At 58.8% G+C, this 57,671-nt stretch carries 26 protein-coding genes (1 of these 26 running past the window's edge); 13 read left to right on the forward strand and 13 right to left on the reverse strand.

What is annotated here, in order from left to right:
* Window positions 1-44 precede the first annotated feature (44 nt).
* The 8 genes from BXP70_RS31080 to BXP70_RS22495 all read left to right on the forward strand — a co-directional run bounded on the left by BXP70_RS31080 (window position 45) and on the right by BXP70_RS22495 (window position 29,559).
* Window positions 45-422, forward strand: coding sequence for a PKD domain-containing protein (locus BXP70_RS31080; RefSeq protein WP_449404449.1), 378 nt, complete (start codon window positions 45-47; stop codon window positions 420-422).
* Window positions 392-2,449: an Ig-like domain-containing protein gene (locus BXP70_RS22465; protein WP_086596370.1), complete on the forward strand. Its 2,058-nt coding sequence runs from the start codon at window positions 392-394 to the stop codon at window positions 2,447-2,449. The genes BXP70_RS31080 and BXP70_RS22465 overlap by 31 nt, the downstream gene beginning before the upstream one ends.
* Window positions 2,450-2,807: 358 nt before the next feature.
* The gene (locus BXP70_RS22470) at window positions 2,808-8,921 is read left to right on the forward strand and encodes an FG-GAP-like repeat-containing protein (protein WP_086596371.1); all 6,114 of its coding nucleotides are present in this window, start codon (window positions 2,808-2,810) and stop codon (window positions 8,919-8,921) included.
* A 140-nt stretch (window positions 8,922-9,061) separates the two neighbouring features.
* The gene (locus tag BXP70_RS22475; RefSeq protein WP_086596372.1) at window positions 9,062-12,418 is read left to right on the forward strand and encodes an FG-GAP-like repeat-containing protein; all 3,357 of its coding nucleotides are present in this window, start codon (window positions 9,062-9,064) and stop codon (window positions 12,416-12,418) included.
* 288 nt (window positions 12,419-12,706) lie between these two features.
* Entirely contained in the window at window positions 12,707-15,814 is a 3,108-nt protein-coding gene (locus tag BXP70_RS22480) for an FG-GAP-like repeat-containing protein (RefSeq protein WP_086596373.1), read from the forward strand.
* 316 nt (window positions 15,815-16,130) lie between these two features.
* On the forward strand, window positions 16,131-19,292 hold the full coding sequence (locus tag BXP70_RS22485; protein WP_143436632.1) for an FG-GAP-like repeat-containing protein: 3,162 nt from the start codon (window positions 16,131-16,133) through the stop codon (window positions 19,290-19,292).
* A gap of 395 nt (window positions 19,293-19,687) precedes the next feature.
* Entirely contained in the window at window positions 19,688-26,209 is a 6,522-nt protein-coding gene (locus tag BXP70_RS22490) for an FG-GAP-like repeat-containing protein (protein WP_086596375.1), read from the forward strand.
* A 254-nt stretch (window positions 26,210-26,463) separates the two neighbouring features.
* A complete protein-coding gene (locus tag BXP70_RS22495) occupies window positions 26,464-29,559 on the forward strand; it encodes an FG-GAP-like repeat-containing protein (RefSeq protein WP_086596376.1) in 3,096 nt (1,031 codons plus the stop codon).
* Between the two features lie 97 nt (window positions 29,560-29,656).
* On the opposite strand, the gene fbaA is transcribed toward BXP70_RS22495, so the two are convergent.
* Window positions 29,657-30,739: a class II fructose-bisphosphate aldolase gene (gene fbaA, locus BXP70_RS22500; protein ID WP_086596377.1), complete on the reverse strand. Its 1,083-nt coding sequence runs from the start codon at window positions 30,737-30,739 to the stop codon at window positions 29,657-29,659.
* A 423-nt stretch (window positions 30,740-31,162) separates the two neighbouring features.
* On the opposite strand from fbaA, the gene BXP70_RS22505 reads away from it, so the two are divergent.
* Window positions 31,163-31,393, forward strand: a complete 231-nt coding sequence (locus BXP70_RS22505; protein WP_086596378.1) for a hypothetical protein — start codon at window positions 31,163-31,165, stop codon at window positions 31,391-31,393.
* A gap of 222 nt (window positions 31,394-31,615) precedes the next feature.
* On the opposite strand, the gene BXP70_RS22510 is transcribed toward BXP70_RS22505, so the two are convergent.
* From BXP70_RS22510 to nirB, 7 genes are all read right to left on the reverse strand, one after another.
* The gene (locus BXP70_RS22510) at window positions 31,616-33,787 is read right to left on the reverse strand and encodes an alpha-galactosidase (protein WP_086596421.1); all 2,172 of its coding nucleotides are present in this window, start codon (window positions 33,785-33,787) and stop codon (window positions 31,616-31,618) included.
* A 289-nt stretch (window positions 33,788-34,076) separates the two neighbouring features.
* Window positions 34,077-35,570: a rubredoxin domain-containing protein gene (locus BXP70_RS22515; RefSeq protein ID WP_143436633.1), complete on the reverse strand. Its 1,494-nt coding sequence runs from the start codon at window positions 35,568-35,570 to the stop codon at window positions 34,077-34,079.
* A gap of 205 nt (window positions 35,571-35,775) precedes the next feature.
* The gene (locus BXP70_RS22520; RefSeq protein ID WP_086596379.1) at window positions 35,776-39,291 is read right to left on the reverse strand and encodes a nitrate reductase; all 3,516 of its coding nucleotides are present in this window, start codon (window positions 39,289-39,291) and stop codon (window positions 35,776-35,778) included.
* A gap of 140 nt (window positions 39,292-39,431) precedes the next feature.
* Window positions 39,432-40,748, reverse strand: a complete 1,317-nt coding sequence (locus BXP70_RS22525) for an MFS transporter (protein ID WP_086596380.1) — start codon at window positions 40,746-40,748, stop codon at window positions 39,432-39,434.
* Between the two features lie 57 nt (window positions 40,749-40,805).
* Window positions 40,806-42,095 carry an alginate export family protein gene (locus BXP70_RS22530; protein ID WP_086596381.1) on the reverse strand — a complete coding sequence of 430 codons (1,290 nt, stop codon included), beginning with the start codon at window positions 42,093-42,095 and terminating at the stop codon, window positions 40,806-40,808.
* Window positions 42,096-42,162: 67 nt separating this feature from the next.
* Window positions 42,163-42,525: a nitrite reductase small subunit NirD gene (gene nirD / locus BXP70_RS22535; RefSeq protein WP_086596382.1), complete on the reverse strand. Its 363-nt coding sequence runs from the start codon at window positions 42,523-42,525 to the stop codon at window positions 42,163-42,165.
* A gap of 242 nt (window positions 42,526-42,767) precedes the next feature.
* A complete protein-coding gene (gene nirB / locus BXP70_RS22540) occupies window positions 42,768-45,272 on the reverse strand; it encodes a nitrite reductase large subunit NirB (RefSeq protein WP_086596383.1) in 2,505 nt (834 codons plus the stop codon).
* A gap of 651 nt (window positions 45,273-45,923) precedes the next feature.
* Between nirB and cobA the strand changes: the two genes are divergently transcribed.
* Window positions 45,924-46,682, forward strand: coding sequence for a uroporphyrinogen-III C-methyltransferase (gene cobA, locus BXP70_RS22545; protein ID WP_086596384.1), 759 nt, complete (start codon window positions 45,924-45,926; stop codon window positions 46,680-46,682).
* A gap of 158 nt (window positions 46,683-46,840) precedes the next feature.
* On the opposite strand, the gene BXP70_RS22550 is transcribed toward cobA, so the two are convergent.
* On the reverse strand, window positions 46,841-49,501 hold the full coding sequence (locus tag BXP70_RS22550) for an alpha-L-rhamnosidase-related protein (RefSeq protein ID WP_245849722.1): 2,661 nt from the start codon (window positions 49,499-49,501) through the stop codon (window positions 46,841-46,843).
* Between the two features lie 336 nt (window positions 49,502-49,837).
* Between BXP70_RS22550 and BXP70_RS22555 the strand changes: the two genes are divergently transcribed.
* A complete protein-coding gene (locus BXP70_RS22555) occupies window positions 49,838-50,695 on the forward strand; it encodes an aldo/keto reductase (protein ID WP_086596386.1) in 858 nt (285 codons plus the stop codon).
* Window positions 50,696-50,893: 198 nt separating this feature from the next.
* Here BXP70_RS22555 and BXP70_RS22560 read toward each other — a convergent pair whose 3' ends face one another.
* Complete coding sequence (locus BXP70_RS22560) at window positions 50,894-52,120, reverse strand: multidrug effflux MFS transporter (protein WP_086596387.1); 1,227 nt, start codon at window positions 52,118-52,120, stop codon at window positions 50,894-50,896.
* A 327-nt stretch (window positions 52,121-52,447) separates the two neighbouring features.
* Between BXP70_RS22560 and BXP70_RS22565 the strand changes: the two genes are divergently transcribed.
* Entirely contained in the window at window positions 52,448-53,443 is a 996-nt protein-coding gene (locus BXP70_RS22565) for a ScyD/ScyE family protein (protein WP_086596388.1), read from the forward strand.
* Between the two features lie 165 nt (window positions 53,444-53,608).
* On the opposite strand, the gene BXP70_RS22570 is transcribed toward BXP70_RS22565, so the two are convergent.
* From BXP70_RS22570 to BXP70_RS22580, 3 genes are all read right to left on the reverse strand, one after another.
* Window positions 53,609-54,643: a DUF1259 domain-containing protein gene (locus BXP70_RS22570; protein WP_086596389.1), complete on the reverse strand. Its 1,035-nt coding sequence runs from the start codon at window positions 54,641-54,643 to the stop codon at window positions 53,609-53,611.
* 24 nt (window positions 54,644-54,667) lie between these two features.
* Window positions 54,668-56,008 carry a chromate efflux transporter gene (chrA, locus tag BXP70_RS22575; protein WP_086596390.1) on the reverse strand — a complete coding sequence of 447 codons (1,341 nt, stop codon included), beginning with the start codon at window positions 56,006-56,008 and terminating at the stop codon, window positions 54,668-54,670.
* Between the two features lie 105 nt (window positions 56,009-56,113).
* Window positions 56,114-56,959, reverse strand: coding sequence for a chromate resistance protein ChrB domain-containing protein (locus tag BXP70_RS22580; RefSeq protein ID WP_086596391.1), 846 nt, complete (start codon window positions 56,957-56,959; stop codon window positions 56,114-56,116).
* A gap of 107 nt (window positions 56,960-57,066) precedes the next feature.
* Between BXP70_RS22580 and BXP70_RS22585 the strand changes: the two genes are divergently transcribed.
* Window positions 57,067-57,671 carry the 5' end (the start) of an OmpA family protein gene (locus BXP70_RS22585; RefSeq protein ID WP_143436634.1) on the forward strand. It continues 991 nt past the right edge of the window, so only the first 605 of its 1,596 coding nucleotides appear in the window; its start codon is at window positions 57,067-57,069; its stop codon lies beyond the right edge, outside the window.

Raw genomic sequence — 57,671 nt, forward strand, 5'->3', positions numbered from 1 at the left:
TTACCGACAACCTAGGTCTGGCTAGCGCTGCTGTTCAAACCACGGTGACCGTTAACTCGGCTGCCAACCAAGCACCTGTTGCCAATGCCGGTGCCGCTAAAAGCATTACGCTGCCTACTAGCTCCGCCACATTAAGCGGCAGCGGTACAGATGCCGACGGCACCATCGCTTCTTATGCTTGGACCCAAGTGAGCGGCCCGAACACGGCGACTTTCACTAATAAGACGGTCGCTCAACCCGTGGTAAGCGGCCTGGCGGCTGGCACGTATGTGTTCAGCCTCATTGTTACCGACAACCTAGGTCTGGCCAGCGCCGCGGCTCAAACGACGGTGACCGTCAACTCGGCTGCTAATCAGGCGCCAGTAGCCAATGCCGGTGCGAATCANCGTATGTGTTCAGCCTCATTGTTACCGACAACCTAGGTCTGGCCAGCGCCGCGGCTCAAACGACGGTGACCGTCAACTCGGCTGCTAATCAGGCGCCAGTAGCCAATGCCGGTGCGAATCAAGTCATCACACTTCCTACTAGCTCCGCTACCTTGAGCGGCAGCGGCACCGATGCTGATGGTACCATCGCTTCTTATGCTTGGAACCAGGTGAGCGGCCCGAATACGGCCACCTTCACCAACAAGACGGTCGCTCAACCCGTAGTGAGCGGCCTGGCTGCTGGCACGTACGTGTTCAGCCTCATTGTTACCGACAACCTAGGTCTGGCCAGCGCTGCTGTCCAAACCACGGTGACGGTGAATGGTAATGCTTGCCAGGTAGCTAACCCCACAGTCGCTACTCCGGTGGCTTACTGCCAAGGTGCCACGGCAAACCCATTGAGCGCCAGCGTGACGCTTGCCAGCGGTGCTACCTTGAAGATTTACACCACGGCTACTGGCGGAACATCGCTAGCCACAGACTTCCGTCCGTCGACTTCGACCCTAGGCAACACCACTTATTATGTGTCGCAGGTATCGGGTACGTGCGAAAGCGGCCGCACCGCGTTGGTAGTGAATATCACGTCTGCGCCAGGCACGCCTAACATTGCCACCTCCGTTACGTACTGCGCTGGCACCCAAGCGAGTGCGCTGACCACGGCCGTAACAACAAGCAGCACGCAGGGTGGCACTCCTACCCCCGCTAGCGCCTTGCGTGTGTACACTGCAGCCACGGGCGGCACGGCACTAGCAGGTAGCTTCCAGCCTTCTACCGCCGCAGTAGGTACTAGCACTTACTACGTGTCGCAGGTATCGGGCACGTGCGAAGGACCGCGCATTCCCGTCACGGTGAATGTGGTGAACAGCCTGCCCGCACCTAAACTGCTCACCCCAGTGGGCGTTGACACGATGAACATTGCGGCCTGGGGTGACTCCTTCACCGACGCGCAGTATGGCTACTACCCCCAGACGCTTTCGCAGCTCAGCGGCTACAGCGTAGCGAACCTAGGTATCGGCGGCCAAACGTCGGTGCAGATCAAAAACCGTATGCTCGCCGACCCAGCCAAGCACTCCTGGCCGACGATCATCTGGGCGGGCCGTAACGACTCCGACCAGGGTGAGCAAGTGAAGGCTAGCATCGCCGCCATGGTGGCTGCGCTCCCGCACAAAGAGTACATCGTTGTATCGGTTTACAACGGCTCGGGCGAGAGCCCCGGCACCTACGGCTACGAGCACGTGATGTCCCTGAACGCCGACCTAGCTTCTATCTACGGTAGCCACTTCATGAACATCCGTCCTTATACAGTGTCGATGTACGATCCTTCGATTGCCAGCGACGTGACGGACTACAACAACGATACGCCTCCTGGCTCGCTCCGGTCCGACTTCCTGCACCCCAACAAGCCGGGTTGCTCGATCATCGCCAACTACATCTACGCGCACATCAACCAGCTCTTTAGCGTGAACTACTGCCAAGGTGCTACGGCTAGCGCCCTGACGGCTAATGTGCGCATCCTGGGTGGCGCTACGCTGAAGGTGTACACCACTGCCACGGGTGGTACAGCGCTGGCCGCTGGTTTCCGTCCGTCGACGGCTACCATTGGCAGCACCACGTACTATGTGTCGCAGCTGCTCAACGGTTGCGAAAGTGCCCGCACGGCCGTTACGGTGAACGTGAACAACTGCTCTAGCGCTGCTACTGCTAGCACCAGCAGCGCCCGCACCAGCACCATGAGCACGAGCACCAGCAGCACATTGGCTTCGCTCAGCGCTTTCGATGTGTATCCGAACCCCTTCTCGCGGCAGGCCACTGTCGACTTCACCTTCACCCAAGCGCAGTCGTACTCGCTAGAGCTGTATGACTCGTTCGGCCGCAAGGTGCAGCAGATTGCAACGGGCGAAGCCCAAGCTGCTACGTCTTACACGCACTACATCGACGGCACGAAGCTCAATGAAGGCATCTACGTGGTGCGCCTCGTAGCAGGCAAGTTCAGCAAAACGTTCACGCTGACCTTAAGCAAGTAATTCCGCTCCTCTCCCTACATTTCCTACTACTACAAAAGCGCCGGCCCCTTGGTCGGCGCTTTTGTTTTATCTGGGCTTGGCTAGTCACTGCCTCCAAAAGTCGCGCAATGATTTAACCTCTACGCTTGCCAACCTAGGTTGCCTTTGGGTGGATAACCAGCTCTGGCTAGAGATGACGCTCGATAGGCAGTAAGAGGTACCGTGTAAGTGCCTAGGATACATAAAAAATAATGTCATTATAACAATATAAAGTTTTCTTTCCCCATGCTACGCCTTATGTTTACAACCCACTCGCTATGTGCGCTTTACATAGTAAAAATCGCATACACCCCTACCCTTTCCATTACAACGTTAGGCTATGATTCCATTCTTTACTTCCGCATCTGGCCCTGCTCGACCGGTGGGGCTTTCACGTCGCTTACAAGCTAGATTACTGCTGCTAGTGGCCGTGAGCAGCATAGGTGGCGCTTACGCCCAGGCGCCCACTGTCACCGGCTTGACACCAGCGCGCAATGCCCGTTCAGCGCCGCGCACTACTAATGTGGCGGCTACCTTTAATCAGCCGCTTAGCAACACCCCCGTCACGCAGCAAGCCATCTGGGTGTTCGGTCAGCAAGCCGGTAAGAAAGCCGGCACCGCAACGGTGAGCGGCAACACCCTCACCTTCGACCCTAGCTCCGATTTCAAAGCAGGCGAGACGGTGTATGCCACCATTACGGGTGCGGCGCAGAGTAGCGGCGGCGTGGGAGCTATACCACACGTGTTTCAGTTTACCACCGCCACGGCGCTGGCACCGGCTACCTTTGCGCCGGCCCAGCTCGCTCCCCTAGGATTTTACCCTAACGAGGTGAAGTTTGGCGACCTGAACGGCGATGGCGCCTTGGATATTTTGGCGGCGAGCAACAATTCAAATGTTGCCATTCGTCTGAATAATGGCAGTGGCGTTTTCGGAAACACGCAAACAGTGGCAGTAGGCGCTGAGCCGCGCGTGCTGGCCACGGCCGACATAGATGGTGACGGCGACTTAGACTTTTTGACCAGTAATAACACCTCCGGCACCACTCCCGTGAGTGTGAATCTCAACAATGGGAATGGTACCTTCTTGAGCGGGCAGTCGGTACAACCGGGTGGGGCAGTGTTGAGCCTAACCCTAGGTGACGTGGATGGCGACGGCGACGCGGATCTGCTGATTGGCAAGTACTCCACGGTGGCCGTGCGCCTCAACAATGGCAGCGGTCTGTTCAGCGGCAATCAGGAAGTACCCGTGGATGCTATGTTCATCGAAGCCGTAGCGCTGGGCGATGTAGACAGCGACGGCGACCTCGACCTACTTACGGCCAACGACAGCCGAGGCACCGTGAGCGTGCGCCTTAACAATGGCAGCGGCACTTTCGCCGGTGGCTCCGAAGTGGCCGTGGGTGGGCAGCTGTTTGACGTGACAACCGGCGACGTAGACGCCGATGGCGACCTCGACCTGGTAGCTGCCAGCCAAAGCATGGGCAAAGTAAGTGTACGGCTGAACAGCGGCAACGGCACCTTCACCACGGGCCAGGACCTCGTGGTAGGACCTAGCCCCTACACAGTGGAGCTCGGCGACCTGGATGGCGATGGTGACCTCGACCTCGTCACGGGCCGCACGAGTGGGGGCACGAGCGTGAGCTTAAACAACGGCAGCGGCACTTACGCCCCTGCTAAGACACTGACGCCCGTATCATACTCCCGGCCACTAGCCCTCGGCGACGCCGACAACGACGGTGACCTCGACATTCTGACGGGCAACGACAGCAGCACCAGTTACGGTCTGAATCTATTCCTGAATCAACCTGCTCCTAGCATCACCAGCGTGACGCCCAATACCACATCAGCTGGCGTCAGCGTGACCATCATTGGCAACAACCTGCTAGGTGCTAATGGCGTGACCTTCAATGGGGTGGAAGCTACCAGCTTCGTAGCCAATTCGAATACGCAGCTTACCGTTACCGTACCGAATGGCGTTAGTTCGGGTCCGCTTGTGGTTACGTCCGTGCTCGGCAACAGCAACAGTGTGCCCTTTACCATCTCGTCGGCCTTGGGAGTAGTGAGCGTCACGCCAGCGCGTAATTCCAACACGGCGCCCCTGCGCGGGCCTGTGACAGTGACCTTGCGCGTTCCCTTCAGCAACAGCCCCGCCACCCTAGGTGCGCTAAAAGTTTTCAGCCAGCAGTCCGGCGGATTGAAGGCTGGTACGGCTAGCGTCAACTCTACCGCGCTGAGCTTTACGCCTGCGTCCCCTTTCAGAGCTGGCGAAACAGTTTACGCTACCCTCACAGGGCAAGCCCAATCGGGGCCAGGGGCTGAAATCACGCCCCACGTTTTTCAGTTTACCACGGCTACTAGCCCGAGTTCGGGGACTTTCTCCCCAGGCACGACTTTATCCCTTTACACGCCTATTACTACTGTGTTGACCGGCGACGTAGACGGCGACGGCGACCAGGACTTGCTCGTACTACCCTCCGTTTCGGGCTCCGCCCTGAGGCAGGTGAGAATCTACTTGAACAACGGCAACAGCTCTTTCACCAGCGCTTCGTCCTTCACTTTGCGCAGCACCCCCACCAACCTAGAACTCGGTGACATCGATGGCGATGGCGACCTCGATCTGCTTGCTCCCAACAACGGTCCCGTTCTGACAGGTACGCTCGATACATACCTGAACAATGGCCAGGGCGCCTTTACGCTGGTACCAGGGTCGGCGGCAAATCCTATTGCTCTCGGCACTTATAAGCTCCGGGACGCTGACGGCGACGGCGACCTCGATATATTTGCCTTGAACTACGCAACGGCGAGAGTATACTTTAATAATGGCAGCGGCACGTTCGGCTCGATGCGTGAAGTACCCGTAGGAGAAAACCCAGTTTTCCTAGCCGTGGGTGATGTTGACAATGATGGCGACCTAGACCTGCTCACCGCCCCCTACAGCCCTCAGATGACCGTGAGCGTGCGCTTGAATGATGGCACTGGCACCTTCAGCGGCAACCAAGAGGTGTATATCAGCGAAATCTTCCTGCCCAGCGGCCTCGACCTAGGTGACGTAGACGGCGACGGTGACCTAGACTTCGTGACGATCAGCAACAGCACCAAAAATGCGAGCATCCGCCTAAACAATGGCGCGGGCCAATTCAGCGGCAACCAGGAAGTAGCCGTCGGGAGCGGCGGCAACCCTAGGAGCGTGTCGCTGAATGATATCGACGGCGACGGCGACCTAGACTTGCTCACTACCAGCACCAGTAATACTGTGAGTGTACGCCGAAACAACGGCGCTGGTATTTTCACCGGCAATCAGGAAGTACCTTCCACGAATACCCCCGGCATCCTCTACGCCCGTGATATGGACAACGACGGGGACCTCGACCTCGTCACGCTGGGTTACGACGTGGTGCAGGTGCAGCTAAACGGCAACACGACCTTGCTGCCCACAGCCTTCTCCCCTGCCCGCAACGCCCGCTCGGCCCCGCGCGACACCGATGTAGCCGTCACCTTCAACCAAGCGCTTACCAACAACGCCGCCACGCAAGGCGCCTTGAAAGTGTTTGGGCAGCAAAGCGGCTTGAAAGCTAGCGCCGTAACGGTGAGCGGCAACACGCTCACGCTAAACCCTAACGCGGACTTCAAACCCGGCGAGAAGGTATTTGCTACCCTCACCACCGCCGCGCAAAGCAGCACCGGCAGCTTGCCGAACGCGCAGGTGTACCAGTTTACGGCGGCCGCAGCCTCTGGCCCAGGTACCTTCCTCGGCGGCTCCGACGCCGACGGCGGTGGCCGCCTGGCCGTAGGCGACGTCGATGGCGACGGTGACCTCGACTACGTGACCTACGGCGGCGCCGTGCGCCTGAACAATGGAAGCGGCACCTACACCAACGGGCAGCAACTCAGCATTGGCGGGCCGCGCAACGTGGCGCTCGGCGACCTAGACAGCGACGGCGACCTAGACCTCGTGCTAAGCGTGAATACGGGCCGGGGCTTCGTGTACGTGCGCTTAAACAACGGTGCGGGCACTTTCTCAGGCACCCAGCAACTATCGGTGGGCGCTGAGCCTTACGGCCTTGCCTTGGGTGACGTGGATGCGGATGGGGACCTCGACGTGCTCACCGCCAATGGCACCAGCGGCAGCGTGAGCGTGCGGCTCAACGATGGCTTGGGCACCTTTGCGAGCACGGGCCAGGAACTGAGCACCGGTGGCCAATCAACTAGCCTAGCTCTTGGAGACCTCGACAGCGATGGCGACCTCGATATCATCGTGGGAAACGTGAACACGAACACCGTATTGGTGCGCTTCAACAACGGCCAAGGTTCCTTCAGCGGCAACCAGACCGTGACCGTGGGCTTCAACCCCAACAACCTAGCCCTCGGCGACGTGGATGGTGACGGGGACCTCGACTTTGTGTCGTCGAACCTCAACAACTACGTGAACGGCCAGCGGACCAATGGCACCGTAAGCGTAGGGCTCAATGATGGCTTTGGCACCTTCCGCGAGAGCCAGCAAGTAGCGCTCAGCGGCAGCCCGCTCGATGTGACCCTGGGCGACCTCGACGGTGACGGCGACCTGGACCTGGTGAGCGCCAACGGCGGCAGTAATTTTGGGTCCACCGCCAGCGTGCGCCTGAACAATGGCAGCGGCACCTTTGCCGGCAGCCAGGAGGTGACCGTCAGCTCTGCTCCGGCCAGCGTAGTGCTAGCCGACGCCGATGGCGACGGCGACCTCGACCTGTATACCGGTGGCAGTAACTCTACCAGTGTGCGCCTGAACCAGTCGGCCGCTTCGCTGCTGGCCGTCACGGCGGTTTCTCCCAAGCGGAACGCCCCTACCGCGCCCCGCACCACGCCCGTTGCGGTAACCCTCAACCAAACGCTTAGCAATAGCCCAACCAACCTAGATGCCTTGCGTGTATTCAGTGCGCAGGCGGGCGGGCTCAAAACCGGCACCAGCACCGTGAGCGGCAACACGGTGAGCTTCGCCACGACAGCTAGCTTCAAGCCCGGCGAAACCGTGTTTGCCACGGTACTACCAGTCCTCCGCAGCACCGGCAACCAGACGCTGGTGACGCCGCAAGTCTTCCAGTTTACGGCGGCTACCGCCCCTAGCACCGTTACCTTCAGCGGCTCCGACTTGGGCGTGGGCACCAGTCCGCAAGCCACCACGACGGGCGACATCGACAACGACGGCGACTTGGACCTGCTCACCGTGAACACCACTCCCGTGGGCACCGTGAGCGTGCGCCTGAACAATGGCAACGGCACCTTCACCACGGGTCAGCAAGTGCCCGTTGGCTTTAATCCGTACCATCTCGTGCTGGGCGACCTCGACGGTGATGGTGACCTCGATCTGGTAGTGGCCAATGCGGGTGGCTCCGACGGTATCATCAGTCTCGCTTATAACAACGGCACGGGCACCTTTTACTTGTTCTCGCAGGCATACGCGGGCAACAATCCGCATGCGGTAGCCCTAGGCGACGTGGATGGCGACGGCGACCTGGATTTGCTCGCGGCCAACTACACCATCAGCGGCAACACCACCAGCAGTTCCGTGAGTGTGCGCCTGAACAGTGGCGGCATTGGCTTTGGCGGCCAACAGCAAGAAGTGAGCGTGGGCACGCGCCCGCTGAGCCTAGCCCTGGGCGACGCCGATAACGACGGCGACCTAGACTTGTTCACGGCCAACTCCAACACCAGCACCGTGAGTTTGCGCCTCAACACTGGCACCGGCATCTTCAGCGGCACCACCGAAATCGGGGTGGCCTACAACCCGGAAGTGCTGACCTTGGGCGACATCGACAACGACGGCGACCTGGACTTACTCACCTCCAATGCCGCCAGCAACGCCGTGAGTATCCGCCTGAACAATGGCCTAGGCTCCTTCTCCGGCACCGAGCAACTAACCGGCCTGAGCACGCCCCGCAGCCTAGCCCTCGGCGACGCCGATGGTGACGGCGACCTGGATGTACTCGTGACCAATGGCGGCAACAACACGGTGAGTGTGCGCCTGAACAACGGCACGGGTAGCTTCAGCGGCAACTTGCAAGTACCCGTCGGCACGGCGCCCACCGGCCTGGCCTTGGCCGACCTGGACGGCAACGGCACCCTCGACTTCGTGACTTCTAACCTAGGTGCCGGTACGGCCAGTATCCGCCTAAATGCGGCTAGTAGCGCTAGTGCGGCCAAAGTGCTGGCCAAGGCGCCGGCCAAGTTGACGGAGCAAGTGGAGCTGTACCCCAACCCAGCGCATGCCTCCGTGCACCTGCAACTGCCGACCGAACTAGCGCAACAAGCCGTGCAGCTTAGCCTGGTAAATGCACTTGGGCAAGTGGTGCTGGAGCAGCAGCTCTCCGCCCGCCAGACGGCCGCAGAGCTAAAGCTAGGTAGCCTGGCGCAAGGTGTTTACAGCATGCAGCTACGCACGGCGGCGGGCCTGGTAACTAAACGATTAGTAGTTGAGTAAAGCCCGCTACAACGAACGACCATTCTACAAGCTTCCAACAAAACGACCGGAGTCAGCAGTAGGCTCCGGTCGTTTTGCTGTTCAGCCCGCATTACCGACCAACTGATTCTCTGCAACACCAACCCTATTCTTTCTTAGCTATGATCACACTTCCTACTCTTCCGCCGGGTTTGCGACCTAGGCTGTTGCTGCTGTTGCTCGCCAGCACGAGCACGGCCTACGCCCAGACGCCCACGGTCACGAGCTTGTCGCCGGTGCGTAATGCGCGCTCGGCGCCGCAAGCCACTAATGTGGCGGTTAGTTTCAGCCAAGCACTGAACAGCAATGCCGCGACCCTAGGTGCGCTGAAAGTATTCAGCCAACAGGCTGGCGGCAAAAAGGCGGGCACGGCCACTGTCAGCGGCAACACGCTCACGTTCGACCCAACTACCGATTTTAAAGCCGGCGAAAAAGTCTCGGCTACCGTCACGGCGGCCGTGCAAAGCAGCGGCGGACAGAACCTAGCGGCGGGGCAAGTTTTTCAATTTACGGCCGCGGCCACAGGAGGCACAGCTAGCTTTTTCAATCAGCAAGTCAACCTGCTCGGCAGCAACACCGCGTACCCGGTACTAGGCGACGTGGATGGCGACGGCGACTTGGACGTGGTGAGCGGCGCGGGAGTGCGCCTGAACACGGATGGCCTCGGCACATTTGGGGAAAACCAACCCCTGCCTACCCCGGCCGCTTTCGCCCTTGCCTTGGGCGACGTGGATGCCGACGGCGACCTGGACCTGCTTACCGTGAACAACAACGCCGCGGGCACCGTGAGCGTGCGCCTCAACAACGGTAGCGGCAGCTTTAGCGGCAGCCAGGAGGTAGAGGTTGGTAGCTACCCAGCTAGCCTCACCCTAGGTGACGTGGATGGCGACGGCGACCTGGACTTTCTAACGGCCAATAACCCAGCTACCAATACCAGCAGCGGCTCCGTGAGTGTGCGCCTGAATAATGGCAGCGGCACGTTTAGCGGCACGCAAGAAGTTGCGACCAGCAACCGCTCTTCCACCGCACTCGGCGACGTAGATGGCGACGGCGACTTGGATTTGCTCTTAGGAATCTACAACAGTTCCGTTACTAGTGTGGTGCAAGTGCGCCTCAACAACGGCGCGGGCACCTTTGGCACGGGCCCAACGGCCCCCATCGACGCTGCCATTTACCAGCTGCTGCTGGAAGACATGGACGCCGACGGCGACCTAGATATGGTAGCCGCGCACATTGTGGTTCCGACAGGCATTCCTAGCCTGATTTCCCAAGGGCGCGTGATTCTGTACCGCAACAACGGCACCGGCAGCTTCGCCAGCGGCCAAGTAATTATGAGCCTCTCCAACCCTGGGCGGATAAGCCTAGGTGACCTCGACGGCGACAATGACCTCGACTTGCTGACCACCTACACCGGCTTCCGCTTCGACCCGCCCACCGTGAGCATTCACCTCAACAATGGCACCGGCACCCTCACGACGGTTAACGCCAAGCCCTACAACCCCGGTATTGCCAACACGGTGCTGGGCGATGTGGACAACGATGGCGACCTGGATTTTCTGACCAGCACCATTTTCTTCAACCAAAACGCGCCTACGCTCACCAGCGTAACGCCCGCGGCCGCCCCCGTGGGTGCCACCGTTGTGCTGCGGGGCAAGGACCTGCGCCAAACGACCAACCTGGCTATCAACGGCGTGTCCGTGCCGGGCTTCGTTATCAACTCCGACGCGCAGATCACCTTTACGGTGCCTATCTACGCCACTTCGGGCCCCTTGACAGTGACCACGACCGTGGGTACGGCTACCCTAGCTTTCACCGTGGCCCCACCCGACCTAGCTATAACGAGCACGATTCCGGGGCGCAACGCTATAGCCGCCTCGCGCAGCACCGACGTAGGCGTCACGTTCTCGAAGCTGATCCGCAACAACGCCGCGGGCCTAGGTTCTCTTAAAGTGTTCAGCCAGCAAGCCGGGGGCCTGAAGACTGGTATGCCGCTGATCAGCAACAGCTTCTTGGCGTTCAACCCCACTACCGACTTCAAGCCTGGCGAAACGGTATCGGCCACCCTCTCGCGGGCCGTGGAAGGCCGCAACGACGAGCGCCTCGGGGCTGGACAAGTAGTTCAGTTTACCACGGCCACGGCGCGCAGTTCGGCCCTATTCACCAGCGGCCCGAGTGTGGCGCTGGTCAACCCCTACGGCGCAACGCAGGGCGACGTGGATAATGACGGCGACCTAGATCTCGTAACCATTGACAACCTCAGCAACACGGTAACCATTCGCGTGCGGCTGAACGCAGGCAACGGCACCTTCACGAACGGGCAAACGGTGACTTTCTCAGAAACCTCGTACCTAAGCCAGACCAGCACGCTGCTCGGCGACATGGATGGCGACGGCGACGTGGACCTAGTGACCAGCGCTGGTGTGTACTTGAATACCAACGGTGTATTTGCGAGCACCCCGCAAGGTGACACTGGCTCTGTCGCCCTCGGCGACGTAGACGCCGACGGCGACCTAGACTTGATTGCCTCCAGCCTGGCGGCGGTTACGATACCCGGTCCCATTACCTACACCATCCGCACGGCGTTGGTGCGCCTGAACAACGGCAACGGCACCTTCACCCAGACGCAGCAGCTCACCGTGGGCAGCAGCGACAACAACCCGCCCACTTTCGCGCTGTTGAAGGACATAAACAACGACGGCGCCCTCGACTTGCTTATCTCTAACACCACTGCCAATCCGGGCTCTACAATGTTGCACCTGAACAATGGCTTCGGCACCTTTGATCCGAGCGGCCAGCAGTTGCCTGTTAGCAATCCGGCCGTGGGCGACCTCGACGGCGACGGCGACCTCGACCTCGTGGGCACCGCCAGTGCGGCCCCGACGATTCTGTTCAACAACGGCCGCGGCACGTTCAGCAACGGCCCAGCCGTGAACCTAGGTGCCGGCTTCACCCCTTCCGTCCTCGGCGACGTGGATGGTGACGGCGACTTGGACCTGTTCGTGGTGAGCCCCACGCAAGCCGGCATTCGCTTGAACGATGGCACCGGCACCTTCAGCGGCGCCGCCAACCTTTCTCTGAATGCCAGCCCCCGCACCCTCACTACCGGCGACCTCGACGGCGACGGCACCCTCGACCTAGTGGCACTTGGCTACAACAGCGCTACCACCAGCGGCGCGGCCAGCATATTTCTAAACAGCCACACCATCCCAACGGCGACGCTACCGGCCCAGCTAGCCGAGCAGATCAGCCTGTATCCGAACCCGGCACGCGCGGCCGTGCAACTGCGCCTGCCTGCTTCCCTCGCTCGACAGCCCCTGCAACTACAGCTGCTGAACACGCTTGGGCAGGTGATGCTGGAGCAAACACTGTCCGCACAACCAGCCACGGAAATAGCGCTGCCGCGGCTACCAGCCGGCGTGTACAACGTGCGTCTTACTACCACCCAAGGCTCCACTGCCAAGCGTTTGGTACTCGAATAGCAACCTATTTAGGCCGCGCCCCTAGCGCCCTATTACAGCAAAAAGAGCCGACTGAGATAGTCAACTCTTTTTGCTGTAATAGGGCGCTTATTTGTAGCTAGTGTACTCACTCATTTGGGGAGTAAATACGGACAGGGTCTTTCTCATCAACATACTGTAACTAAACTGATTATTTATTGGATCGGACTCTGAATCAACCTATCTTTTCTTAGGCTTCAGGCGGGAGAAGTTGTGCAGTTGAAAAGAGGTCATTACTACTTTCTTTCCACCCATATTTCTGTTCTGCTTATGCTACTTTCCTTTATTCCCTTATCGCGCCCGGGAGTCTTTCAGCTAGCCACGCGCTCAGTAAGCGCCGGCTTGATCGTGGTGGCGCAGGCTGGTTCTCTTTATGCCCAAGCGCCTCTCCTCACGGGGCTGTCGCCCGCCCGCAACGCCCCGTCGGCGCCGCGCGGCACCAATGTGGCGGCTACATTTAGCCAGCCTTTGGCCAATACTACCAGTAACCAGCAGGCCTTGCGAGTATTCAGTCAGCAGGCTGGTGGCCGCAAAGCAGGCACGGCTACCGTCAGCGGCAACACGCTCAGCTTCGATCCGACCACTGATTTTAAAGCGGGTGAAACAGTCTTTGCCACCATCACGGCAGCGGCGCAGAGTAGCGGCGGAGCAAGCTTAGCCAAGCCACAGGTATTCCGGTTCACCACGGCCACCAGCCCGAGCACGGGTACGTTCAGCCTCAGCTCTGATGTAGCTGCAGGCAACGCCACTGGCGCCCTGGTCACTGGTGACCTCGACGGCGACGGCGACCTGGACCTGCTAGTGCCTAGCGGCACTACGCCGAACGCCGGCGTCATCCGCCTCAACGATGGAACGGGCAACTTCACCGGTAGCCAAGAAATACCGGCCGCTGCTGCTAGCAATCTGCTAGGTGATCTGGATAGCGACGGCGACCTGGATTTTGTGGCCGGCGGCACCACCTACCTGAACAATGGGCAGGGCGTATTTAGCGCTGGCAGCAGCTTCGAGGCGCCCGGTTTGATGCCCAGCTTGCACGACATGGATGCTGATGGCGATTTGGACCTTTTGTCTACCATCGCCAACGGCATTAATGTGCGCCTGAACGATGGCACCGGCAACTTCAGCACCAGCACTACCTTCAACACGACTGTGCGCGGTATCACCGGCTACACGGCGGGCGACATCGACAACGATGGCGACATTGACGTGATTTTCGGCATTGAGCGGAGTGCGGCCACGGGCATTGCGCTCAATAATGGCAATGCCACGTTCAGCCTCGGTGCTACGGGCATCACCCAATTTCTTTCTGTGCCCTATTTGGCGACCCTAGACGACGTAGACCGCGACGGCGACCTAGATCTGCTCCACGCCGGCTCCGGCTCGGTGGAGGTGCTGCTGAACAATGGCGCCGGCAGCTTTAGCCCCGGCTCAGTAGTCGAAGGGGGCGGCGCCTTCATTCCAGCACTGGCAACAGGAGACGTGGATGGCGACGGCGACATTGATTTGCTTATCGAGAGCAGTACGGTTCGCGGGGTTTATATCCGCCTGAACAACGGCGACGGCACCTTTAGCGGCAGCGGCACCCTTGCGTTTGCAGCTTCCTCCGACCCACTCAAGCTAGCGGACCTTGATGGCGATGGTGACCTCGACCTGGTAGCAGGCACCGTCAATGGCGTGTCGGTATATCTCAATCAGAATGCAGGGCCGTTCGCCGTTACGTCTATCGCGCCGGCTCGTAACGCCGTAGCTGCGCCGCGTCCCACGAATGTGGCGGTCACCTTCACTCAACCCTTGAGCACGAGCGCCGCCACGCAAGGCGCGCTGAAAGTATTCAGCCAACAAGCTGGGGGCCAAAAGGCTGGAGCGGCAACCGTCAGCGGCAGTACCCTTACGTTTGATCCTACTGCTGATTTTAAGCCGGGTGAAACCGTATTCGCTACGCTCACCACAGCGGCACAAAGCAGCAGCGGAGCGAGCTTAGCCAAGCCGCAGGTGTTTCAGTTCACCACCGCCACTAGCCCGAGCAATGGCAGCTTCAGCGGCGGCTCCAGCCCTATGGTCGGTCAAAACCCGCAAGGTGTAGCAACCGGCGACGTGGATGGCGACGGCGACCTAGACCTGCTCACCGCCAACATCAGCAGCAGCACCGTGAGCGTGCGCTTCAACAACGGGGCAGGTTCCTTCAGCGGCACGCAAGAGGTGAACACCGGGCGCGGCCCCACGCAAGTCGTGCTCAGCGACGTGGATGGCGACGGTGACCTCGACTTCGTGACGGCCAACAGTCGCTCAATTTTTCCTAGCACCGTGAGCGTGCGCCTCAACAATGGGACCGGCAGCTTTTCCGGTGGTCAGGACGTCGCCGTCGGGTACACCCCGCACGCCGTAGCTCTGGGCGACATCGATGGGGACGGCGACCTAGATCTGCTCGCGCCAAACTACACGGCCGGCAACAGCAGCACTACCAGCACCGTCTCGGTACGCCTGAACAACGGCACGGGTAGCTTCAGCGGCACGCAAGAAGTCAGCATTGGCACGCGGCCGTTGAGCATCGCCCTAGGCGACGTAGACAACGATGGCGACCTCGACTTCGTGACGGCGAACTCCAACACACTCACTGCTAGCCTGCGCCTGAACGATGGCCTAGGTTCCTTCTCCGGCAGCACAGAAATTCCGGTGGGGTTCAACTCCGAGTCTATCGTCTTAGGTGATATCGACCGTGACGGGGACCTCGACCTAGCCGTCGCCAACCAAAATTCGAACATGGTAAACGTGCGCCTGAATAACGGTAGCGGCGGTTTCAGCGGCACCCAACAGTTTGCGGTAGGCACCAACCCGCACGGCGTAGTGCTGCACGACCTGGACGGCGACGGCGACCTGGACCTAGCTACGGCCAACACGGGCAGCAACACGGTGAGCGTGCGCCTGAACAATGGCGCGGGCACCTTCAGCGGCACGCAAGAAGTGAGCGTCGGAGCGGGGCCCTTTAGCCTCGCCTTAGGCGACCTCGACGGCAACGGTACTCTCGACCTGCTCACGGCCAACAGCGGCACCACTACCAGCAGTGTGCGCCTCAACGGGGTGCAGTCGGCCCAAAAGAACAGTGTGGCGTTGGCAGCGGCCCCAACACGGCTGGCGCCACAAGTAGAGCTCTACCCGAACCCCGCACACGCCTCGGTGCGCCTATCGCTGCCCGCAGAGCTAGCCCAGCAGCACCTCCAGCTACAGGTACTCAGTGCCCTGGGGCAGGTGGTGCTAAAACAAACGCTATCGGCGCAACCTGCCGTGGAGCTACAGCTGCCGCAGCTACCAGCGGGCGTGTACAATGTGCAACTAAGCACCCGCCAGGGGCTTATCAGCAAACGGCTACTGCTCGAGTAAAAGCTAGCCTAGCTTTCCCGAAAGCCGCTTTCTACCAGAGCCAGTCCGTGTGGGCTGGCTCTGGTTTTTACTGGGTAAATCCAATTAGCTGCCCCTTACGCAGACCCAAAAAGCCAGAGCGAATCTCTGTTATTTATAACAATTTCATCGACAAGCACTTACAAAATAAATCAACCGAGAATACCAGAAACATTGTAGGACTATAAATAGATTTATTATTTTTTATTGAACACTTTGTAAGTTTACGGTGCGACCTCGTGCACGCCGTAAAAGCGTGCTGTTTGGGTTGCGGGTGCTTTGCTTATTCCCCTCTGCTATGGTTTTATTTGCTACGCTTGCTTCCCGTTTAGCCTTTCTTACTTCGGGAGCTAGCTTTCCGGCCGTGTTGCGGACAGGAGGACTGCTGTTGCTGGCTGGTTCGGCGCAAGCGCAGGCACTTACCCTAAGCAGTGTGGCGCCCACGCGCAACGCGCTGGCTGCTTCCCGAGCGACCAACGTAGCGGCCGTCTTTAGTCAACCCCTTAGCACCAACGGAACTCCGCAACAAGCGCTGAAGGTATTCAGCCGGCAAGCCGGCGGCCGCAAGGCGGGCACGGTGAGCCTCGTCGGCAATACCGTAAGCTTTGATCCGGCCATTGATTTTAAACCGGGCGAAACGGTGCTGGCCACGCTGCCGACCATGACACTAACCGGCGGCGGGCCCGTCACGCTACCCCACGTTTTTCAGTTTACCACGGCTGCCGCGGCAGCGCCTGGCACCTTCAACGGCGGCTCCGAAGTGGTGCTAGGCACCCTGAACCACGCGCACTTAGCCGTGGGCGACGTGGATGGCGACGGCGACCTGGATTTTGTGACAACTAACGTTAACGCCAACAGCGTGAGCGTGCGCCTCAACAATGGCAGTGCTTCCTTCAGCGGCACCCAGGAGGTACCCGTAGGAAATGCCCCGTTGGACCTAGCCCTAGCGGACCTAGATAGCGACGGCGACCTCGACTTGCTCACCACCAACCTGACCAGCAACACCGTAAGTGTGCGCCTGAACAACGGCACGGGCATTTTTAGCGGCACCCAGGAAGTAGCGGTGGGCACGGTGCCCCAATCCGTGACCTTAGGCGACCTAGATGGCGATGGCGACCTGGACCTAGCCGTCGGCGCTACCGGCGATGGGCAGGTAACGATTCGCCTGAACAATGGCAGCGGTACCTTCAGTGGCACTACCGCCGTTGGCGTCGGCAACCAGCCGGTGAGCGTCGTGCTGGGCGATGTAGATGCCGACGGCGACCTGGACCTACTCACCGCCAACTATAACGACAACGCCACCGTGAGCGTGCGCCTCAACAACGGCACGGGCACCTTCACCGGCACCCAAGAAGTAGTGGTGGGGTCGCTCGTGCGCGACCTAGCCCTGGGCGACGTGGATGGCGACGGTGACCTCGACCTCGCTACCGTGAGCAGCTTGCACAACAGCACCATCAGCATTCGCCTCAACAACGGCAGCGGCAGCTTCGGCGGCACCCAAGAAGTAGCCGCCAGGACGGACGCCTCCACGGTGGTGCTAGCGGACGTGGACGGCGACGCAGACCTCGACCTGCTCGCCACGAGCCACGCGTATCTGGATGGGGCAACCAGCATCGTCGGCAGCAACGGCGTGAGTGTGCGTCTGAACAATGGCACGGGCATATTCAGCGGCAATCAGGAAGTGCCGCTCGTGCAGCCCACCACCAACTTCAACAGCCCCTTGGACCTAGCTCTCGGGGACGTGGACGGCGACGGCGACCTAGATCTGCTCGCGTCCAACAGCAACAATTCCGTGAGCGTACGCCTCAATCAACTTCCACCGCCTGCTTTTACGTTAACGGCGCTGATGCCTGGGCGCAATACGCTTTCGGCTGCCCGCTCTACGCCGGTGAAAGTTACGCTCAATCAGTCGCTGAGCACTGATTCGCCTACACTAGGTGCGTTGCACGTATTTAGCGCCCAAAGTGGTGGCCAAAAAGCAGGTACGGCTACTGTAAACGGCAGTACCCTAGCCTTCACGCCTGCCTCCGGGTTCAGGGCCGGCGAAACGGTCTTTGCGACCCTCACAGGCTCTGCGCTGAATTTGGCGGGTAACGCCGTGAAACCAACAGTGTTTCAGTTTACCACCGCCACTACTCGCAGCAATGCGCTCTTCAACGCGGGAGCTGATGTGGCCCTTAGCGCGGCACCAGCAGGCGTGGCACTCGGCGACGTGAACGGTGATGGCGCATTGGATTTTGTCGCTGCTAACCCCCTGATCAACACCGTGAGCGTGCGGCTGAATAGTGGCACGGGTACCTTCAGCGGTACCCAGGAGGTAGCTGTGAGCCCCGGCCGCACCCCAGAGTTCGTAGCCCTCGGTGACGTAGATGGCGACGGCGACCTGGACCTAGTCGTAGCTGCCTCCGACGCAGCGACGACGAACACCGGCAGTCTGATCGTGCGCCTGAACAATGGCACGGGCCTCTTTAGCAGTGGCGCCTCTTACTCAATAGGCTATGCCCCCCGTAGCGTGGTACTGGGCGACTTCGATGGCGACGGTGACCTCGACCTAGCGACGGCTAATGGCGCCGCTGGAACGCTAAGCGTGAGCCACAACGATGGCAAAGGGGTATTTGTTGAAACGCAACGTTTTAACCTCCGCTCTACTGTGGCCAACATTGCCGTGGGCGATATCGACGGCGATGGTGCCCTCGACTTAGTGGCCACAACGGCGCTGACCAACGCCGTACAGCTGCTACGCAATGGCGGCAATGGCTTGTTTGCCATTGCTGGCACTTTGTCCGTCAGCAGCCCAGGCAGTGTGGCCCTCGGCGACGTGAACGGCGACGGTACCCTGGATGTACTCGCAACCAGTGGCGCCACCGTGAGCGTCCGCCTCGGTAATGGCGCCGGTGCCTTCAGCAGCGGTCAGAGCTTAGCCACCGACGGCCCGCTTTATGCCCTCGCCCTAGGCGACGTGGATGGCGACGGCGACCTCGACGTAGTGGGTACCAGCTACAATACCAACGCGGTCAGCGTTCGGCTAAACAACGGCGCTGGTACTTTTTCGGGCGCTACTGCAGTAGCGGTTGGCACATTGCCTTACGGCCTAGCCCTCGGCGACCTCAACAACGACGGCACCCTCGACCTAGCTACTGCCAACCGTAGCGGCAACTCTGTGAGTATCCGCTTAAATAGTCAGGTATTATTAGCCACGGTACCGGCCCAGCTAGCCGCACAAGTAAGCCTCTACCCTAATCCTGCTCATTCCTCCGTGCAGCTGCACCTACCTGCCGAGCTAGCCCGTCATAGTGTGCAGCTGCGCGTGTTGAATACTCTAGGCCAAGTGGTGATGCAGCAAAACCTAGCCGGACAAGTTGCTCAACAAGTGAGCTTGCCCTCGTTAGCGGCCGGTGTCTACCAAGTCCAGATCGGCACCCGCTTAGGTGTGATCCACGAGCGTTTATTAGTGGAATAAACTCATTCCAACCCCCTAGAAAGAGCCGGTCCTGTGAGACCGGCTTTTTGCGTTGCTACTACGCCAGATAAGTGCCTAAGTAAGTGGAGCGCCTCCTGATGGGTTGGGCCAGCAGTATGAGCTAGCTCGGCAATCGATGGATTTTGGCCTGCTCACAGGCGAAGTCCAATGCTGCAATAAGCCTTGCTTTGTGGGTATAACGTATCAGAAATTATATAACTATACTTAGCACAAATAGGATCTAATATAGCAAAAATTTACATTTACTATAGGTCCCGAGCATCATGCTCCTGCAGCAGCTAGCGCTTTTCGCTCTCCACTTTTGAAGCTCACTGGCGCAGCCACGCTATTGTTCTGTATGGCTTTTCCCTCCCACCCTTTCTCTAGTACTTGCTATGAATCAACACTTTATTACTCTCTTAAGGTATTTACGTGTGTTTGTTGCCAAGCTTGCCCGTGGTCGGCAGGCAGGGCTAGTGCTGCTGTTGCTGGCGCAAGCTAGCGTAGTGCAAGCCCAGGTACCCACCGTTACCGGATTGCTGCCAGCGCGAAATGCTACTTCAGCCCCGCGCACGACAAATGTAACCGTGAGCTTCAGCCAAGCGCTGAGCAATACTGCCGCTACCTGGCAGGCACTGAAAGTATTCAGTCAACAGGCCGGCGGTAAGAAAGCCGGCACGGCCTCAGTGAGCGGTAACACCCTAGTTTTCGACCCCAGCTCCGATTTCAGGGGTGGTGAAACCGTATTCGCTACGGTAACTTCAGCGGTGCAGAGCAGCACCGGGGCTAGCTTGGCGACCGGACAGGCCTTTCAGTTCACCACGGCGACGGCCGTAGCGGCAGGCGCTTTTGGTCGCGGCTCGGATGTAGCCGTTGGTACGCGCCCCCAGCAAGTAGCCCTAGGCGACGTAGATGGCGATGGGGACCTCGACCTTCTTACGGCCAACGAGGGCAACACGTCCTACTCCAACGATGGCACCGTGACTGTGAATCGAAATAATGGCATGGGTAGCTTTTCTGGCGCTCAATTAATAGTAGCGGGAGCAAATTTCACGGGGGTGGCACTCGGCGATGCTGATAGTGACGGCGACCTGGATTTGCTGGTGGCCAACACTACCAGCAAGACCGTAGATGTGTACCTGAACAACGGCACAGGTACCTTTAGCAGGCGCCAGCAGGTAAGCATCAGCGATGGTCCGTTGAATGTGGTGCTGGGCGATGTAGATGCCGATGGCGATTTAGATTTTGTTACGGCCAACAAAACCTATACCCAACTGGGGGTAAGTGTGCGGCTAAATGATGGTACCGGAACCTTCGGCGGCGGTCAGGAGGTAAACACTGCTTACCGGACACCCACAAGTGTGGCGCTAGGCGATGTAGACGCCGATGGGGACCTCGACCTGCTCACGGCCAACTACGAGAGTTACGACAATAGTGTGAGCGTGCGCGTGAACGATGGCAAAGGCAACTTCACGGATAAGCAACAAGTAATTGTCGGGAGGAACCCTTATTACGTGGTAGTGGGCGACGTGGACGGTGACGGCGACCTGGACCTGCTCACGGCAAATGCGAACGGCGGCTCGTCGAATCTTAACAGCACCGTGAGCGTGCGCCTGAACAACGGCGCGGGCACGTTTTCGGGAGATCAGGAAGTGCCATTGGATTACGCTTACGCCCGCGCCCTGGCCCTGGGCGACGTGGATGGCGACGGCGACCCGGACCTGCTTGTGGCGAGTGAGAATTCTCCCTCCAACGTGAGCGTGCGCCTCAACAATGGCCTAGGTACCTTCAGCGGCGTTCAGGAAGTGCCCGTGGGCGACAACCCCAACTACATTACGGTGGGCGACTTGGACAATGACGGCGACCTGGACCTAGTGACGGCCAACGGCGGCAGCTCTGGCCTTGGCAACACGACGAGCGTACGCCTGAACCGGAGCGAGGCCTCACCCACCATCACAAGCATCGCGCCGACGGTGGCGCCGGCGGGCAGCAGCATCGTGATTGTCGGCGTCAACTTACTGACCACGAGGAGTGTTTCCTTCAACGGCACCACAACCACCGACTTTACCCTTACCTCCCCTACTCAGCTCGCGGTCAGGGTGCCGGCAGGCGCTACCAGCGGACCCGTCGTCGTAAATACCTTTAGTGGAGCCAGCAACAGCCTGCCCTTCCAGGTGGGGCCTTTCCTGCTGGTCACTTCCGTTGCGCCGCCGCGCAACGCCCTGGCGGCGCCCCGCACCACCAACGTCGCGGCTACCTTCAACCAGCCGCTCAGCAACAATGCCGCGACCCTAGGTTCGCTGAAGGTGTTTAGCCAGCAGGCGGGTGGCAAAAAAGTCGGCACCGCCACCGTGAGCGGTAATACGCTCACATTCAACCCGAACACCGACTTTAAAGCCGGCGAAACCATTCTGGCCACTGTAACGATGGCGGCGCAAAGCACCACGAGCACGCCCGCTACGCCGCACGTTTTTCAGTTCACCACGGCTACCACGCCCAGCCCGGGCACGTTCGGGGGCGGCTCCGAGGTGACGGTGAATTCCGGCGTGGCAGACGTAACCGTGGGCGACATCGACGGCGATGGCGACCTGGATCTGCTGACCTCCGGAAGGGGTAGCCCGAGCCTGATTAACGTACGCCTGAACGATGGCCGGGGCAACTTCACCGGTACGCAGCAAGTGAGTTTACCCGGCTACGATGCTGCCCTAGCCCTAGCCTTAGGCGACGTGGACGGCGATGGCGACCTGGATCTGCTGGCCTCTGGCAGCGCGTTGGTAAGCACCCGCTTCAACAACGGCACGGGCACTTTTAGCACGACGGGCCCTGACCTTTACGTTAGTATTGGCAATGGTTCGGGCGGCCGCATCGCCCTGGGCGACGTGGATGGCGATGGCGACCTAGATGTGCTGACCACGAATGTGGGCGACAATACGCTCGTGAATGGTGCTTATCAGGGGCGGGTGAACGTGTGCCTGAATGATGGCGCGGGCACCTTCAGCCGCACGCAGCAGGTACTCGTGGGCTACGGCCCGCAGGACCTGGCACTAGGTGATGCCGACAACGACGGCGACCTGGATTTATTCACCCCTAGCAACAGTGTCAACACGGTAAGTGTGCGCCTCAACAATGGCCTAGGTACCTTCAGCGGCACGCAGGAAGTGCCGGTAGTGCAAACTCCTAATCATGTGCGAGTCGGAGATCTGGACGGCGACGGCGACCTGGACCTGCTGGCCACCAACGATAGCTACCAGAATAATACGGTCAGCATCCGCCTCAACGATGGCAACGGCACCTTTAGTGGCCGCCTCGAAACGCCCATTAACCTCGACCCTGCCGGCCTGTCCCTAGGCGACGTGGATGGCGACGGCGACCTCGACCTGCTCACCACCAGCACCAACAGCAGAACTGTGAGCGTGCGCCTGAACAACGGCAGCGCTAGCTTCAGTGGCTTTCAGGAGGTGGCCGTCGACATTAGTCCCTATGCCAATACCAACCCAATAAGGCTGGGCGACCTGGACAATGATGGCGACCTCGACCTGATTAATTTTAGTGATTTTGGCAATATGGTGAGTGTGCGCCTGAACCAGAACGAGGCGTTGCCCATCCTCACGGGGATTTCGCCAGCCACGGCGCCGGTGGGCTACCGCGTTGTCATTACCGGCACGAATCTGCTCACAACCACGAGCGTATCGTTCAACGGCGTTGCGACCACCAACGTCGCCTTGCTTTCGGCTACCCAGTTGGCAGTGACCGTGCCGGCCGGCGCCACCACCGGGCCGGTGGTGGTTACTACCTCCGGCGGCGTCAGCAATGGCCTACCTTTCACCGTCGGGCCACTGCTGCTAGTTACCGCCACTTCGCCCCCGCGCAACGCCCCGAGTGCGCCCCGCACCACGCCCGTGGCGGCCACGTTCAACCTAGCGCTCACGAATAACGCGTCGACCCAGCAGGCCATTAAGGTGTTTAGCGCGCAGGCCGGCGGCAAGAAGGTGGGCACCACCAGCGTGAGTGGCAACACTGCTACCTTCACGCCCAGCACCGGCTTCAAGCCCGGCGAAACGGTGTTTACCACGGTTACTTCGGCGGTGCAGGGCGGCAACACTCAGAACTTGATTCAGCCCCAGGTGTTTCAGTTCACGGCCGCCACGGCACCTAGCCCCGGCACTTTCAGCGGCGGCGCCGACCTGGCCGTAGGGCCTAGCCCCACCAACGTGACAACCGGCGACGTGGATGGCGACGGCGACCTGGACCTGCTGGTAGCCAACAGCATCGGCACAACCATCAGCGTGCGGCTGAACAACGGCCAGGGCACCTTCAGCAACGGCCAGGAGGTTGGCGTCGGTGCGGCGCCTTACCAGGTCGTGCTCGGCGACGTGGACGGTGACGGCGACCTGGACCTGGTAGCAGCTACCAGCAACTACTTCCACAACTCCGTGAGCGTGCGCCTGAACAACGGCAGCGGCACTTTCTCGGGTACCCAGGAAGTACGCGTAGGCAGCGGGCCGCACGGGGTAGCCCTGGGCGACGTGGATGGCGACGGCGACCTGGACCTGCTGGCCGTCAACTACGTTAGCTTGGGTGGTAGTGAAAACGGCACCGTGAGCGTGCGCCTGAACAACGGCAGCGGCTCCTTCAGCACAACCGGCACGGAAGCAGCCGTCGGCGCGCATGCGCTGACCATTCGCGTCGGCGATATCGACAACGATGGGGACCTGGATTTTGTGGTAGCTAACTCAGCGGGCACCACCGTGAGTGTGCGGCTGAACAACGGCAGCGGCACCTTCACCGGCAGCCAGGAAGTGGCCGTGGGCTTCAATCCGTACGAAGCCGTGCTGGCCGACGTGGACGCCGACGGCGACCTAGACCTGCTCGCTGTCAATCTTTTCGACTATACCAAGCCGGGTGGCGACTTCAACGCCAGCACCGTGAGTGTGCGCCTCAATGATGGCCAGGGCACCTTCAGCGGCACCCAAAACCTCCCCGTAGGCCAGGAAGCCCAAGGCCTCACGCTCGGCGACGTGGATGGCGACGGCGACCTAGACCTGCTGGCCGCGAACGGCCTGACCAATACCGTGCGTGTGCTTCTCAATAACAGCAGTGGGTCTTTTGGCGGCAGCCGGCAAGTAGCTGTGGGCAATGCGCCCTACGGCGTAAACCTAGGTGACGTGGACGGCGACGGCGACCTGGACTTGCTCACGACCAATTTCGGTAGCAACGCCGTGAGCGTGCGCCTCAACCAAGTGGCCGCCCCCAACCTATTCGCCTTGGCCTCGCTTGCGCCCACACGCAACTCCCTGGCCGTGTCGCGGAGTGCGCCAGTGACGGCCACGTTCACCCAACCCCTGAGCACGAGCGCCGCCACGCAGGGCGCGCTGAAAGTCTTCAGCCAACAGGCTGGCGGCAAAAGAGCAGGCACGGCTGCGGTGAGTGGCAACACGCTCACCTTCAAGCCAAGCACCGACTTCAAGCCCGGCGAAAAGGTGTTTGCCACCCTTACTACCGCCGCCCAGAACAGTACGGGCCAGAACCTAGCATTGGGGCACGTCTTTGAATTTACGACGGCGACCAGCCCTAGCAGCGGCAGCTTCGGCGGTGGCACCGACCCAGCCGTGGGCAGCACGCCTTCCAGCATAGCGACGGGCGACGTAGATGGCGACGGCGACCTAGATCTGCTCGCGGCGAACCTAGATGGCAACACGGCGAGCGTGCGGCTGAACAACGGCAGCGGCGCCTTCAGCGGCAGCCAGGAAGTAAGTGTAGGCCGGGGTCCTGTTCATGTGGTGCTGGGCGATGTAGACGGCGATGGCGACCTGGACCTAGCCACCGCTAACTCCCGAGACTATACGGTAAGTGTACGCCTCAATAATGGCAGTGGCACCTTCGCGGGCAGGGCGAATGTATCTGTCGGCAACACGCCCCACGCACTAGTTCTTGGCGACGTAGATGGGGATGGCGACCTAGACCTGCTGGCCGCCAATTATACCGTGGACAACAACAGCTACGCCAGCACCGTGAGCGTGCGCCTGAATAATGGCCTAGGTGAATTCTCAGGTAGTCAGGATGTATTTGTTGGCACGCGGCCTACGGGCCTAATATTGGGTGATGTAGATAATGATGGCGATTTAGACTTGCTAACAGCCAACTCCAATAAGAGCACCGCCAGCCTGCGCTTCAACGATGGTAGCGGCACCTTCAGCGGCAGCACCGACGTGGAGGTTGGCAGCAATCCGGAAGCTATTGCCCTCGGCGACCTAGACCATGATGGTGACCTCGATCTGCTGGTGGCTAACCCTGCGCTGAACCTCGTGAGCATCCACCTGAACAATGGCCTAGGCAGCTTCTCGGGTAACCAGCAGGTAGCAGTTGGTGCTAACCCGCATAGCTTGGTTTTGCATGACCTGGATGGCGATGGCGACCTGGACCTAGCTACCGTGAGTAGTAGCACCAACGGCGCCAGCATTCGCCTGAACAATGGTACCGGCACCTTCAGCGGCAGCCAGGAAGTAGCCATCGGCACCGCGCCCTACGGCTTAGCTTTCGGCGACGTTGACGGCAATGGCACTCTGGATTTGTTGGCAGCTAATAGCGGCACCAACACCGCCAGCGTGCGCCTGAATACCGCAGGCACATCGGCGCAGGCAAAAGTCCTAGCCACCGCCCCGACTCGCCTGACGGAGCAAGTCAGCCTCTACCCCAATCCTGCCCATTCCTCCGTACAGCTGCACCTACCCGCCGAGCTAGCTCGCCACAGTGTGCAGCTGCGGGTGGTGAACACCCTAGGCCAAGTGGTGGTGCAGCAAAACCTAGCCGGACAAGCTGCGCAAGAGGTGCAACTCCCTAAGTTAGCCGCAGGCGTTTATAATGTGCAGCTTGGTACTAGCCAAGGTACCGTCAACAAACGCCTATCAATTCAGTAACTGTCTTCAAGCGCCTTTTACAGAAAGCCGGTCTATCATGACCGGCTTTTTCGTTTGGACGTAGCCGTCGTTTTCTGCTATAAGAGTAGGCACCGGCACCTCACGATAGACAGGTGCTACATTAATAAAATATGACTATCCTTATAATATTTATCCTTTATTCGGTCTACTGCGTAGATTGCCGATAATCAACGCTTTGCCCTCGACCGAGTCTCCTTTCTTCCACTTATCGTTCTTTCTATTCCAACATCTACATGCCGCTATTGCCAACGCTTTACCTTAGGCCGAACCTAGCTCGGCTGGGAGGCCAACTCTCGTGCGCGCTCCTGCTGTTCGCCAATGCCGCCCACGCCCAAGCGCCTACCGTCACCGGCGTGTCGCCCACGCGCAACGCTCGGTCAGCCCCGCGCACCACGAACGTAGCTGCCACCTTCAGCCAAGCGCTAGGCAATACCGCCGCCACACAAGGCGCGCTGAAGGTCTTCAGCCAACAGGCTGGGGGTAAAAAAGCAGGCACCGCTACCGTCAACGGCAACACGCTCAGCTTCGACCCGAGCACCGATTTTACGGCTGGCGAAACGGTGTATGCCACTATCACGGCGGCAGCGCAGAGCACGGGCGGTACAATGGTCACGCCCCACGTCTTTCAGTTTACCACGGCGGTTAGCCCCAGCTCTGGGGCGTTCGACGGCGGTTCGGAAGTGGCGATAACCGGCAGCGGATTCGAATTCAATACTCTCCAAAAATTAGGCGACGTAGACGGCGACGGTGACCTCGACTTGCTGGCTGTCAGTACCGGAAACACGATAGGCATCCGCTTGAACAATGGCAGTGGCACCTTCAGCGGCAGCCAGGCAGTGCCCGTTAGTCCCAGTCCCTATAACCTAGAAATTGGTGACTTAGATGCCGATGGTGACCTCGACCTGATATCTGTGGGTTGGAACTCCACCACTAATACTTCCTCTATCAGCGTACGACTCAACAACGCAGGTACTTTTTCGGCTGGGCAAGAATTTGTTGCCAGCACCTATGTACGCGAGGTGGCTATCGGCGATGTGGACGGAGATGGAGACCTTGACCTGGTAACCGACAACATTGTACTCATCAATAATGGCAGTGCTAGCTTCAGCAACGGTGCGCCTACCACACTGCCTTTCAGTTCTTATAGATTAGAGCTTGCCGATGTTGATAACGATGGCGATTTGGACCTATTAGGCGCCAATTATTATGACGACGAAGTAGGGGTGCGTTTGAACAATGGGCGAGGAATTTTCTCGGGTACACAGGTCGTGGTGACCGGTGGCGCTCCTTTTGGTTTTTCAACAGGTGATATTGACGGTGATGGCGACCTGGATTTCGTAACGACGGGAGCAGCATGGGACCCCGGCCTTCACATATGTATCAATGATGGGGTTGGCAACTTCCGCCGAGCCCCCAACATCCTTGTCAACAGCAGTTTCATTTTACCTGCCTTGCACGACATTGATGGTGATGGCGACCTCGATTTGGTAGGGGCTGGCGGTGATGCCTCTATTGTCAGGACGTACTTAAACAATGGCGCAGGCACTTTTGGGGGCGGCACGAGCGCAGCGATGGGAAGCGTTGTAAGCAATATCACCCTGGGCGATGTAGATGGTGACGGCGACCTCGATGTCATAGGGCGTGGACAAACGGCTAGTGTTCGGCTCAACCAAGCCGCTGCTTTCACGGCAGCTCCACTGGCGCCCACGCGCAATGCCCGCTCGGCCTCGCGCAACACAGATGTTACCGTGGCGTTCACCCAAACGCCAAGCAATACTCCAGCTACACAACAGGCGCTACGCGTATTTAGCCAACAGGCGGGTGGTAAGAAAGCCGGCACCGCCACGGTCAGCGGCAACACCCTAGCCTTCAATCCGACTACTGATTTCAAGGCGGGCGAAACGGTCTTTGCTACCGTCACAACGGCGGGGCAAAGCAGCACGGGGCAAAGCCTGACGCGCAACGAAGTCTTTCAATTCACGGCGGCCACGAACCCGAGTCCTGGCTTGTTCACGGCGGGTAGCGTCGTGCCAACCGGTACGAACCCCGGCACGGTAGCTTTCGGAGACGTAGATGGCGACGGGGACCTCGACCTAGCTACGTCCAATAATAACAACACGGGCACCGTCAGCATTCGGCTCAACAACGGCAATGCCACCTTCTCTGGCGGCTCGGAAGTAGCCGTGGGCATCTTGCCGCGCCAAGTAGCTTTCGGCGACGTGGATGGGGACGGCGACCTGGACCTGCTCACCGTTAACGTGGGCTTCACCATCAACTACAGCCCGAGCACTGTGAGTGTGCGTCTGAATAACGGCAGCGGCACCTTCGGCGCTGGCTCAGAAGTTACGGTAGGACCCCAATTCGGGGTGGGCACAGGCAAGGCCATTTTCCTAGGTGACATTGATGGCGATAGTGACCTCGACTTTGTGGCTACTTCCAACGTCGGCGGCACCGTCGCCGTGTGCCGGAATAATGGCAACGGCACGTTCGTCGCTGGGCGCATCATGGTTGGTAATGTAGCCGATAGTGCCGTGTTGGGCGACGTGGACAACGACGGTGACCTCGACCTGCTGGTGAGTGAGCCCCCCGGCGGACGAGTTTACGTTCTCCTTAACGATGGTGATGGCAACTTCGGTAGCTACAGCCAAATTGTAGGTGTCGCTGGACCGGGCTTTTCCACTGCCACGGGTATCACCCTCGGCGACGTGGATGCCGACGGCGACCTAGACCTAGTAGCTATTGGCAGCCAAACGGTGAGCATTCGGCGCAATGAAGGCGGCACTTTCTACGACGGCCAACAAGTAGCCGTAGATGGCCAGCCGAATACGGTAGCATTAGCCGACGTCGATGGCGACGGCGACCTAGACCTACTTGCCACCACCGCTAACTCCACCGTCAGTGTGCGCCTCAACAATGGCAGCGGCACCTTCAGCGGCAACCAGAACGTAAGCGGCGGGGCTTATATCGCCCTAGGTGACTTAGATAATAACGGCACCGTTGACTTTTCCTTCCCGAACGCCGCCAACGCCGCCGTTGCTATTCGTCTGAACAACCAAGTGCTAGCCACGGTACCAGCCCAGCTAGCCGAGCAAGTGAACCTCTACCCTAACCCAGCGCACCAGGCCGTGCAGCTGCGCCTGCCCGCTGACCTAGCTCGTCGCAGCGTACAACTGCGCGTGGTCAACACCCTAGGCCAAGTCGTACTCGAGCAGAACCTCGCCGGCCAAACCGCGCAAGAGATACAACTGCCTAAGCTAGCTGCCGGTGTCTACAACGTGCAGCTCGGCACCAGCCAAGGCACCGTCAATAAGCGCTTGTTGGTTAACTAACAGCTGTTATCAACTGCCTTACAAAACAAAAGCCGGCTCCTTCGAGGAAGGAGCCGGCTTTTGTTTTACTACTAAACCTAGCCGAGGCTAGCTTCAACTAGGGGCGACGGTTGATAGCGTTCAGGTCTTCGAAAGCTTGCTTCAAGCGTGCTACGAAGGTTTCTTCGCCTTTGCGCAACCACACGCGGGGGTCGTAGTACTTCTTGTTGGGCGAATCGGCGCCGGTGGGGTTGCCGATCTGGCCTTGCAGGAAGCCTTCGTTTTGCACGTAGTAGTCCTTGATGCCTTCCCACAGCGCCCACTGCAAGTCGGTGTCGAGGTTCATCTTGATAGCGCCGTAGCTGATGGCTTCGCGGATTTCCTCGCGGCTAGAGCCCGAACCACCGTGGAATACGAAGTTCACCGGCTGCGGACCGGTGCCGAAGTGCTCCTGCACGTAGTCCTGCGAGTTTTTCAGGATGACGGGTTGCAGCTTCACGTTGCCGGGCTTGTACACGCCGTGCACGTTGCCGAAAGCAGCCGCAATGGTGAAGTTGGGGCTTACCGAGCTCAGCTCTTTATAAGCGTAGGCCACTTCCGAAGGCTGGGTATAGAGCTTGGAGCTGTCCACGTCGGAGTTGTCGACGCCGTCTTCCTCGCCGCCGGTTACGCCTAGCTCGATTTCGAGCGTCATGCCGATTTTGGCCATGCGCTCTAGGTAGCGCTTGCAGATTTCGATGTTCTCCTCAATCGGCTCCTCCGATAGGTCGAGCATGTGGGAGCTGTAGAGGGGCTGGCCGTGCTGGGCGAAGTGCTTTTCGCCCGCGTCGAGCAGGCCGTCGATCCAGGTGAGGAGCTTCTTGGCGGCGTGGTCGGTGTGGAGTACTACGGGCACGTCGTAGAGCGCAGCCATTTCGTGCACGTGCTTGGCGCCCGAAATTGCACCGGCGATGCTGGCCCGCTGGTCGCCGTTCGGAATCGATTTGCCCGCGTAGAACTGCGCACCACCGTTCGAGAACTGCACCATCACCGGCGAGTTCACCGCCTTAGCAGTTTCCAGCACCGCATTCACGGTGTTGGTGCCCGTCACGTTAACGGCCGGCATGGCGAAAGCATTGGCCTTGGCATATTGGAAAAGCGACGCGAGTTCATCGCCGTACAGGACGCCAGCGCGCAGGCTGGTCAGGGTTTGTGCTTCCATAAAAAGTCAGGAAAACGGGAAATATGAACGGTTGATAGAGAACCGGAAAAGCGGGCGACCCAATTGGTCGGCGGCGCACCACCAGCAGCAAGCAACTGGCGGCGCTCAGGGCCGAAGATAGGAAACGGACTTGGTTAAACTACCTAGCTCAGCTCGCCCAAACGCTAGTAACTGCGGGCCAATTTATCCTTTTCCTAGGTACAAACACCTATTTCGGGGTAATCGTGCAGCAAGGCTACCACCGGATTGGCCACCGCCCCCCCTAGGTGGCAGATCATTTTAGACAACACTTTTACCAGTTGAAGCATCTTTCTGCTCAGCTCACCCGGTTTGCCTTGGCTCGGGCGTCAGCTCCGTGCAACTTCAAGCCCAATGGAAACTCTTGGGTTTTCATTAACCGTCCTTCACACCTACTACCTAGCTATGAACTCGCCTGCCACGCCCCCTACTATTCGCCCTACGCTCTTCTTACTCCGCCTGCTGGCTTGGTGGAAGACCTGGAGCCGCGAGTGGGAGCCTAGCCTTTTCTTCGAAGCGCCCTACGCGCTACCCTCGGCAAAGCTGCGCAAGCAACGCCTCCTCGTCACACGACTTTTCTGGCTCCATACGAGCCTCTGCGTTATGGCTTTGCTTATCAACTGGCTCTATTTGTAAGCTAGGTTCGCAATACTGCCGGTAAACTCCTCTCTGTCTGCTTGGTGCGTCTGCTCGGCCGGATTTATAATCCGGTCGTACGGAGCTGCGGATTTGCAATCCGCGAGTTGCCCAAGCAACTCATCGGCAACTGCGCCAGTCGCTTTGTTCTGCTCGCGGGAATTGCAAATCGCCCTCTCCTATCAGCCAGATTTGCAAATCCGGCCGAGCAGTCGACCTAGCTTACTGCGCTGTAATTTCCAGCACGTGGCTCGTCAGCGCCGAGGCGCTGGCTGTGGAAGCTAGCACGCCCACTTTCATCAGGAAGTCGCCGGAGTAGGTTTGGCTATTTTCGGGGATATTCGACTTGGCGCCGGGCATCAGGTTGATTTCCTGCACGCGGTATTGGCGGCTTGGGTCGAGGCCTTGCAGGCGCACCCGGCCGTATTCTTCGCCGAAGCGCGGCCGCAAGGTGTAGGCAAACACGACGGCCTGGCTACGAGCCTCGTTCACGTACTGCACCACCGCCCGGCTCGTTTCGAGCGGCGACACCAGCCGGTACAAGTCGCCGTGCCAAATGACGTCGCTCAGGCGCTTGTACTCCTTCACGGCTTGCTGGCTGAACTGCAACTCCTGAGGCGTAAACTCTTCTACCCGAATGTCATAGCCTAGGCGACCCATCATGGCCACGTCGGTGCGGAACTTCAGGCTCTGCTGCTTATTCCACGACGTGACGTGCGCCGACACGGCAATGGAGGGAAAGAAATACGAGTAGTTCCACTGAATAAACACCCGCTCTAAGGCGTCGGTGTTGTCGGAAGCCCAGAACTCGGTGAAGTAGGGCAAGGCGCCATAGTCGACGCGGCCGCCGCCACCCGAGCACAGCATCACGGGCACGTGCGGATACTTGCGGCGCATCCGTTCAAACACCTTGTAGAGCCCGTGTAAGTAGTCGATGTAGAGGTTCGACTGCTTGTTTTTGAGGTAGGGCGAGAAGGCATTGGTAATCATGCGGTTGCTGTCCCACTTGATGTACCCTAGGGTCGGATTTTTGGTAAACAGCTCATCGACTACGCCGAACACGAAATCCTGCACTTTGGGATTGGTGAGGTCGAGCACGAGCTGGTTGCGGTAGTAGTGCTCTTCGCGGTTGGGCAGCTTCAAGATCCAGTCGGGGTGATTCTCGTACAGCTCGCTCTTGGGGTTCACCATTTCAGGCTCTATCCAGATGCCGAACTTCACGTTGTTTTGGGTGGCCGTTTGTACCAAATGACCTAGGCCATTCGGCAGCTTCGACTTGGTTTCCTGCCAATCACCGAGGCCAGCGTTGTCGTTGCTGCGCGGGTACTTGTTGCCAAACCAGCCATCATCCAGCAAGAACAAATCGACCCCTAGCTTGGAGGCGTCGCCGATGAGGGCGTCGAGTTTCTGCTCGTTGAAGTCGAAGAAGGTGGCCTCCCAGTTGTTGAGCAGGGTGAGGCGCGACTTGGTGCCGTCGAGTACGCCGCCGTATTGCCGGGCCCAGCGGTGCAGGTTGCGGCTCGCTAGGTTCTTGCCCTGGTGGCTATAAGTGAAGATGAACGCCGGCGTCTCAAACGGCTGATTCGGCGCCAACTGATACTCCGACGCGTACGGATTCATGCCCGATAGCACCCGCAGCGCATTGTGCTCGTCCAGCTCAAACGCCAGCTGAAAGTTGCCCGACCAAGCGAGGGTGCCCAGAATCAGCTCACCTTCGTTTTCGGTAGCGGGCTTGTTGAGGGCGAGCATGAAGTGGGGCGCCTGGTACATGTGGGCCCGCGTACCTAGCTTGCTGTCAATTACTTTGATGCCACTGGTTAGCTCGGCTTCTTGTGGGCGCATCTCTTCGGCCCAGTCGCCGTGAAATTGCGTGAGCCAGTAGTGCGGCGCCTCGAAGTGCAGCATGGCCGAGGCGAACCGGCTCAGTACCACGGGTTTCTTCTCGCGGTGCTGCACCACCATCCAGGTTTTCAGCACGTCTTCGCCGGCGTAGGCGCTGAAGTGCAGCGTTACTTCCACCGGGTACTTGGGGTCTTGCAGCACGATGGCCGTGTGCGTCTGGCCGTTGGCTTCGGCGTCGGTGGTATGGCGCACGTAGCGCAGCTCTAGCGAGGGGTTGCCGTCGTTGTGCACCATCCGGATGGCGGGCTCAAACAGATCATTGAGGCCCGCTGGCACGTAAGCTTCGTGGTTGCCGGTTGGCAGCCGTTGGTAGTCGGTGGCTTGGGCTAGCTTGTCGCCGAAGTAGGTTTGGTACAGCCGCTCCTTTTCACCCACCGACAAAATCAGCGTGGTGTTCTTGGTTTCAATGCGTATCTGCTTGCTGGCCTGCGCCATTGCTGTTGAAGAACTGGTAAGCAGCAGGAATAAACAGAGGAGTAGGTTTTTGGGCATAGAGCGGGCGGGAATAGCTAGGGTAAAGGATGGCAGCAACAAAGCAAAAGCTGCCCTTTCAGGCAGCTTCGCAAGGTACTTAACTTGTTGATTGTAGAGGCGCATACTTGCGTCTCGTCGTTACGGCCGTTGTTTACCTAGGTCATTCTAAGCCAAACCGTTCTGACGTTGTCGTTCAACGACGAGACGCACGTAGGCGTCTCTACACCGTTTTGCGGTCAGCAATAAAGCGGTAGAAATGCTCCAACAAGCTCAGCATGACAGCTTTTCCACTCATTAGCAACATGGTCTAGGCTGCTGCGTTTGCCGCCGCTACTACCGCAAAGGCCTCTTTTGGCGCTTCGCACGTTGGGCAGCAATAGCTAACAATGGCTTCAAATGGCGTACCCGGCGCCACCTCGTTCAGTTCGTCGCCGTAGGTTTGGTCGTAGATGGTGAGGCAACGCGTGCATTGATAGAGCGTGGGCGCCACTGGGCTTTCAGCCGGTTCGGCGGCGGGTTCTTCGGCGTAGAAGGTGCTTAGGCCTAGGTCTTCGCTCGTTTGCAGCTCGTAGAACTGGTTGCACAGCTGAATCAGGTACCAGCTCAGGCTTTCGCGGTTTACCTTCTGGCGGAAACTGATGAAGTCCTTGGAGTTGGGGTTGAAGTCGCGCGTGTGCAGGATTTCAAACTGCTCTTCCCGCAGCCCAATCTGGTTCGGGTTGTGCTGCTGCGACCGGATAACGATGGAGCCGAACAGGCCAGTTTTGGGCTGGGTCTTGATGGCAAAGCACAGGTGAAACGTGCGCACATCTTCCTCGTTGAACTGTCGCACGAGCTCGTACTTGAGGGCTAGGCCTTGCTCGCAGAGGTCTTCCACTTGCCAGTTCAGCTCGTTGGCTGCGTGCCGCACGTTGATGCGGTGTTTGCACAGGGCTGTATCCCACAAGCCACGGTCACCTAGCTCTATCCCTTTGACGATGATGGACTTCCAGGGCGTGGTGTATAGCTGCCCAATGCGCGTCTTCAGGCAGATCTTGCACAAGTCTTTCAGGAAAGCCACCGAAAACAGCTCATCGCGCCGGTAGATGCCGAGCCACAGCTTGTTGCCGTAGCGGTTGAAGCCTTCGTAGTACGGCAGCGTGAAAGTCGGCACCTTCAACGGCACCGTAATCGGCTGCAATACAAAGCTGCCGCCCGCCGCACTCACCAGCCCGTAGAGCAGCGCCCCGTCGGCCGACGGCTGGTCGTAGAACTTGTGCTGGTGGGCAAAAATCACCCGCTCGATGGCGCTGCTGAGACTCGGTATATCCTCGGAGTACACCAACGACGGCCAGCAGTACAGGCTGTTGGTCTTCGGGAAGCGCACGTACAGATACCAGTAATTGTTGGTATCGGAGGCAATGAAATTCAGGTTTCCCGAGAAGAAGGGAATGAAGGTCTGGTTGTTATCAATGAGGTTGATTTTCAGCTGCGGCCGGTAATCGAATAGGTCCAGAATGTCCTTGTATACGCCCTCACGCAGCCAATTGGCATGCTCAAACACGTCTTCCGTCACGTAGGAGCTGACAATGTTCGGGTTCACATCGGCGCTCAACTCGTAGATGATATCCGCCGAAGCTAGCTGCTGTTGCAGGCCGCGCTTCTTCTCATCGGCCACCGTAAACAGAATCTGCTGCCGGTTGCCGAACTGGAGGTGTTCCACATCGGCGCTTTCGGCCGCATCCAAGATAGCCAGCAAGTCCCCCGCCGATACGATGCCGCCGGGCAGGTTGATTTTGATGATGTGGGTTTTCGGTGGCATTGCGTTTTTGTGGGTTTTGTTCTGGTGGGGCGCCTCACCCCTAGCCCCTCTCCGAAAAGGAGAGGGGAACTAGCTTTTAGTATTAGGATTCTAGTCTAGAAGTAGATAGTTCTAAAATGCTAGAAGCTAGTCCCCCCTCTCCTTTTCGGAGAGGGGGCTAGGGGGTGAGGCGCCCTCGTTAGCACACGTTGCACGACCTAGCTTTCTACAGCACCTCCAGCGTCAGCAGGCTTTCTTCCAGGATCTGCTTCACCTCCGGGCGGCAGGAACCGCAGCCAGTGCCGGCGCCTGTAGTGGCGCACAGTTCCTTCAGATCGGTGCAGCCGGCGGCTATTTTTTGGCGGATGTTGTCGCGGCCGACGCTGTTGCAGCTGCACACGAGTTTGCCCAGCACGGGTTCGGCTTTGGCGCCGCTACGCAGGAGTTGCAGGCGCTTCTCCCCTAGCTCAATCTTGCCCGCAATCAGCTCGCGGAACTCCTGGAACTCGCTTTTGTCGCCGATGAGGATGGCGCCCACGAGGCGGTCCTGGTGGATGATGCACTTCTTGTAGTAGCGCTTGGCCTTGTCCATGAACACAATTTCCTCGTAGTGCTCTGGGTTGGGCGCCTCGGGCAAGCCGATGCTGCACAGGTCGAAGCCGTGGATTTTGATAATGTTCATGAAGGTGCTGCCGCCGTAGTAGCTGGCAATGTCGCCGCTGAGGTAGCGGGCCACTACGTCGGCTTGCTGCTCGGCGGCGGCCGTGATGCCGTAGAGCGTGCCTTCAAATTCGGCTATTTCGCCGAGGGCGTACACGCTGGGGTCGCTGGTTTGCAGGCGCTCGTTCACCACCACCCCGCGCCGACACACGAGGCCACTTTCGCGGGCTAGCTCCAGGTTGGGCACCGTGCCGATGGCCATAATCAGGGCGTCGCAGTCGATGCGGCGGCCGCTTTTCAGGCCTACGCCGGTGAGGCGGGAGCGGCCGTAGTACAGCTCCACTTCGTCGTTGAAGTACAGGTCGCAGCCTTGGTCCACCATTTCTTCCTGCAACAGCTGACTACCTAGGGCATCGAGCTGGCGGTCGAGGAAGCGGGAAATGCGCTGGATAATGGTAACACGCGTGCCGATTTCGCGCAACGAAGCGGCCATTTCCAAACCTAGCAAACCGCCACCTACGATGACCACGTGGGCGTTTTCGGGCAGATGGTTTTTGAAATTGTCGGCGTCGGTGCGGCTGCGCATGCTAAAGATACCCGGCAACGAGGGCACGTGCTTGGGCACGGCGGCGCGGCTACCGGTGGCCATAAGCAGCACGTCGTAGTCGGTGCGCTGCCCGCGCGAATCGATGACAAACTTCTGCTCGCGGTCGACGTGCTCCACGCTCACACCCCGGAGCAACCGGATATTATAGCTAGGTTCTTCGTGGTCCTGCATCTTCACCAGCCGGTCCCAGCCCTGGTGCCCGCTGATGTAGTCGGGCAGCATCACGCGGTTGTAGAAGGGGAAATCTTCCTTGCTGAAGATGGTGATTTCGTCGTCCTGGTTCAGCTCGCGGTACGATTTCACGAAGCCGTACGCCCCGGCACCGGCCCCAATTACGACAATGCGCTGGAACGGCTTGCGGTACTTGTCCACCCGCACGGCGCAGTACTTGAAATCGGGCTCCTTGGAAATTGGGTCGAAGGCGCCGCTGGTCACGTTGTTGGCGCGGTTCAGGTCATTGCCGAGGATCTTGCCCCAGTGCATGGGCAGGAACACCACGCCCGGCTTGATGTTGCTGGTGAGCCTAGCTTGCACACGCACCTTCCCCCGCCGCGACTCCACCTCCACCAAGTCATTCTCCACAATGCCGAGGCGGGGCGCATCCTGCGGATGAATCTCCAGGAACGCCTGCGAAATGTGCTTTTTAAGCTTGTTGACCTTGCCCGTTTTGCTCATCGTGTGCCACTGGTCGCGGATGCGGCCGGTGGTCAGGATGAAGGGGAAGTCTTCGTCGGGTTCCTCGCTGCGGAAGCTAACGGGCGTGGCGTGGATGATGGCCTTTTTGGATGGCGTATAGAAGATGTTGTCGACGAACAGGCGGGGCGTACCTAGGTCCTTTTGGCCAACCTTGTACGGCCACTGCACCGAGCCTTTTTCCTGCAACACACTGTAGCTCAAGCCCGAAATATCGAGGTTGGTACCCGCCGTGAGGCGGGCGTGCTCGCGGTAGATAGCGGCGGGCGAGTCGTAATTGAAGCCGGGGTAGCCCATGGTGCGGGCAAAGCGGCAGATGATTTCCGCGTCGGGCAGGGCTTCGCCGGGGGCGTCCACCACTTTCGCGAGGTGACTGATGCGCCGCTCGGAGTTGGTCATGGTGCCCTCCTTCTCGGCCCACGCGGCGGCGGGCAGAATCACGTCGGCGTATGCTAGGGTTTCGGGCTTGTTGCTGATGTCCTGCACCACCACAAACTTGGCCTTCTTCAGCGCCTCTTCGGCTAGCCGCACGTTGGGCAAGCTGGTTAGCGGATTGGTGCAGATAATCCAGATAGCCTTCAAACGGCCATCATTCAAAGCCTCAAACATCTCGGTGGCCGTCAGCCCCGGCTTGTCCGACAACGTGGTGCCGCCCCAAAACTGCTGCACCTCAGCGCGGTGCGCGGGGTTAGCTAGGTTGCGGTGCGCCGGCAGCAGGTTTGATAAGCCACCCACCTCGCGGCCGCCCATGGCGTTCGGCTGACCGGTGAGCGAAAGCGGCCCCGCGCCGGGCTTACCGATCTGGCCCGTAATCAGGTTCAGGTTTAGCAGGCTCAGGTTCTTATCCACTCCTACCGCGCTCTGGTTCAGGCCCATCGTCCACATGGAAATGAAGCCTTTGGCTGAGCCGATGTACTGCGCGGCCAAGCGAATTTGCTCTTCCGGCACGCCGCAGATGCGAGCGGCTTCGGCCAGCGTGCGCTCAAACACGACTTGCTTGTACTGCTCGAAGCCTTCGGCGTGGTCGTTGATGAACGCTAGGTCGATGTCGCCGTTCTCGATCAGGGCGCGGCCGATGGCGTGGTTCAGCACCACGTCGGTGCCGGGCGTGAGTTGCAGGTGCAGGTCGGCCAGGGCGCAGGTGTCGGTCACGCGCGGGTCCACCACGATGATCTTGGTGGCGGGGTTGGCGGCTTTGTGTGCTTCCACGCGGCGCCACAGGATGGGGTGACACCAGGCGGGGTTGGCGCCCGTCACGTAGAAGCAGTCGGCTAGCTCGATGTCGTCGTAGCAGACCGGCACGCTGTCTTCGCCCAGGGCCATCTTGTAGCCTACCACCGCGCTGCTCATGCACAGGCGCGAGTTGGTATCAAGGTTATTGCTGCCGATAAAGCCTTTTATCAGCTTGTTAATCACGTAGTATTCTTCCGTCAGGCACTGGCCCGAGGCGTAAAAAGCCACCGAATCGGGGCCGTATTTCTCAATAAAGGTCTTGAACACGGCGGCCGTGCGCTGCAAGGCTTCGTCCCAGCTCACGCGCTGCCTAGGCATGCTGCGGTTGTAGCGCATTTGCGGGTACAGCAGCCGGTCGCTCTGGTCGTTGACGGTGTATTGCAGGTTCAGGCCCTTGCTGCACAGCATCCCACGGTTGACGGGGTACTCCGGGTTGCCGGCCACAGACACGGAGCCATCTTTTTCCTTCTTCACCGTCACGCCGCACCCCACGCCGCAGTAGCAGCAGGTGCTGGTAAACGTGTCTTTCGCTGGTCCGTTAGTAGCCATCTTCTTAGCTAGGTAATGCTGTAGAGACGCGACACTTCGCGTCTCGGCGTCCGCGCCGTATGCTGTTGCCTTTATTTTAATTAGTGCTGCCTGACGAGGAGATGCGAAGTATCGCGTCTCTACATCGTTCTGTAACCGCTTTACGCCGGCTGCAACTCCGTATCGACGGTCGCAGGTACTTCGCTGGTCTTGGTGGTGAGCAGGCGCGACAGGAACACGATAGCGCCCGTGGCCGCCACGCCGATGCCGATGTAGAGGAAGGCGGTGGAGTAGCTGATGTTCTCCGACTTAAACAGGAAGCCCACCAGCATAGCACCTAGGTTGCCGCCGGCGCCCACGATACCGCTCACGCTGCCAATAGCTTGCTTGTTCACGAACGGCACAATGGAGTAGGTGCAGCCATTAGCCATTTTCAGGAACAAGGCAAAAAGTAGCATCGTCATGATAGCCAGCGTGAGGGTGCCGGCTTGCGAGAAGTAGGCAATGCCGAGGCCTTCCAGCAGCAGCAGAACACCGAGCAAATACCACTTGCCGCTCATGCCGTAGGCGCGGCCGGCTATGTCGCTCACGTAGCCCCCGAGGCCGCGGGCGAAGATGTTCATGAACCCGAAGATGCCCGCCAGCAAACCGGCCATAACCAACGTAGCCTTGTAGTGGTCCACGAAGTAGATGGAGGCCACGTTATCCACCGTGATTTCGATGCCGAAGCACGCGCCGTACGCGAGGGCCAGAATCCAGGTGCGGTAGTCTTTCAGGGCTACGGCAAACGTGCCTTTCTTCTTGGCCGTAGTGTCGCGCTGAATGTCGCTGAAGTTGCCGCGGGGCGTGTCTTGGGTGAATTTATAGTACACCACCGCCATAAGAAGCAGGATCACGCCCGGCACCACCATGGCGAGGCGCCAAGAGTTGGCCTTGTCTACATAGCCTAGGCTCACGAACGCGCCGGCCAGCAGCGGCATCACAATGTTGGCAATGCCGCCCCCTAGGTTGCCCCAACCACCGGCCACGGCATTAGCCGTACCAACTACATTGGGCGCAAACATCATCGACGTGTGGAACTGCGTAATCACGAACGAAGCGCCGATGATGCCTATCACGAAGCGGAACAACAGGAAGCTTTCATAGCTGTCGCTCAGACCGATCAGCATCACCGGAATAGCGCCTACTACCAGCAGCATCGAATACGTCAGGCGCGGGCCAATTGCGTCACACAGGCGCCCCACGAGCAAGCGGGCTAGGATGGTTGCCGACACCGAGGCAATCAGGATGTTGCCGACTTGCCCTTTATCGAGGTGCAGCTGCTCGCGCACCAGCGGCATGAGCGGCGCAATACCGAACCACCCGAAGAAGCAGAAGAAAAACGTCAGCCAGGTGATGTGGAAGGCGCGCATCTGCACGCCCTTGCCCGAAAAGATGTTGAGCTTGCTCAACGGCTGCTCCGCGGTGGTTGTGGCCATGTTCGGCTAGGTTTGAAGTGAAAAGTGGATGAGAAACAACGGCTTAGGCCGCGACAATCAATGTTGAAAGAGCACCGGCTTGAAGGTGAGCATCACCCAGGCCCACTCGTTGCTAGACTTGCCCGCCGGGCGATTCTTCAGCGCATCCAGCGACGAAGTGGCGAGCATGTGCGAGTAGCCCGTTTTCAGGTTGAACTCGGGGCTCACGTTCACGTTGAGCAGCAAATCCAGCTCCTCCCCGAGGCGGGAACCTAGCTTTTCGTCGCTGTTGGCAGTCCGGTAGACCGTGGCCGGCGACTCAAACAAGTGCGCGTGCGCCAGCAGATTAGCCTTGGGGCTCAGCTTAAAGCTGGTTTTCAGATAAGCATCGAGCAAGCCGGCCGTGCGGCCATTCTGCCCGTGCGGGTTGCTGACGTAGAAGTAATCCATGTGCCCGTAGAAGGCGTGGTTGGTGCCGTAGAGCGGCACGAAAGCCCGGTCGCGGGAGTCGCGCGCATCGGAGCCGGACAAGTAATCGACGCCTAAGGTCAGCGGCGTGAGCTTCGTGGTGAACGTCGCGTTGAAGGCGGCTAGGTAGGCCCTGATCTTGCGGCCCGCCAAGTTCGCCCCGGCTTGGTAGTAGAACTCGCCGCCGAGTACCGTAGAGCCTAGCTTTTGCTCGGCCACCACGCCGTAGGTTTGGCGGTAGTAAGTCGTGGAATCCGTGGTGCGCTGCCGGCCATCGTTGGAGAACAAGCCCGAGACCTTGGCATTGCTCCAGTCTTTGTGCAGCCACACATACTGCATGGTTTTGTAGTTGTCGATGCCGGTGTAGTAGGTATCAAACAGCTTCGTCGGCTCCGAAAAGTACGGTTGGTTGAAGCTGGCACCGGCGTGCACGGCAAAGCCGGTGCTGTCGGCATACACAAACTTGACGGCATCGTGGCTGCGGCCTTGCTGCGCCCAATCGAGCGAGCCGAAGAAGCGGGCATTGTCGTATTCCAGCGCTTGCCGCCCTACACGCACCGAGAAGCGCGGCAAAAAGCGGTATTCGCCGTACGCCTCGTACACGTTGAACAAGCTAGGGTCCGACTTATACACCTGGCTCGTGCTGCCCCAAATGCGAATATCCTGCACCGTCATGCGCATTTGCAGCTTGTCGTGGGTGTAGTTGGCACTGAGGCGGGAGCGTTGCTCCACGAAGAAGGCGGGCTTGTCGGCGCTGGTTCGCACCGTTTTGAAGCCGTTGCGAAGCTCCGCCCTAGGGCGGATTTCGGCTGATAGGACAAATTGGCTAAACGCCGCGTGAGAAGTAAGTAAGAGGGTTCCTGCTCCGAGGAGAAGGGTGCGCGTAAAGGTTTTTAGCATGAGTTAGCGGTAGGGCCAGAGGAATCTTGAGGTCGGAAATCCGCGCACCACGCCAACACCGTCGGGGCTAGCCGTTGCTCAGCCCCACATACACCTGGTCGCCTTCCACCTTCACGGGGTAGGTGGTAATGGCGCACTCGTCGCCGTTGAGGCACTCGCCGGTGAGCAGCGAGAAGGTTCGTTTGTGGAACGGGCACGCCACTTTGGGTTCGCACGTGTCGCCGGTGCTCCCTATCATGCCGCGCGACAGCACCATCTGCTGCTTGTGTGGGCAGAGGTTTTGGGTGGCGTACCACTCGCCGCGGCGCGTGAAATTGAAGATGGCAATCTGCTCGCCTTGTACCAGGGCGCACACGCCCCCGTCGCGGGGCACATCCGTGGTTTTGCACACGGCCACCCAATCAACTGCTACTAAAACGCCTAGTTCCATATGGGTTAAATGGTTGATTTTGTGTTCTAAGCCTCGGTTGAATGCCTTACGGGGCGCCTCACCCCTAGCCCCTACGCCGCTTGATGCGCGGAATGAAAAGGAGAGGGGGACTAGATTTTAGCTTTTTATACCTGCTCCTTCTCTAGGCTAGAAACCTAGTCTTAGAGCTAGTTCCCCTCTCCTTTTCATTCCGCGCATCAAGCGGCGTAGGGGCTAGGGGTGAGGCGCCCCCGTTACACTCCTTACCACTCCACCACCGCCTTTTGGCCGCGCATCAGTTCGAACTTCATGTTCGGGTCTTTCTCCTTCGGCGCGTTCACGAAGTGCGAGAACTGCTTGCGCAGCTCCGGGTTTTCCACCACCTCTTTCCACTCGCAGTGGTAGTTGTTGATGAGCAACTGCATCTCGGCCTCCAGGTCGGCGCAGATACCTAGGCTGTCGTTGATGATGACGTTGCGCAGGTACGACATGCCACCGTCCATCTTGTTGAGCCAGGTGGCGGTGCGCATCAGCGGGTCGGCCGTCTTGATGTAGAACATCAGGAAGCGGTCTAAATACTTGATGCAGGTTTCGGTGTCGATGTCGGAGGCGAGGAGTTGGGCGTGCTGGGGCTTGGCGCCGCCGTTGCCGCACACGTAGAGGTTCCAGCCTTTTTCGGTGGCAATAATGCCGAAGTCTTTCGCCTGAGCCTCAGCGCATTCACGCACGCAGCCGCTCACGCCGCTCTTGAGCTTGTGGGGCGAACGGATGCCCTTGTAGCGGTTTTCGATGTCGATGGCGAACGTCACGCTGTCGTGCAGGCCAAAGCGGCACCAGGTGCTGCCCACGCAGCTTTTCACCGTGCGCAGCGACTTCCCGTAGGCGTGGCCGCTCTCGAAACCGGCGTTGATCAGTTCTTCCCAGATATCGGGCAGGTCGCTGAGGTGGGCGCCGAACATATCAATGCGCTGCCCACCCGTGATTTTGGTGTAGAGGCCGTATTTCTGGGCTACCTCGCCAATGACAATCAGCTTCTCCGGCGTGATTTCGCCGGCCGCAATGCGCGGCACCACCGAGTAGCTCCCACCCTTCTGGATGTTGGCTAGGTAGCGGTCGTTGGTGTCCTGAATCGTGCTTTGCTTTACAATCAGCTCGTTCCAGAGGCCCGCCAACACGCTGCCCACGGCCGGCTTGCAGACTTCGCAGCCGTCACCCTTGCCGAAGTGGTCGAGCGCCGCGTCGTAGGTGCGGATGTCGTTGATGCGGAACAGGTCGAACAGCTCCTGGCGCGAGTAGTCGAAATGCTCGCAGATGACGTTCTTGATGTAGGCGCCGTTGGCTTTCAGCGTGCTGTTTATCAAGTCTTTCACCATCGGCACGCAACCGCCGCAGCCGGTACCGGCCTTGTTGCACTTCTTCATGCCGTCGACGCTGGTCACCCCTAGCTCGTTCACCACCGAGCAGATGTCGCCCTTGGTCACAGCCTCGCAGGAGCAGATCAGCGCCTCGTCGGGCAGGTTCATCACGCCAGCACCTTCGCTGGCCTCGCCGCCCCGTGCCCCTAGGATCAGGTCTTCGGGGTGCGGCGGCAGCACGATCTTGTTGTTCACGGTTTGCAGCAGCATGTTGTAAGCTTCTGCATCGCCAATGAGCACGCCACCAAGCAGATACTTGCCGTCGGGGCTGATGTTGATGCGCTTGTACACGCCGCTGTGCGCGTCTTCAAACACGATGGAACGGCTGTGCGGCTCGGCAATGAACGGGTCGCCGAAGCTCGCCACGTCGACGCCGATGAGCTTGAGCTTGCTGCTCATGTCGTAGCCGGTGAAGGCGCGGGCGCCTTGCGTGAGCTGGCTCACTACTACTTCGGCCATGTCGTAGCCAGGCGCTACCAGGCCGTAGATCATGCCGCTGTGCAGGGCGCACTCGCCGATGGCGAAGATCTGCGGGTCGCTGGTTTGCATGTCGTTGTTCACCACGATGCCGCCGCGCATGCCCACTTCCAGGCCAGCCAGTTTAGCTAGCTCGTCGCGGGGCCGAATACCGGCCGAAATCACCAGCATGTCGACTTCCAAGATGGAGCCGTCGCCGAAGTGCAGCGCGTCAATCTTGCCGTTGCCGCCGATGCTGGACGTGGCTTTGCTCAAATGGATTTGCAGACCGAGGGCTTCCAGCTTGTGTTGCAGCATGGCGCTGCCGGCCGTATCGATCTGCCGCGGCATGAGGCGCGGGGCAAACTCTACAACGTGGGTTTCTGCCACCCCTAGGTCGAGCAGCGCTTTGGCCGCCTCCAAACCGAGCAAGCCGCCCCCAAGCACCGCGCCCGACTTGGCCGTGGCGGCGTAGGCTTTAATTTCTTCTAGGTCTTCGATGGTGCGATACACCATCACCCCTTCTTTCTCAACGCCCGGAATATCAGGCACAAACGCCGACGAGCCGGTGGCAAGCACCAAGTAATCGTAGGGCTGCACGAGGCCGCGGCGCGAGTGCACGGTTTGGCTGGCGCGGTCGATTTCTTGCACTGGGTCGCCGAGGTGCAGCGTGATGTGGTTGTCGTGGTACCACTGCTGCGGCGCCATCAGCAGGTCGTCGGCCGTTTTGCCGCCAAAGTACTCGCTCAGATGCACCCGGTCGTAGGCCACGCGGGGCTCTTCGCCGAACACAACCAGGTTGAAGGCGGTCGATTTTGCCAGGAGCTTCTCGCAAAACTTGTATCCGACCATTCCATTCCCAATCACAACGACGGTGGGGAGACTTTGCTGTGTCATAGCAACTACGGTTAGCTGTTGAGCAAAAGTTGAAGGAGAAGCGTGCTGCTTGTCGGTCTTAGTGGCCGCTATGCGTGCCTTTCAGTGAGCCCGACACCCTTATTTCCGGAATGCCCCTCCGTAAGAGGCACCTTTACTAGAAATAAGGTGAGTTTTTCAAAACGCCCCCTCTTTCAAAGGGTATGTTTTGATATTTTCATGCAATTTATAGTCAAACACCCTTAATAAGCAATAGTCAAGTTTGAAATAGTTGCTAATTCCTCAAGCTACCCCCTATTTTTTTAACACTCTCACTTTTTTGATTAAGTGAGCTTGTACTATTCATTTTTTAGTGAGGAATCACTGGAAAACGCTTTGCCTTGCTGCTGAACTGCGCGAAAAAGGGACTATAGGCCTGCAAAAGCGCCCGAGCAGCTAGCACGGAGTTATATTACAAGCAGCCTATGTAAGCAGCCCTGTGGCACAGCACTGCCAACTTTTTCTTTAAAAAAGTGTCTTTACTGCTTGCTCAAACCTCTTCGGGTTGCAGATTGCCTTTCTGCTAGCTTGCTTTGGCTAGCGGTTAACTGCGCTTATCCTCTTCATGCTGGGTTCAGCAGCAGCTAATTGCTTCTAGGTCAACAGCTCAGTACTTCATCAAGTCAACTCACTATGCCTACTGCTACAGCAAGCCCTGAACTCTATGTAGTTGGTGCTGGTCCGGGCGACCCGGAATTGCTGACGATGAAAGCGTATAAGATCCTCCAGAAGGCCGACGTGGTTTTGTATGACAACCTAGCCAACAAGGATCTGCTGACCATTCCGCGCGAGGATTGCGAGAAGATTTACGTCGGCAAGAAGCCCTACGGCGCCTACACGCCCCAGGAGGCCATTCACGAGATGATCCTGGAAAAGGCCCTGGCCAAAGGCTGCGTCGTGCGCTTGAAAGGTGGCGACCCGTTCATTTTCGGGCGCGGCTTCGAGGAAATGCTGTTTGCCCGCTCGCACAACATTCCGGCGTATTATATCCCCGGCATTTCGAGCATGCAAGCTGTTGGCTTTGAAGACATTCCACTCACGCACCGGGTGGTGAGCGAAGGCGTCTGGATGATTACGGGGACCAAAAAGGACGGCACCCTCTCCAACGACCTGCGCCTGGCCATGCAGAGCAACGCCACAGTGGTTATCTACATGGGCATGAAAAAGGTGGAGGAAATTGCGGCCACTTACCTGCAAGCCGGCCGCGGCGACGTGCCCGTAGCCGTGGTGCAGCACGCCTCGTTGCCCTACCGGAAGTCGGTAGTAGGGCAAGTGAAAGACCTACCTAGCCTCGTGCACGACAACCATCTCACCTACCCCGCGCTCATCGTCATCGGCTGGGTGGTAGCCGTGGGGCGAAGCGGTGAGATGCTGAATTCTAAACAGATCTAAAGTTAAAGCTAGCTCCCCTCCTCAGATGAGGAGGGGTCGGGGGTGGTTGACCACACGTCAGAACGATTCCAACACTAGCTCTAGTTATCTATATTCTAGCTTTTCAACCACCCCCAACCCCTCCTCATCTGAGGAGGGGAGCTAGCTTTAGTTTGCTTCTACTGCACCTTCCGCACGCGCAGGTAGTCGAGCATGGCTTGGTTGACTTCGCCGTTCATGTTTTCGTTGGCGGGCTCGAAAGCTAGGGTCAGTGAGTGCGTGCCTTTTTCGAGGCGCACGAGCACGGCGTTGGTAAAGCCCCAATTCGACCATTCCTCCACGCCACGCTGCGGCAACACGATGGTACCGAGCAGCTTCTGCCCTTGGCGCAGCGTGCGAATGGCGCATTTATTATTGGTGTTGATGGGTCCATTACCGTTGGCGTAGCGGAAATCGACGGCGTAGAGGCCAGCTTCGGTCACGGTTACTGGAATAGTGAGGGCAGTGTTTTTTGTCTTACTCACCTCTACGAAGCCTTTGCCACTGAACCCTTTGTAAGGCAGCGCTGCTTTCGGCGCAATGGTTTCGAGCTGGTATTGCTGGCCGGCAGCTTGCGTACCGACCGGCAGCGGCTCGCTGGCAAACGACTCTAACCCTAGGTCGTCGACGGCAACTACCTGGTACACGGCGAAGGAGGCAGCCGAAACAGCTAGCTCCGTGCTGGCTGTGGTGGTGAGTAGCTGCCCGTCTTTCAGCACATTGTAGGTTTTTACACCTTCCTGCTTCGTCCAGGTCAGTCGGTTGTTGGCGAAGCTGACGGTGGGCGTCTCGGGCGAGAAGCGATTGGGCACCCGGTTGACGGTTGCTGCCTTGGGCGCTTTGCTGCTGAGCACCATCCGCACGGTGTGCTGCCCGGTGAGGCTAGCCGGCACGGCCGCGTCGGGCAGCGGCTGCCCATCGAGGGTGATGGAGCTGAGTTCGTTGCCAAACCCTTGTAGCTCGATATCGAGCACGGCGCCGCGGTAGTGGAAGCCCGTGAGCTTGCGCTGTCCCTGGAAGGCTTGCGGCACGAATGGGTGAAACACCAACCGGTTTGGCTCGAACTGCATGCCGAACAGCACTTTATAAACAAGACCTAGGCTACCCGATAAGCTCCAGAGCATGTTGCTGGAGTTGATTTGGGTGCCCGCGAAGTCACCGTTTTCGGCCACGAAGTTCTCTTTATTGGTCAAGAACAGCGCGGCGGGGCGGTAGATGGCGGCCATGCTTTCGGTAAGGGAAGCGTCGTTGCCGACTTTCGCGGCGGCCAGCGCCCAGAAGCTCTGCACGAAGGGCCACACGGCATTGTTGTGGTAAGGCGGAATGCCCGGAATCTGGGGGTAAATGCACGGTACGCCGTAGGCGGTGATGGGCGTTTTGGCTACGACTTGCTGCGCCCGCTCGCCTTCGGCCAGCCCAAACAACACGCTCAGCCCCTCCCCTAACGCCTCAGCCCGCGGCGACAAAACTAGGTTGGTGCGACCGTACAGGAATTGTCCGTAGTAGCCTTTATCCGCTTGCCACAGGTGTTGGTTTACGCCTTCTTTAATCTGAGAAGCTAGCTTTTGATGCTTTGCCGCCACGGCTTGGTCGCCGAGCTGCTGGGCCATTTCGGCCAGCACTACGTTGGCTTGGTAGTGCACGGCGTTGGTACCTAGGTTCTCCGACTCGTAAATATCGACGGGCTGCATCCAGCGCGGATAGGTTTGCTCGCGCCAATCCAAGAAGGAGGACTCGCCGCGAACTAAGCCGGTTTGCGGGTCGTAGGCGTTCTGCACGTCGTCCTCAATCGACTTCTTAATGATGGGGTGCACCTGCCGCAGCCACGCCTGGTCACCGGTTACTTTATAGATTTCCCAGGCGGCCGTGGCCCAAATTATGCGGTCGGTGGAGCACGGGTAGGCGCCGCCTGTGCCAGTATCCTGAATGATGCGACCCTCGGGCGATACTTTGCGCAGCAGGCTGTTCATGGCGACCTTCGGTTGCAGGCTTGCTTGGGCCAGAATGATGCTGTAGCTGATGTCGCGCGTCCAGACGCCGGCCCACTCCTTGCCGGTGCGGAAGGTGCCGTCGGGCTCCACGGCGCGGCGGGCTTCTTCCAAAGCTAGGTTGTAGAGCGCATCAGCCAGTGGGTACTCGGAGGTGTACTGCGGAAAGTCGGTGGTGTTGATGGACTGCTTCCACTGCGTAGCCGTGGTTTTGGCGGCTTGCGGCTGGTTGAGCGTCAGCAGCACTTCGTAGATGCCGTCGCCGTCGGGGTCTTTTAGCTCTAGCTCGGGCTTATTCACCAGGTTGTCGAAGTCCCAACTCAGCGGCGCAACGCTGCCAGCCACAAACACATGCTTGAAGTCTTGCTGGTAGAGTTTGTCGCCGTTGTACAACGTGTAGTAGCCTTGCTGCTTGAACGCGGCTAGCACGGGCCGCAGGTCCAGCCTGATTTTCAGCGGCGTATTGGGGGCTAGGTAGGTGTTAGCCGGCACGGGCGCTGGGTCCTCGTAGCGCTTGCCAAACGTGAGCAGCGGCGGCTCAACAGCCGTGGCACCCGCTTTCGGCAAGGCCACCACCACATGGTCTTGCCCCGAAGGCATCTCGTTGTCTTTGCCGTTGAGGCTGAACTTGAAGCTAATCTTCGGACTCAAAAACGCGTTGGCCGGACTCCGGTAGTTTGAAGTCATTTCCGTCGGCGACACGGCTCTGGCCACGTAGGCGCCCTGCTCTACCCGGTCGCGGAACAGCTTATAAGCGTCGGATTGCCAAATGGGTGCCTCGTCGGCTTTGGTGTTGGTTGGGGTGCTAGCCACTGGTTTTTGGGTTTGGCAAGAGCTTACGAGCAAACAGGCCAATAGGAGGCTTGAAGGGCGAAAAATAGCAGGCATAGAGGGAGTTGCAAGTAGCGTTTGGGTGGAGCCGTCCGTAAGTAAGGGTTTCTTCTATAATAGTCTCCCACCTGCTGCTATTCCCTAACGAGACGGCCAAGATTCGATCAGTATTCTGGTACGCCTCAAGGTTTTGTAAAGCAGACCCAGCAAACCTTTAAGCGTAGGTGCTAGTTCTTTCTTCTGCTTACCATGCTTGCGTATAGCACGCTGGTAAGCACCGCTACCCCCTCACTCCAAACACCTTCTAAACGACGTACCATGGCAGAAGTAACCAGCTTCCCCACCACCTTCAACCTAGGTGGCGACCTGACGATCAACCGCATGGGCTACGGCGCCATGCGCATCACCGGCGACGGCATCTGGGGCCCGCCGAAAGACCACGACGAATCCATCCGGGTGCTGAAGCGCGCCGTGGAGCTAGGCATCAACTTCATTGATACGGCCGACAGCTATGGCCCTAACGTGTCGGAAGAGCTGATTGCAGAGGCCCTGCACCCGTACGCGGCGGGCTTAGTAATTGCCACCAAAGGCGGCTTGCTGCGCACCGGCCCCAACCAGTGGCCTATCAACTCCCACCCCGACCACTTGCAGGAAGCCCTCGAAGGCAGCTTAAAACGCCTGAAAGTCGACCAAATCGACCTGTACCAACTGCACCGCGTCGACCCGAATGTGCCTTTTGAGAAAACCCTGGAGTTTTTGCAAAAGGCACAGGAACAAGGCTTGGTGAAACACATCGGCTTGTCGGAAACCGACGTCGACCAGATTAAAAAGGCGCAGGAATACGTGAAAGTGGTGTCGGTGCAGAACATGTACAGCGTCGACAACCGCAAGTGGGAAGCCGAGCTTACGTACTGCGAAGAGCAAGGCATTGCCTTCATTCCGTGGTACCCATTGAGCGGCGGCAACCAACAGGCCCTGGAAAAGCTAGGTCAGGTAGCCCAGAAGCACGACGCTACGCCCCAGCAAATTGCCTTGAGCTGGCTCCTGCACCGCTCGCCCAACATCCTGCTCATCCCCGGCACTTCGAAAGTGAAACACTTGGAAGAGAACGTGAAAGCCGCCTCTATTCAGCTGTCGGAAGAGGATATGCAAGCGTTGGAAAACCTGAATGACTAACACCTAGGTTATCTGGGTATATTAAAAAAGGCCGCTCGTATGAGCGGCCTTTTTGTTTTTAAGCCAAAGCGTCTATTGGTGGCGGTGTACGAAATGCAGAGGGACCTAGGGTTGCCCCCCTAGTCTATTCAGCCATACAGAAGCACTCCGTAGCCCAGGGTTTCAACCCTGGGACTCCGAAACGACAACCCATTAGGGTTAGTGAGCCATGACGCCCGCCTCTTCGCTGACAGCCACTGGCTCGTCGATAAGGCGGCGGCCAATCAGCTGAACACCTAGGGCTAGCAGCGCCGAAGCGGCCATAATAGCCACCATCGGCACGGCAGTATTCGTGTTGAAATAGCTCACCCCGAACGAAGCCAGGGCGCCCACGGCCATTTGCGTGGCGCCCATCAGGGCAGCGGCGCTGCCGGCATTTTTGGAGAACGGCGCAATGGAGAGGGCCGCCGCATTGGGGTTGGCAAAACCTAGGCAGCACAGGAAAAGGAAAAGCATCACGATGGTGCCCACCACCCCAAACCAACCTTGCATCGTCCCGAGCAGAAACACCAAGCCAATGATCGACTGGCAAAGCATCGCTACCAGCACGATTTGCTCGCTGCGGTAATAGCGCAGCAGCCAGCTATTAATCTGCCCCGAGCCGATAAAGCCTACCGACAGCAAGGCGAAAATCCAGCCGTACACTTGGCTGCTCACCCGGAAGATATCCATGAACACCAGCGGCGACCCCGACACGTAGGCCAGCAAGCCGCCGAACGTCATGGCGCCGGTGAGGGCGTAGGTGAAGAACTGCGGGTGGCGCAGCACCGACCAGAACGTCGTCAGGATGGGGCGCGGATGCAGGGAGTACGTGGGGTCGGGCGCGTAGCTTTCGGGCAGCCACAACAAGCTAGCTACCAGCAGCAACGCGCCCATTACGAACAAAACCAAGAATACCGACTGCCACCCAAACGAGGCCACCATGTAGCCCCCAATGGTGGGGGCCAGCATTGGCGAGGCACTAATAACCAGCATCAGCAGGGCAAAGACCTTGGGGCTGTCTTTCACCGGGAACAGGTCGCGCACCATGGCTACGGCCGCCACCGAGGCGGCGCAGCTGCCCACCGCTTGGAACAAGCGTAGCCAGATCAGGGCATCAATGGAGTGCGCTTCGTAGCAACCAATAGAGGCGAGAGCGTAAATGAGTAGGCCGATATACAGCGGCTTCTTCCGCCCAAAACGGTCGAGCAGCGGCCCGTACAGGAGTTGCCCAGCCGACACGCCCACGAAGTAGCTGGACAAGGAAAGGGCAACGCGGGCAGGCGTGGTATGCAGGTCTTGGGCAATGGCCGGAAAGCCCGGCAAGTACATATCAATCGAGAATGGCCCCAGCGCCGACAGCGAACCTAGGATGAGAATCAGAAAAACGTAGCGTTGTTTGGTCATAGGGGCATGGAGGCTGCTACCGTGTGCTGAACGCACCTAGCTTTCTACACTAGCACAGGTAAAAGCAGCAGAGGTAAGCTGTATAAGTATAAAACGCGCGGAAAGTTCATCCGCGCCCTGCCAAGTTGCCCTGTATAGCTGATGCCGAAGCTTAATCACAAGGCTGTAAGCTGAAGCTTGACGCAGCTACGTCTGTTATTATAGTACAAACGTAATTATTTAAGTTATATGTAAAATATTTATCCATAACTACCTGTATTTCAGTTTTTACTATACATTTATCCTTTCAGTTTAATCCATCCACCACCTTCCAAACTCCTTCCTATTATGCAGTTAAAATCCTATTCATTTCTCGCATTGTTTGTGCTAGCTACGTTTACTAGCTGCGACGACATTGAGCCGATTATTACCAACGAGCCTTCGCACTTCATTCCGGAAGTGGTGGCCTCGGGCTTAACGCTGCCCATCGGCATGAGCTTCGATGGGCTGGGGCGGGCTTGGGTGACGGAAGGCGGTACCGGCAACAACGATGCGCGCGTGTCGCTGGTCACGAAGGACGGCAAAGTGTACCCGGTCATTACGGGGCTAGCTTCGGCCTTCGCCAATGGCTCCATTGAGGGCATTGGCCACGTGCTCTACCAGGAAGGTATCCTGTACATACTGGAAGGCGCAACCGGCACACTTTATATTGCGAACGTAGCCGGCTTTAAGCCCGGCGATGCGCCGGTAGACGCCAAGACGCTGCCCAAGGAAGACATCGGCACCTTCGTGAAGGCTCAAATGCTGACGAACCCCATCAATACCGACGTCTACAACCTCACATTTGGGCCCGACGACAACTTGTACATCGTTGACTCGGGCGCGAATGCCATTATCAAGCGCGACAGCCGAACCAAGGCGCTTAGCGTGTTTGCGAAGATTCCGAATCTAGCGGCCACAGTCGAATCGGTACCCACGGGCATCACCTACGACGGCCAGAAGTTCCTGGTCAGCTCGCTTAGTGGCTTTCCCTTCGCGGCCGGCGTTGCAAAGATTTTCCGCGTCGACCTAGCGGGCAACGTCACCGAATACCAAACCGGCTACACCACTCTCACCGACCTCACGTTATCGGCCAATAACAAGCCAATTGCAATACAGTTCGCTCAGTTTTCGCTTGCGCCCCCTGTTCCTGGTTTCCAAGCAAAAACGGGCCTGATCACCAATGGCGAAAAAGCCACCCTGCTCAACGGGCTCGATCTGCCCATCGACATTGAGCAAGTCAGCGACCGGCTGTATTATGTGCTGAATCGCGGCGACGGCACCCTTGTAAAACTCACGTTTTAGCGTGAGCTACTCGGGCAGCGCAGCAGCCTAGATGCAAGATAGTTAGCTAACTACGCGCCGCAGCTCTCCCCGACAACCAAACCCCGCAACGCATTCAGCAGGATGCTTGCGGGGTTTGTTGCTTTTGAACAAAATGTAGCCCATCTGGGCTACTGCTCAATGTACTTAATGCTGCATGTGCATCGTCTTTCCGCTGCCTTTGCCCAGCTGATCGAGGGCGGCGCGGAAGCCGGTAGCTAGCTCAGCTGCCGGCCCTCGCCCGTAGTAGTGTAGGAACACCATGCGGGGCTGATCGAAGAGCATGTGGTTGTGCACGGCTACCACCTCTAGGTTATTAGCCCGCAAGGCTTTGATGACGGGGTTCACCTCGTGCTCCAACATGGCAATGTCGCCGGCGATGTGCGCGGCGGCTTGCTTGCCAGCGAAGGCCGCCCAGGAGTTTAGGCCAATGGCCGCCGTCATGTCGGTACCCATCATGGTCACGCGCAGATCGTCGCGGCCGATGGTGTACTTATAGGTCGGACCATTCACCACACCTTGGTACTTCACAAGCTGGTCGAGCACGGCTAGGTCAAACAATTCCCGGCCGATTTGCGAAGAGGCGCCAGCTGCCGGCGTGGCCGTGTTGCCCGACTGCGCCGCCGACGTGCCACTGGCCTGCGGCTGGTTGGCGGGCAGCAGCTTCGAGTCTTTCAGGGTGGCCGCGTATTTCTTGGCTAGCTCGGCGGGGCTGCCCATGCCGTGAATGTGCATGTAGAAGATGCGCGGCTCTTCGTAGAAAAAGTGGTTGTGGATGGCGCCAACTTCCAGGCCGTTGGCGTGCGCGGCCGAAATGAGTGGGTTCACTTCCTCTTGCAGCAGCACTGTGTCGCTCATCAGCATCGCCGATTTGCCGTCGAGTGTGTGCTTGATGGCTACCCAGCCGCCGAAGCCAAAGGAAATAGGCACCGCTTCGCCCTTGATGGTCACCTTCAAATCGTTGCGGGGCAAAGCAGTGGTGTGGGTGGCCTGCGCCTCCACGTAGTTACCCTTCTTACCCAGCGCACTCTCAATGGCGGCAATGTTGGCAGCGCTGAGGGCCGGCGTTTTGCCGGGCGCAGCCGAAACAGCCAAGGCAGAAGCAGGGCCTAGCAGTAAGGGAGCAGAAGCTAAAGCGGTATTTTTCAGCCACTCGCGGCGAGAAACAGCAGAAGAAAACATGTAGGGTAGATTGGGTGGGAAAGCTTACCCTAGGTAAGTAGAGAGTAAGTAGTACAGCAAGCCAGCACCAGCGCTGATGCCAATCCAAAGTATCATATTTACTTTGAAACGATACAGAGCCACGAGCGAAATCAGCAGCCAAGTCAGGCTCGGCCAGTGCACATTAGCTAGGTCGAAGCGGCTGCCGGGGAATAGCACTGCCTTACCTAGGTACACCGCCAGATTCAACACCACGCCCACCACGGCCGCCGTAATAATGCTCAACACCGCTTTTAGGTGCACGTTGTGCTGGGTGCGCTCAATTAGGGGCGCACCGACCAGAATGAAGACAAAGCAGGGCAAGAAAGTGTAGTACGTAGTCGTCAAGAGGCCGAGAGAACCTAGCCCGAGTGCGCCACCGAAGTGCGTATAGCCACCCATGAAGCCCACAAACGCCAGTACCATAATCAGCGGGCCGGGCGTAGTTTCGCCCAGGGCTAGGCCATCCAGCATTTGTCCGTGCGTGAGCCAATGCAGCTTCTCGACACTCACCTGTGCTACGTAGGGCAGCACGGCGTAGGCGCCGCCGAACGTCACTAGCGCCGCCTGTGTGAAGAACACGCTGAGCGTACGCCAAAACGAAAAATCAGATGTGGTTAGCCAAAACACGCCGAGCGGCAACACCCACAACACCAGCGCCCAAGCAAGCTGCCGCACCAAGCGCGGCAGCGAAAAGCCTGTGCCCGGCACCACCGATTGCGTCGTCAGGAAGTAGCCTTCTTCGGCCTGCACGGCTTTGGCCTGGGCAGCCGCCGAGCCTATGGGCGCCGGAAACCACCGTTGCGCCAGAAGTGCTACCACAGCCGCTCCAATAATCAGCAGCGGAAAAGGCACATTGAACCAGAAGATACCCACGAAGCTAGCCACTGCCACCGCGTAGTGCAGCGGGCTCAGCAACGACTTCTGCCCAATCTTCACCATAGCTAGCAAGATGATGGCTACTACCGCCGGCTTCAGCCCGCCAAAGACGCCCTGCAGGGCCGGCAATGTCCCGATGGTGACATATAGTAAGCTCAGGGCTAGTAAGATGAACACCGATGGCAGCACAAACAGAATACCTGCCACCAAGCCCCCGCGCGTGCCGTGCAAGAGCCACCCGATGTAGGTGGCAAGCTGCTGCGCCTCGGGGCCGGGCAACAGCATGCAGTAGTTCAGCGCATGCAGAAATTTGGCATCCGAAATCCAGCGCTTTTGCTCGACCAGCACAGTATGCATGATGGCAATCTGGCCGGCCGGGCCGCCGAAACTGATGAAACCTAGCTTCAGCCAGAAGCGCAGGGCTTCGGCAAAGGTAGGTTTGGAGACAGGCGTAAGTAGTTGCGTCATTGAACGGCGGTCGGACAGGTACGTGCGGCTATCCGGCCACTGGCTACAATGCTACGCCGAACCTTCTTGGGAAGTATAGAACAAATTTTTCTGCTGGTATAATCTTTACTTCGGCAGCCGTTTTTTACGATAGCTCGCCGGGCTCTGGCCGGTGTGTTGCTTGAAAATGCGCGTAAAATGGCTCTGGTCGGAGAAGCCAGTGAGGTAAGCAATTTCAGCGAGCGAATACGCGGTCGTATCCAGGAGCTGTAGCGCCTTTTCGATGCGCAGTTTGCGGATGTAGTCGCCAAACGACAGATTATCGAAGTAGCGCGCAAACTCCCGCGAGAGGTAGCTGGGATTCACCTGCAGCGTGTCGGCCACTTCCGTGAGGCGCAAACTCAGGTTGGTATCAAGGTGGTCCTGGATCAGTTCACGCAGCTGGGTAGCCCAGGCCGGGGGGGGCGCAGGGCGATTTTGCGTCCGTTGTAGGTAAGCTTCATACACCTGCACCAAAAGCTGCTCTTCCGGCTGCTGAGTGTGCGGCTGGCCTTGCAGGTGCTTGGCCCAACTGTAGAGCGCATCATACAGCACGAGCCCTTGCTGCAACAGCTGCTGATCGTCGCGGATGTTGTAGGCGAGCCCGGCGGAAATCGCCCACAGCCCGGCCGCTTGCTGAGCCAGGGCGTGGTTGTCGGTATCGGCACCGCGGATAATGGGCGCCATGGCGTGCAGGGCAGGGTCGTGGAGGGCATATTTTTTCAGCAAGTAATCGAACGTGCACGCGCGGCCATAGTGCGAAAGCTCCACGCCGGGCACGTCGAAAGGCGTGGCACCTAGGCGGTCGGCCGTGGCAAGTACGGCGTCCGCGGGTACGTATAGAATTTCTGCAGCCGGGTCAATGAAACGAAGAATCAGCCACGGACAAGCTAGGCGGTCAATCTTGGGATGCTCGCGGGTAATCCATTGCATAGAAGCAGGTGCTATATGATTTGCTGGGGGAAGAACGTTACCGGGTCGCCCCCTACAAAGTAAGTATAGCTATCCGTTGGCGTTTTTTCGTAAAAGGCCAGACTGAGATGAAAACCGACCTGAAGAACCCTATGCGCGAGGACGGAACAGTACTGGATTCTATTAACACCTGCTTTACGGAGGAGCTTGTTCAGCAATTAAGCAATACGCTGAGCCAAAGCCCCTCACAAATAAAGCAGGTGCTGGATCGGGTTGTGCCGTTGGTAGTCAACAGTCTGCAAAATTGGGTAGCGCGGCCCACTGGCGTGGAAGTGCTTTGGAACCTAACTCATTACGCGCACCAAGCTAGGTTTCTCGCTCAGCTGGCCACGCCAGCCGCCTTCGAAGGTCGCGGCGTTCGGCTCATGCAAGAGCTGCTCGGCGCTACGTACGCCAGCATCACGCCGCCGCTCCGCACGGTGACCCATGTATCGGAGCCAGCTTTTGCGGCTTTGATGGAAGTAGCCGTGGCCGCCGTGCTAGGCACTTTTGGCAAGTATGCCGCTGATCATCAGCTTGATGCTACTCGCCTGAGCCATTGGCTGCGTCAGCAGCAAAGCATAGCAGCGGCCCAACCGCTGCAGCCCACCACCATGCCTCCTCCCAGCCCGGCGCAACGTCCGGCGCCCCTACGCCCCGAACCCGAAGTACTCCACCGCCACACTGTAGCTGG

Source organism: Hymenobacter crusticola, assembly GCF_002154225.1.
Lineage (GTDB): Bacteria > Bacteroidota > Bacteroidia > Cytophagales > Hymenobacteraceae > Hymenobacter > Hymenobacter crusticola.

Excerpts from the sequence above, each read along its gene's own strand:
- BXP70_RS22470 (WP_086596371.1), top strand. The coding sequence starts at position 2,808 with ATGATTCCATTCTTTACTTCCGCATCTGGCCCTGCTCGACCGGTGGGG.
- BXP70_RS22475 (WP_086596372.1), top strand. The coding sequence starts at position 9,062 with ATGATCACACTTCCTACTCTTCCGCCGGGTTTGCGACCTAGGCTGTTG.
- BXP70_RS22480 (WP_086596373.1), top strand. The coding sequence starts at position 12,707 with ATGCTACTTTCCTTTATTCCCTTATCGCGCCCGGGAGTCTTTCAGCTA.
- BXP70_RS22485 (WP_143436632.1), top strand. The coding sequence starts at position 16,131 with ATGGTTTTATTTGCTACGCTTGCTTCCCGTTTAGCCTTTCTTACTTCG.
- BXP70_RS22490 (WP_086596375.1), top strand. The coding sequence starts at position 19,688 with ATGAATCAACACTTTATTACTCTCTTAAGGTATTTACGTGTGTTTGTT.
- BXP70_RS22495 (WP_086596376.1), top strand. The coding sequence starts at position 26,464 with ATGCCGCTATTGCCAACGCTTTACCTTAGGCCGAACCTAGCTCGGCTG.
- fbaA (WP_086596377.1), bottom strand. The coding sequence starts at position 30,739 with ATGGAAGCACAAACCCTGACCAGCCTGCGCGCTGGCGTCCTGTACGGC.
- BXP70_RS22505 (WP_086596378.1), top strand. The coding sequence starts at position 31,163 with ATGAACTCGCCTGCCACGCCCCCTACTATTCGCCCTACGCTCTTCTTA.
- BXP70_RS22510 (WP_086596421.1), bottom strand. The coding sequence starts at position 33,787 with ATGCCCAAAAACCTACTCCTCTGTTTATTCCTGCTGCTTACCAGTTCT.
- BXP70_RS22515 (WP_143436633.1), bottom strand. The coding sequence starts at position 35,570 with ATGCCACCGAAAACCCACATCATCAAAATCAACCTGCCCGGCGGCATC.
- BXP70_RS22520 (WP_086596379.1), bottom strand. The coding sequence starts at position 39,291 with ATGGCTACTAACGGACCAGCGAAAGACACGTTTACCAGCACCTGCTGC.
- BXP70_RS22525 (WP_086596380.1), bottom strand. The coding sequence starts at position 40,748 with ATGGCCACAACCACCGCGGAGCAGCCGTTGAGCAAGCTCAACATCTTT.
- BXP70_RS22530 (WP_086596381.1), bottom strand. The coding sequence starts at position 42,095 with ATGCTAAAAACCTTTACGCGCACCCTTCTCCTCGGAGCAGGAACCCTC.
- nirD (WP_086596382.1), bottom strand. The coding sequence starts at position 42,525 with ATGGAACTAGGCGTTTTAGTAGCAGTTGATTGGGTGGCCGTGTGCAAA.
- nirB (WP_086596383.1), bottom strand. The coding sequence starts at position 45,272 with ATGACACAGCAAAGTCTCCCCACCGTCGTTGTGATTGGGAATGGAATG.
- cobA (WP_086596384.1), top strand. The coding sequence starts at position 45,924 with ATGCCTACTGCTACAGCAAGCCCTGAACTCTATGTAGTTGGTGCTGGT.
- BXP70_RS22555 (WP_086596386.1), top strand. The coding sequence starts at position 49,838 with ATGGCAGAAGTAACCAGCTTCCCCACCACCTTCAACCTAGGTGGCGAC.
- BXP70_RS22560 (WP_086596387.1), bottom strand. The coding sequence starts at position 52,120 with ATGACCAAACAACGCTACGTTTTTCTGATTCTCATCCTAGGTTCGCTG.
- BXP70_RS22565 (WP_086596388.1), top strand. The coding sequence starts at position 52,448 with ATGCAGTTAAAATCCTATTCATTTCTCGCATTGTTTGTGCTAGCTACG.
- BXP70_RS22570 (WP_086596389.1), bottom strand. The coding sequence starts at position 54,643 with ATGTTTTCTTCTGCTGTTTCTCGCCGCGAGTGGCTGAAAAATACCGCT.
- chrA (WP_086596390.1), bottom strand. The coding sequence starts at position 56,008 with ATGACGCAACTACTTACGCCTGTCTCCAAACCTACCTTTGCCGAAGCC.
- BXP70_RS22580 (WP_086596391.1), bottom strand. The coding sequence starts at position 56,959 with ATGCAATGGATTACCCGCGAGCATCCCAAGATTGACCGCCTAGCTTGT.